The sequence below is a fragment of the Oleiphilus sp. HI0125 genome (assembly GCF_001635355.1).
On the sequence record NZ_LWGF01000735.1, the window covers coordinates 1 to 56,355 of the forward strand.

At 46.0% G+C, this 56,355-nt stretch carries 45 protein-coding genes; 13 read left to right on the forward strand and 32 right to left on the reverse strand.

Features of this window, described 5'->3' with window-relative positions:
* Positions 1 to 79: 79 nt before the first annotated feature.
* Positions 80 to 313, reverse strand: a complete 234-nt coding sequence (locus A3762_RS26460) for a UbiA family prenyltransferase (protein ID WP_156493399.1) — start codon at positions 311 to 313, stop codon at positions 80 to 82.
* 334 nt (positions 314 to 647) lie between these two features.
* On the opposite strand from A3762_RS26460, the gene A3762_RS10870 reads away from it, so the two are divergent.
* Entirely contained in the window at positions 648 to 884 is a 237-nt protein-coding gene (locus tag A3762_RS10870; protein WP_068755443.1) for a hypothetical protein, read from the forward strand.
* An 8-nt stretch (positions 885 to 892) separates the two neighbouring features.
* A complete protein-coding gene (locus A3762_RS10875) occupies positions 893 to 1,393 on the forward strand; it encodes a GNAT family N-acetyltransferase (protein WP_068755445.1) in 501 nt (166 codons plus the stop codon).
* Here A3762_RS10875 and A3762_RS10880 read toward each other — a convergent pair.
* Both A3762_RS10880 and idi read right to left on the reverse strand, forming a co-directional pair.
* Complete coding sequence (locus A3762_RS10880; protein ID WP_068755447.1) at positions 1,390 to 2,448, reverse strand: HDOD domain-containing protein; 1,059 nt, start codon at positions 2,446 to 2,448, stop codon at positions 1,390 to 1,392. The two genes, A3762_RS10875 and A3762_RS10880, sit on opposite strands and share 4 nt — an antisense overlap.
* A gap of 111 nt (positions 2,449 to 2,559) precedes the next feature.
* Positions 2,560 to 3,081, reverse strand: a complete 522-nt coding sequence (idi, locus tag A3762_RS10885) for an isopentenyl-diphosphate Delta-isomerase (RefSeq protein ID WP_197469204.1) — start codon at positions 3,079 to 3,081, stop codon at positions 2,560 to 2,562.
* 85 nt (positions 3,082 to 3,166) lie between these two features.
* On the opposite strand from idi, the gene A3762_RS10890 reads away from it, so the two are divergent.
* Positions 3,167 to 3,859 carry an aspartate/glutamate racemase family protein gene (locus tag A3762_RS10890; protein WP_068755449.1) on the forward strand — a complete coding sequence of 231 codons (693 nt, stop codon included), beginning with the start codon at positions 3,167 to 3,169 and terminating at the stop codon, positions 3,857 to 3,859.
* A gap of 25 nt (positions 3,860 to 3,884) precedes the next feature.
* Here A3762_RS10890 and A3762_RS10895 read toward each other — a convergent pair whose 3' ends face one another.
* From A3762_RS10895 to A3762_RS10925, 7 genes are all read right to left on the reverse strand, one after another.
* Positions 3,885 to 4,418: a DUF3750 domain-containing protein gene (locus tag A3762_RS10895; protein ID WP_068755264.1), complete on the reverse strand. Its 534-nt coding sequence runs from the start codon at positions 4,416 to 4,418 to the stop codon at positions 3,885 to 3,887.
* 535 nt (positions 4,419 to 4,953) lie between these two features.
* A complete protein-coding gene (locus A3762_RS10900) occupies positions 4,954 to 6,192 on the reverse strand; it encodes a trans-acting enoyl reductase family protein (protein WP_068476135.1) in 1,239 nt (412 codons plus the stop codon).
* A gap of 325 nt (positions 6,193 to 6,517) precedes the next feature.
* Positions 6,518 to 7,297 (reverse strand): SDR family NAD(P)-dependent oxidoreductase, encoded by a 780-nt coding sequence (locus tag A3762_RS10905; RefSeq protein WP_068755450.1) that lies wholly within the window; start codon positions 7,295 to 7,297, stop codon positions 6,518 to 6,520.
* A gap of 13 nt (positions 7,298 to 7,310) precedes the next feature.
* Positions 7,311 to 8,075, reverse strand: coding sequence for an SDR family oxidoreductase (locus A3762_RS10910; protein WP_068755452.1), 765 nt, complete (start codon positions 8,073 to 8,075; stop codon positions 7,311 to 7,313).
* Between the two features lie 87 nt (positions 8,076 to 8,162).
* Positions 8,163 to 9,152 carry an NADPH:quinone oxidoreductase family protein gene (locus tag A3762_RS10915; protein WP_068755454.1) on the reverse strand — a complete coding sequence of 330 codons (990 nt, stop codon included), beginning with the start codon at positions 9,150 to 9,152 and terminating at the stop codon, positions 8,163 to 8,165.
* A 219-nt stretch (positions 9,153 to 9,371) separates the two neighbouring features.
* Positions 9,372 to 10,406, reverse strand: a complete 1,035-nt coding sequence (locus tag A3762_RS10920; RefSeq protein WP_068476139.1) for a phosphotransferase family protein — start codon at positions 10,404 to 10,406, stop codon at positions 9,372 to 9,374.
* 9 nt (positions 10,407 to 10,415) lie between these two features.
* The gene (locus tag A3762_RS10925; protein ID WP_068755456.1) at positions 10,416 to 11,639 is read right to left on the reverse strand and encodes an acyl-CoA dehydrogenase family protein; all 1,224 of its coding nucleotides are present in this window, start codon (positions 11,637 to 11,639) and stop codon (positions 10,416 to 10,418) included.
* A 132-nt stretch (positions 11,640 to 11,771) separates the two neighbouring features.
* Between A3762_RS10925 and A3762_RS10930 the strand changes: the two genes are divergently transcribed.
* Entirely contained in the window at positions 11,772 to 12,662 is an 891-nt protein-coding gene (locus tag A3762_RS10930; RefSeq protein WP_068755458.1) for a LysR family transcriptional regulator, read from the forward strand.
* A 227-nt stretch (positions 12,663 to 12,889) separates the two neighbouring features.
* On the opposite strand, the gene A3762_RS10935 is transcribed toward A3762_RS10930, so the two are convergent.
* Both A3762_RS10935 and A3762_RS10940 read right to left on the reverse strand, forming a co-directional pair.
* Positions 12,890 to 13,654 (reverse strand): class II glutamine amidotransferase, encoded by a 765-nt coding sequence (locus A3762_RS10935; protein WP_068755460.1) that lies wholly within the window; start codon positions 13,652 to 13,654, stop codon positions 12,890 to 12,892.
* 72 nt (positions 13,655 to 13,726) lie between these two features.
* Complete coding sequence (locus A3762_RS10940; protein ID WP_082869079.1) at positions 13,727 to 14,116, reverse strand: GNAT family N-acetyltransferase; 390 nt, start codon at positions 14,114 to 14,116, stop codon at positions 13,727 to 13,729.
* A 163-nt stretch (positions 14,117 to 14,279) separates the two neighbouring features.
* Between A3762_RS10940 and A3762_RS10945 the strand changes: the two genes are divergently transcribed.
* The 3 genes from A3762_RS10945 to A3762_RS10955 are packed head-to-tail and all read left to right on the forward strand — an operon-like array spanning position 14,280 to position 15,352.
* Positions 14,280 to 14,642, forward strand: a complete 363-nt coding sequence (locus tag A3762_RS10945; protein ID WP_068755462.1) for a hypothetical protein — start codon at positions 14,280 to 14,282, stop codon at positions 14,640 to 14,642.
* A gap of 49 nt (positions 14,643 to 14,691) precedes the next feature.
* The gene (locus A3762_RS10950; RefSeq protein WP_068755464.1) at positions 14,692 to 15,033 is read left to right on the forward strand and encodes a DUF2834 domain-containing protein; all 342 of its coding nucleotides are present in this window, start codon (positions 14,692 to 14,694) and stop codon (positions 15,031 to 15,033) included.
* Positions 15,026 to 15,352, forward strand: a complete 327-nt coding sequence (locus A3762_RS10955; protein WP_082869080.1) for a DUF2007 domain-containing protein — start codon at positions 15,026 to 15,028, stop codon at positions 15,350 to 15,352. Before A3762_RS10950 ends, A3762_RS10955 begins: the two co-directional genes overlap by 8 nt.
* Positions 15,353 to 15,382: 30 nt before the next feature.
* Here A3762_RS10955 and A3762_RS10960 read toward each other — a convergent pair whose 3' ends face one another.
* The 7 genes from A3762_RS10960 to A3762_RS26465 all read right to left on the reverse strand — a co-directional run bounded on the left by A3762_RS10960 (position 15,383) and on the right by A3762_RS26465 (position 34,045).
* Positions 15,383 to 16,450: a glycine betaine ABC transporter substrate-binding protein gene (locus A3762_RS10960; protein ID WP_068755465.1), complete on the reverse strand. Its 1,068-nt coding sequence runs from the start codon at positions 16,448 to 16,450 to the stop codon at positions 15,383 to 15,385.
* Between the two features lie 2 nt (positions 16,451 to 16,452).
* Positions 16,453 to 17,211, reverse strand: a complete 759-nt coding sequence (locus A3762_RS10965) for an OmpA family protein (protein ID WP_082869081.1) — start codon at positions 17,209 to 17,211, stop codon at positions 16,453 to 16,455.
* Positions 17,208 to 18,524: a TolC family outer membrane protein gene (locus tag A3762_RS10970; RefSeq protein WP_068476149.1), complete on the reverse strand. Its 1,317-nt coding sequence runs from the start codon at positions 18,522 to 18,524 to the stop codon at positions 17,208 to 17,210. Before A3762_RS10970 ends, A3762_RS10965 begins: the two co-directional genes overlap by 4 nt.
* Positions 18,521 to 19,861, reverse strand: coding sequence for an HlyD family type I secretion periplasmic adaptor subunit (locus tag A3762_RS10975; RefSeq protein WP_068476150.1), 1,341 nt, complete (start codon positions 19,859 to 19,861; stop codon positions 18,521 to 18,523). Before A3762_RS10975 ends, A3762_RS10970 begins: the two co-directional genes overlap by 4 nt.
* Positions 19,854 to 22,034 (reverse strand): type I secretion system permease/ATPase, encoded by a 2,181-nt coding sequence (locus tag A3762_RS10980; RefSeq protein WP_156493400.1) that lies wholly within the window; start codon positions 22,032 to 22,034, stop codon positions 19,854 to 19,856. Before A3762_RS10980 ends, A3762_RS10975 begins: the two co-directional genes overlap by 8 nt.
* Entirely contained in the window at positions 22,031 to 23,551 is a 1,521-nt protein-coding gene (locus A3762_RS10985; RefSeq protein WP_156493401.1) for a hypothetical protein, read from the reverse strand. Before A3762_RS10985 ends, A3762_RS10980 begins: the two co-directional genes overlap by 4 nt.
* A gap of 159 nt (positions 23,552 to 23,710) precedes the next feature.
* Positions 23,711 to 34,045 (reverse strand): VCBS domain-containing protein, encoded by a 10,335-nt coding sequence (locus A3762_RS26465; protein WP_068755474.1) that lies wholly within the window; start codon positions 34,043 to 34,045, stop codon positions 23,711 to 23,713.
* A gap of 608 nt (positions 34,046 to 34,653) precedes the next feature.
* Here A3762_RS26465 and A3762_RS10995 point away from each other — a divergent pair.
* Entirely contained in the window at positions 34,654 to 34,899 is a 246-nt protein-coding gene (locus A3762_RS10995) for a DUF6868 family protein (RefSeq protein ID WP_068755476.1), read from the forward strand.
* A gap of 23 nt (positions 34,900 to 34,922) precedes the next feature.
* Here A3762_RS10995 and cobB read toward each other — a convergent pair whose 3' ends face one another.
* Genes cobB through A3762_RS11025 form a run of 6 tightly spaced genes read right to left on the reverse strand, consistent with a single transcriptional unit; the run spans position 34,923 to position 38,827 of the window.
* Complete coding sequence (gene cobB / locus A3762_RS11000) at positions 34,923 to 35,636, reverse strand: Sir2 family NAD+-dependent deacetylase (RefSeq protein WP_068755478.1); 714 nt, start codon at positions 35,634 to 35,636, stop codon at positions 34,923 to 34,925.
* Between the two features lie 56 nt (positions 35,637 to 35,692).
* The gene (locus A3762_RS11005; RefSeq protein WP_156493402.1) at positions 35,693 to 36,208 is read right to left on the reverse strand and encodes a DNA-deoxyinosine glycosylase; all 516 of its coding nucleotides are present in this window, start codon (positions 36,206 to 36,208) and stop codon (positions 35,693 to 35,695) included.
* Between the two features lie 15 nt (positions 36,209 to 36,223).
* The gene (gene purT / locus A3762_RS11010) at positions 36,224 to 37,420 is read right to left on the reverse strand and encodes a formate-dependent phosphoribosylglycinamide formyltransferase (protein ID WP_068755480.1); all 1,197 of its coding nucleotides are present in this window, start codon (positions 37,418 to 37,420) and stop codon (positions 36,224 to 36,226) included.
* Between the two features lie 28 nt (positions 37,421 to 37,448).
* Positions 37,449 to 37,634 carry a DUF1289 domain-containing protein gene (locus A3762_RS11015; protein WP_068755482.1) on the reverse strand — a complete coding sequence of 62 codons (186 nt, stop codon included), beginning with the start codon at positions 37,632 to 37,634 and terminating at the stop codon, positions 37,449 to 37,451.
* A 55-nt stretch (positions 37,635 to 37,689) separates the two neighbouring features.
* Positions 37,690 to 38,220, reverse strand: coding sequence for a gamma carbonic anhydrase family protein (locus A3762_RS11020; protein ID WP_068755484.1), 531 nt, complete (start codon positions 38,218 to 38,220; stop codon positions 37,690 to 37,692).
* Entirely contained in the window at positions 38,198 to 38,827 is a 630-nt protein-coding gene (locus A3762_RS11025; RefSeq protein ID WP_068755486.1) for a CoA pyrophosphatase, read from the reverse strand. Before A3762_RS11025 ends, A3762_RS11020 begins: the two co-directional genes overlap by 23 nt.
* Before the next feature lie 119 nt (positions 38,828 to 38,946).
* On the opposite strand from A3762_RS11025, the gene A3762_RS11030 reads away from it, so the two are divergent.
* Positions 38,947 to 39,528, forward strand: a complete 582-nt coding sequence (locus A3762_RS11030) for an NUDIX hydrolase (protein WP_068755513.1) — start codon at positions 38,947 to 38,949, stop codon at positions 39,526 to 39,528.
* Here the strand turns inward: A3762_RS11030 and A3762_RS11035 are convergent.
* Both A3762_RS11035 and purL read right to left on the reverse strand, forming a co-directional pair.
* Positions 39,525 to 39,854: an NGG1p interacting factor NIF3 gene (locus A3762_RS11035; RefSeq protein ID WP_068475423.1), complete on the reverse strand. Its 330-nt coding sequence runs from the start codon at positions 39,852 to 39,854 to the stop codon at positions 39,525 to 39,527. The genes A3762_RS11030 and A3762_RS11035 overlap by 4 nt on opposite strands.
* Before the next feature lie 480 nt (positions 39,855 to 40,334).
* On the reverse strand, positions 40,335 to 44,237 hold the full coding sequence (gene purL, locus A3762_RS11040; protein ID WP_068755488.1) for a phosphoribosylformylglycinamidine synthase: 3,903 nt from the start codon (positions 44,235 to 44,237) through the stop codon (positions 40,335 to 40,337).
* Between the two features lie 168 nt (positions 44,238 to 44,405).
* Here purL and mltF point away from each other — a divergent pair, with 168 nt between their 5' ends.
* On the forward strand, positions 44,406 to 45,827 hold the full coding sequence (mltF, locus tag A3762_RS11045) for a membrane-bound lytic murein transglycosylase MltF (protein WP_068755491.1): 1,422 nt from the start codon (positions 44,406 to 44,408) through the stop codon (positions 45,825 to 45,827).
* A 65-nt stretch (positions 45,828 to 45,892) separates the two neighbouring features.
* Here mltF and A3762_RS11050 read toward each other — a convergent pair whose 3' ends face one another.
* On the reverse strand, positions 45,893 to 49,048 hold the full coding sequence (locus A3762_RS11050; protein WP_068755493.1) for an efflux RND transporter permease subunit: 3,156 nt from the start codon (positions 49,046 to 49,048) through the stop codon (positions 45,893 to 45,895).
* Positions 49,048 to 50,226 carry an efflux RND transporter periplasmic adaptor subunit gene (locus A3762_RS11055; RefSeq protein WP_068755496.1) on the reverse strand — a complete coding sequence of 393 codons (1,179 nt, stop codon included), beginning with the start codon at positions 50,224 to 50,226 and terminating at the stop codon, positions 49,048 to 49,050. The genes A3762_RS11050 and A3762_RS11055 overlap by 1 nt, the downstream gene beginning before the upstream one ends.
* A gap of 124 nt (positions 50,227 to 50,350) precedes the next feature.
* Here A3762_RS11055 and A3762_RS11060 point away from each other — a divergent pair, with 124 nt between their 5' ends.
* Complete coding sequence (locus tag A3762_RS11060; protein WP_068755497.1) at positions 50,351 to 50,953, forward strand: TetR/AcrR family transcriptional regulator; 603 nt, start codon at positions 50,351 to 50,353, stop codon at positions 50,951 to 50,953.
* Positions 50,954 to 50,989: 36 nt separating this feature from the next.
* Here the strand turns inward: A3762_RS11060 and A3762_RS11065 are convergent, their stop codons facing one another.
* Positions 50,990 to 51,589 (reverse strand): phosphoribosyltransferase, encoded by a 600-nt coding sequence (locus tag A3762_RS11065; protein ID WP_068755499.1) that lies wholly within the window; start codon positions 51,587 to 51,589, stop codon positions 50,990 to 50,992.
* Between the two features lie 39 nt (positions 51,590 to 51,628).
* On the opposite strand from A3762_RS11065, the gene A3762_RS11070 reads away from it, so the two are divergent.
* Positions 51,629 to 52,264 carry a phosphoribosyltransferase gene (locus tag A3762_RS11070; protein WP_369820678.1) on the forward strand — a complete coding sequence of 212 codons (636 nt, stop codon included), beginning with the start codon at positions 51,629 to 51,631 and terminating at the stop codon, positions 52,262 to 52,264.
* Between the two features lies 1 nt (position 52,265).
* Here the strand turns inward: A3762_RS11070 and A3762_RS11075 are convergent, their stop codons facing one another.
* Positions 52,266 to 52,733 (reverse strand): regulatory protein RecX, encoded by a 468-nt coding sequence (locus tag A3762_RS11075; protein WP_068755501.1) that lies wholly within the window; start codon positions 52,731 to 52,733, stop codon positions 52,266 to 52,268.
* 179 nt (positions 52,734 to 52,912) lie between these two features.
* Between A3762_RS11075 and A3762_RS11080 the strand changes: the two genes are divergently transcribed.
* Complete coding sequence (locus A3762_RS11080; protein WP_068755504.1) at positions 52,913 to 55,780, forward strand: DUF349 domain-containing protein; 2,868 nt, start codon at positions 52,913 to 52,915, stop codon at positions 55,778 to 55,780.
* Between the two features lie 10 nt (positions 55,781 to 55,790).
* Here the strand turns inward: A3762_RS11080 and A3762_RS11085 are convergent, their stop codons facing one another.
* Positions 55,791 to 56,054, reverse strand: coding sequence for a late competence development ComFB family protein (locus tag A3762_RS11085; protein WP_068755507.1), 264 nt, complete (start codon positions 56,052 to 56,054; stop codon positions 55,791 to 55,793).
* Between the last annotated feature and the right edge of the window lie 301 nt (positions 56,055 to 56,355).

Sequence of the window (56,355 nt, forward strand, 5' to 3'; positions counted from 1 at the left end):
ATAGATAAACGCTAACTGTTATGGAACCATAGCCGACTAGGTAAAATACACCGAGCATATATGTGCTTAATTGGGTTCCTTATACGATCGGGAAGGTGCGTCGACCAACGTTTTTGTCTGCGTGAATATCCGGATATTGATTAAGTAAAAGCAAGTTATTACTCAAACAAAATGGTAGCAGAAGAGTTAGATAAGTGAGTTGATCATAAGCCGCGATCACTGAGAAGTTTCCGGCGACCATAACAATTCCAAATCCTGCGCCGGGCGCAATCAAGCATACCCATGGTAATCGATTAATCCATGGTGAATACAAGGCACCAAGGCAATACCAGCTATTCCAAGCGGTAGAAGTATGAGGCCTACAGAATAAACAAAATACAAACCGATCAGTGCAGTAAGACTTAGGCTGACTAACCCAAGGATGAGAGCATGCTTCAGAGCGCTAGGATTATTTGGAAGAGCGCCACTGCCTCCACTAAAAGGCGTGCGTTCAGTCTTAAGATCAACTCACTTATCTAACTCTTCTGCTACCATTTTGTTTGAGTAATAACTTGCTTTTACTTAATCAATATCCGGATATTCACGCAGACAAAAACGTTGGTCGACGCACCTTCCCGATCGTATAAGGAACCCAATTAAGCACATATATGCTCGGTGTATTTTACCTAGTCGGCTATGGTTCCATAACAGTTAGCGTTTATCTATCACAGCTACCTATTCTTACTTTGCTAAGTTTGATTACCTTGCCATTGAGCATGTACGCGTTTATTGAGGCGAAGCGTCTAGGTGATGATATTGCGAATAATCCAAAAGCACTTGCATTCAACGTCATTAGCGCAATTGTAAGCCCCTTGGTGCTTAGTATTAGTTTATTCATCGCTTAGAGGCACTTATGCATTCTTCACTGACTTTTCGTTCTGCGACACCTTCCGACACTGATCGTTGTTTTCAAATAGAACAAGAAGGATATGCGGGCGATGAAGCTGCCACTCGAGAAAAAATCCAACAACGTATTGAGACTTATCCCGAGGGATTTCTCGTTCTAGAAAAAGAGTCGCAAATCATCGGTTTCATCAATTGCGGAGCATGTTTTGACGTCTCCCTAAGTGATGAAGAATTCAAAGAACTCATCGGTCATGATCCAATAGGCCCAAATCTCGTTGTCATGTCAGTGGTTGTGCATCCTGATTTCCAGCACCAAGGTTATGCCACTGCATTAATGCACGAATTTATTGCTATGATGCAGGCGATGCAAAAGTCAGCAATGTATCTTATCTGCCAAGAGGAGCTCGTCGGTTTTTATCAACAATTTGGGTTTGTTGATGACGGGACGTCAGAATCGAGTCACGGAGGATTACGCTGGAACGACATGCATTTAGTCTTGTCGAACTAACCTTCAATTTTTGATTTCAACGATAACAAAACCGTTTGATTTACAAACTCGTCCGACTCAGTCAGCAGGGAAAGTTTTTCTATACTGATAGGAGGTTTAGCCGAGGCTTCAACAGCAGAATATTGCGCCAGAATGATCGCATCATAGACAATTGAGTACTTGCGCAAACGCATGGCATCTCCCATATCGTAGAGCGCTTGATCAAACTCCTCAGACATACCCCATTCTTTTCGAATTTGGATACAAATTTTCCATGCAACTCGCTTAAATACCTTAAAGCGCTGCATTGGAAGGATTTTTTCCTCCTCCGGCAAAGATCCTTCTAGGCGGTCAAGCTCTTGATTGACAATCAACATGGCCAGTTCTGGAATCAAGCCAAGCAAATAGTTAGATGGCCCATCTTGATCACGAATAATACTCAATGCTTCTAAGCTTGCTCCGGAACACAAAGCCCATCGCCATACCGTCTCATTTAGCGTTTTATTTCCACCACTGGCTTGGAATACGGGCATCATCGTTGCAGCAGAAACAACACGCTTAATACCGGCAATGCCAAGGCGTCGAATTGCTTCATCTAATGATTCAACACTTTGATTACTCAATCTGAAAAATGGAGAGTTTGCAATTTTAAGCACTTGTGAAGTAAGCGCCGGATCCTTAATTAGAAATTGCGCCACGGTATCGTTATTAACCATTTCCATCTTCAGAAGCTTCAACAAGAGAGGCAAAGAGCTTGGTTTTCTGGGAATTTTTTCAGAGTTTAATTCGTTACTAAGCAGCTGCTTTGCGTAGCTTTTGGCATTTTCTCTCTGAGTTTCAGTTGGCATCTCATAAGAATGTTCGGTTCCAAACAAACTCTGACAAAAGGCGTGATCTAATTCGAGCAAGTATTCACGATAACGCTTTGTTTTCGCGTTAGTCGTTTCAGAATTCGTCGCCCCATGCGTATCTTCAGAAGCGTTCTGTCGTTCGGTGAGATGATAAACAGGCTGATTACTGACTGGTTCAGTAACTGCACTTACACCAAACATTTTTCTTAACCATGCAATCGCCATATCGGTTTATCCGTAACCTTCATCGCATATTTGACTATGCACTAAAACGTGCGCCACTTCACAAAGTGTAATACAGGCTCTTAGTAATGCAAAAGTACTCGCAACTTAAACTTAGGAAGGAATTCGACCCAGAACGAAGGGTAACCAAGGCGTGTATTTTCCTGGGTTCTTCACAAGATCAGTCTTTAAATCCGATTCTAATACCCATGCTGTTTCACTGACTTCTTGAGGGTTCAATTCAAAGTCGAAGATTGTGTCATTAGAAACAAATACATGGTCATACTCATGTTCAATAAGACCGTTTTGCATTTCCGTTCGATACAAAACAGGCTCTAATTCCTTAAGATCTAATTTTTGCGTTATTCCAAGCTCTTCTCCGACTCTGCGCTGAACAGCCGCGGCTGGCAATTCTTCATCAAAAGGATGGGAACAACAGGTATTACTCCATAGGTTTGCTCCATGGTATTTAGTCGCGGCACGTTTCTGGAGAAGGTACTCGCGTTGACCATCAACAACTCGATAGACCATTAGAGAGAAAGCCAAATGCAACAAGCCTTTTTGATGTGCCTCAAGCTTATCGGCAAGTCCTAACTTCTTTCCCATCTCATCAACAAGTACTAGCTCGTTAGTCACCATTCAGTCCTACATTTCATAATTCAAGACAAGCCTAGACGAAATATGTTTTGATTGTCAGATCAATTTTCTCGGAGTCCAACAAATGAAAACAATAGGCCTTCTCGGCGGCATGAGTTGGGAAAGTACGCAAGGCTACTACAAAGCGATCAATGAAGGAGTGAAAGCTAAGCTTGGCGGTTTACACTCGGCCAAAATAGTTTTGGTGAGCGTAGACTTCGCAGAGATCGAGCACTTACAACATCAAAACGATTGGGAGAGCTGCGCGCAAATCCTGTTATCAGCCTCATTAAATGTCCAATCCGCTGGCGCCGACTGTCTGCTGATCTGCACCAACACTATGCATAAAGTCGCTCCAACTATCGAAGAAAAAATCAACCTACCACTACTACACATCGCTGATGCCACAGGCCAAACACTTCTAAACGCAAATATTATTAAAGTAGGTCTGCTTGGCACCGCATTCACCATGGAACAAGACTTCTACAAAGGACGATTACAAGACGAATTCTCGCTAGATGTCCTTACGCCTAACGAGGAAGATCGTGCTGAAGTGCACCGAATCATCTACGAAGAACTCTGCAAAGGCCAACTGCTTGAGTCATCCAAAGAGCGTTACTTAGATATCATAAAGAAACTACAGGCCCAAGGTGCTCAGGCTGTAATTTTAGGTTGCACAGAAATTGGATTGTTGGTGAAGCAAGAGGATACGGAAGTGACGCTTTTTGACACCACCGCTATTCATGCAGAAACAGCGGTGGATTTTGCTCTAAGCTAGTCGCGTAATCACATAGAAATCGATGTTAAGGCTCCCAGCCACTGCCAATCGCTCTAAATGGCATATCTAATTCGAAACCTTCGATTTGACTAGCAACCCATGCAGGATAGGTATTGCTATTGGGACCTGGGAACACGGTATATTCATTTGCCCAAGGGTAATCACGTGAAACGCGAAGAATATCTTCGATGAGCTGATCAGCGCCCTCACCACGCTTTTCGTATACCAACTCTGGCTTTGCCCCAAACCAATAGCGATCAGGCAAGTCTTTCTCTATGCGAAGAACCGGCACACCCCATCGAGCGCGCCAGCCAATCACTTCAAGGACAGTGTATTGATCTGCATTGCTTGGTTTAACAGATATCCATGTATGCACTGCAAATATCCCTCGCCATCCCCAAGCATCTGCAGCGTAAACTTGCACGATGGCATCAGAATAATCACCGGGGAGTGGAGATAAATTCGCAGAATCTCGGCTCGCGTCTCGCCAACTACCGGTGCTACACCCCGTAAGCACTAGACCAAGAATTAACACCAATACAGTGAATATACTTCGCATCGAAACCTCTTGATTTACCTTATTCAACTTAGACCTAAGACAAAATGTCTTACGCGTTATGAAGATGCGTAGATTAGACACAAAGCCTTTGAAAGAAGAGGTTAGATATACGAAAACTTTAAAAGTTCGAGTAAGACATACCCAAGCTGGGTCAATAAAGAATTTAGAATAAGGCAAAAACAAATAAAAACGCGCAGCTACTTAGCGTTAGGAGAGCAGCTTAGGCAAGGCGAAAGTTTGTGAGAACACGGAGTTTACATATAAGTAAATACTCGCGTAGCTCGCCCTACGGACCGCACTAAAGTGCGTTCTGGCAAAGCCAGTGAGTAAAGCGAACAAGCTTTCAACACAGCTTACGAAACGCCTAACCTCACAAGCGACGATAAGACGCGACGAAAATGAACGAAAGCTCGCAGCTTCTTAGCGTTAGGAGAGCAGCTTAGGCAGGGCGAAAGTTTGTGAGAACACGGAGTTTACATATAAGTAAATGAGTATTTCGAACAAGCTTTCAACACAGCCTAAGCAATCGCAGTAGCTAAGAATGGATTTCGAATTGAAGTCCAGCTTTCGAGATTAATCTCTCAATCAACACATCCCCCATCGCAGTTGATGGCGTATGCATTCCTGCCACTTTAGCTGTCTTGTCTTTATCAAGCGCTAAGCATGCTGCCGCTTCACCAAGCATTTTAGAGGTAGACCCGTAACCAGGATCACGATCACCACTAACAAATCCTTTCACGATCGAGCCATCGCGCATTTTAGCGATCACAAGATACTTCCAGAAGCCAGCTTCGCGCTCTGCCTTAGATGGCCCCTCACCCGGTGCTGGTAAAAACTTAGCAGTAATCTTTTTGTAGAATCCACCGGGCTTACCGCCAAGCATTGCACCGAGACCAACCAGACCAGTAATCGCTTTCAAACGGCCAGAGAAGCCATCGCCAGTCAGCATCGCTTCATCATAGGTGAAATCTTTTCCATAAGGAAAACCCGCCAAAGCGTGGCTACGACGCACCACACGTGTGTTGATCGCTGCCATAACGAACGGCATAAGGAAGCTCTTTGCATCGTCATCGTACTTCACGCTTTGCAAATCGCGCTTATCGTCGCCACCCATCTCATCACGAGGATTCAAAGTGTACGGGTTATTCAATAACTTAAAGAGCTCTTTGTCATCCGCTACTTCAGCGAGCACGTTATTGATACTTGCAATCGTGCCACCACTCGCACCACCTTTCATTGACTTCACTCGAACCTTGATCGCTTTCGCGTATTCGCCTTTAAGCTCCTTCACTTTGTTCTGAACAAAGTAAGTGCCCAAGTCAGATGGAATAGAGTCAAAGCCACAACAATGAATAATACGCGCACCCGTTTCTTGAGCGCGTTCATGGTGTTGATCGATCATTCGACGAATCCACTGCGTTTCACCAGCAAGGTCACAATAATCCGTACCGGCTTCAACACAAGCCGCAACAAGTTCGTTCCCATACAAAGCATATGGACCAACAGTCGTACAAATAACTTTCGTCTTACTGACTAAGTCTTTCAAGCTAGCTTCGTCGTGACTATCCGCAATTAGGATTGGTATATCGTTAGTGCCTTGGCCATCATTTAGACCTGCACGAACTTCCTCGAGCTTAGCTTGATTACGTCCAGCCATCGCCCACTTAAGCTCGCCATTGAGGCCATAAGTACTTAAATAAAATTCGGCTACTAAGCGGCCAGTAAAACTACTCGCACCCCAAATAATGACGTCATACTCGCGTGAATCTGACATGTTATTTTTCTCCAGTTGTTATGTATGCAGAACGCTTTACGAGAGACGATAAACGCTCGAATGATTCTTTTATGATTCAGGAACACTCCAAGTGATCCTGAATTTACCTCTTTATACAACAGTAGGTTCCCGTCCACCCCAGGGCGCCCTCTCTCGCTTCGCGATTCACCTTGTCTGCGGAAATGATGCACGCAGTATCCGAATAGCGTCACGAGAGCAGCATAGGCAAGGCGAAAGTTTGTGAGAAAGCGGAGTTTACATATACGTAAATGAGCAAAGCGAACAAGCTTTCAACACAGCCTAAGCAATCGCAGTAGCTATTTAACTACATAGCAGACATACCACCATCGACCGGAACCGCTATTCCGTTCATATACGTGTTCGCTGGCGACAACATCATCACCATCACGTTTACGATTTCCTCAACACGCGCAATACGCTTAAGCGGACAACCACGCGCAAGCGTCTTGTTTAATTCTTTCTCATCACCATTCGGATTAAGAATCGGGTTATCCACCATTGGCGTTGAAGTAAAGAATGGGCAAATCGCATTCACTCGCACATTCATTGCACCCATTTCCACAGCAGCCGTTTTTGTCATACCTACAACAGCATGCTTCGCGGCACCATAAGAACCACCCATTGGCGTCGCGCCTAAACCTGCCATTGATGCCACGTTTAGAATGGCCCCATCTTTTTGGCCAGCCATCATACGCATCTGGTGCTTCATACCGAAAGCAACGCCCTTTAGATTTACATCCAATTGGTGCTGCAAGGTTTTCTCATCGATCTGCGTAAACGGCATCAACTTCGGAGCAATACCCGCATTGTTTACCGCAATATCCATACCACCAAAGGTAGACTTTGCCAAAGCAACTAACTCTTCAGCATGCGATTCTTCAGCAACATTCCCAACAGCACTCGCTACTTCTGCGCCAAGCGCTTTTACTTTTTCGACAGTTTCAGTCAAACCATCCGCGTTGTAATCGGCAATCACTAGCTTTGCGCCACGCTCAGCAAGCTCTATGGCAAGTGCTGCGCCAAAACCACTTGCCGCACCCGTAATCAAGGCAACTTTGCCATTAAAATCAAGAAGCTTATCCATCTTACTATCTCCCTTAAATCGTAAAGCCGCCGTCGACGACAATGCATTCACCTGTGGTATAGCTCGATGCATCACTCACGAGATACAAAACGGTACCAGCCATTTCATCTGGTTCTGCATGACGATGCATTGGAATCATCTGCATTGCCGCTTTGTACATGCTTTCATTGGTGAACAAAGCGCCTGCAAATTTTGTTTTGGTTAAACCCGGAAGCAAAGCATTCACTCGGATATTGAATGGAGCGCACTCTTTCGCGAACGCTTTGGTCATATTTATAACAGCAGCCTTAGTAATCGAGTAGATACCCTGCATCATGCCCGGCTGAAGACCATTGATAGATGCCGTGTTCACGATTGCGCCTCCACCGTTTTTACGCATCAACTTGCCCGCCTCAGCAGACATAAAGAAGTAACCACGGATGTTTACATCAACCGTTTTGTTGTAAGCGCTAATATCGGTATCAAGAATATGACCAAAGTAAGGGTTAGCCGCCGCGTTGTTGACCAAAATATCTAACTTGCCGTGCTTATTGCCAATGTACTCAAAGGTCTCTTTAATTTGATCCATATCGCCAACATGGCAAGCCCATGCCTCTGCAGAACCACCCGCTTCACCAATCGCATCCGCCACACTCTGACAATCATCAATCTTACGGCTCGACACAATAACGTGAGCGCCCTGCTCTGCAAGCAACTTGGCGATGGATTCACCAATACCGCGGCTTGCGCCAGTAACTAGGGCGATTTTGCCTTTCAGGTTAAATAAGTTAGTAGCCATCTTTTTTATCCTATTTCCTAAATTCTTAAACTAGAGTCAGAGTACTTTTACTCTGACCCCAATATTTTGTTAAACCCTAGGTCCGACTTACAAAAGCGCGTCTGGAACAACCACAACCTTGCCTTTCACTTCGCGATTCATCACTTTCGCAAGCGCATCGCCAGTACGAGATAGTGGGAAAACTTCATCAGTTTCAAGGCGAACAACGCCATCGCGATACCAAGCAAATAGCTCCTGCATGTTTTGCATAAAGACCATAGGCTCGTGCATAACAAATTGACCCCAAAATACGCCAACTAAGGAATACTCTTTTACGAGTGCCAAATTAACAGGCAATTCAGGGATCGTGCCCGATGCAAAACCTACAACCAATAAACGGCCATTACGTGCCATTGCACGAGAACAGGCTGCAAATGCTTCCCCGCCAACTGAGTCATAAACAACATTCGCACCTTTGCCTTTAGTCAATTCTTTGATGCGCTCTTTAAGATCTTCTTCGCTGTAATTAATCAGCTCATCTGCGCCATTCGCTTTTGCCATCTCTAGCTTTTCTTGTGACGAACAAACTGCAATTACGCGCGCGCCCATTGCTTTACCAATCTGCACCGCCGCAATACCCGTTCCGCCTGCCGCGCCCAGAACAACAAGAGTTTCGCCCTTCTTCAAACGAGCGCGCTGCTTGAGTGCGTGGTGTGCTGTACCGTGTGCGCACATTAGGTTGGCAGCATCGGTATCCGTAACATCATCTGTAACAGGTAACACCGTCATGGCATTCACGATCACCTGTTCTGCAAAAGCACCATATTTCTGGCTAGAGCCGATTAAGCGTTGGCCAACTTTAAGATGCTTAACACCCTCGCCTAACTCAACAACTTCGCCACAAAACTCCATGCCCGGAACAAACGGAAGCTCAGGACGCGCTTGATATAAACCTTGCACTAACAAGCCATCAGGAAAGTTCACACCACTGGCTAGAATTTTCACTCGCACCTGACCTTTGCCCGGTGTTGGATCATCAATATCTTTGTACTCAAGATCCGAAATCGGACCGAATTCATTACATACAATTGCTTTCATTGTTGTTCTCTTTTTTGTTCGCTAGAAGCTAGAAAATTATGTCGTCATTCCCAATGATCAAAACAACACAGCAATGACGACAGCACGAATTAAATAGCGTTATGAGAGAAACTTAGGCGAGGCAAAAATTCACGAAAAGACGGAGTTTACAGACTAGTAAATGAGTACTTTGAGTGAATTTTTAACAATGCTTAAGTGATCGCACTAGCTATTTCAGAACTAACCCTCAGTTTTGATAACGTGCAGAGCCCCCATCGCTAATGGGGCTACGTAGGCCCCCACCTTACTCGCCTGCTTACTAGAAGCATTGCCATCCAAAGCACGCTTCGCGACACCTTGCGCTATCGCCGCTAAACGGAAATAACTAAATGCGAGGTAAAAGGCCCAATGGTCAATTTTCTCAATGCCCATCGCTTCACAATAAGTCTCGACATACTCAGCTTCGGTTGGAATACCCAACGCGCCACGATCTGCACCCGCGAGACCACTCATATCACCAGCGTTAGCTGGCATGCGTAGTTGCATGCACTGATACGCTAAATCAGCAAAAGGGTGACCCAAGGTAGAAAGCTCCCAATCAAGCACCGCTATTACACGGACTTCATCCGGAGCAAACATCATGTTGTCGAGACGGTAATCGCCATGCACAAGCGACACACGACCATCATCCTCTGGAATATGGCTCTCGAGCCATTCAATCAGCTGATCCATTGCCGGAATTTTTTGTGTTTCTGAATCACGATATTGCTTGGTCCAGCGCGATAATTGGCGCTCGAAGTAGTTCCCCGGTTTGCCATAATCACCTAAGCCAACCGCTTCAACATCGACTGAATGTATCGCTGCGAGCACTTTGCCCATTTGCGAATACGCGTGTGTGCGTTCTTCGTTAGATGCCAGTTTTGGTAATGCAGCATCCCAAAAAATGCGCCCCTCACAATATTCCATCACATAGAACATCGAGCCAATCACTTCGCGATCTTCACACAGGTGATACATCTTAGGCGTCGGCACATCCGTATTTTCTAGCGCTTTATAAACACGATACTCACGGTCTACAGCATGTGCTGACTTCAGCAATTTACCCGGTGGCTGGCGACGCAATACATACTCGCCACTCGCCGCACTCAATTTAAAGGTTGGATTAGATTGACCACCTGAGAATTTCTCTGCGCTTTTTAAGCCATGGAAACTCTCGATATGCTCACTCAAATAGCGATCAAGAAGCTCAATATCTAAACTATCGACGTCTGACATGCTCGCCTCCTATTTCTTTGCCAGCATGGCGTAGCCAGAGGCTAAGCCGCGACCAAGCTGCATCATGTGCACTTCGTCCGGACCATCAGCCAATCTAATTACACGCGCCATTTGATAGGCTTGTGGCAAGAAGGTGTCTTGGCTTAAACCCATTGCACCGTGGATTTGCATAGAGCGATCAATCACCGTGCAGGCCATTTGAGGTGCAACAATCTTGATCATTGAAATAAGCGCCTTAGCACCTTTATTCCCAACGCGATCCATTTGATCCGCGGCTTTTAGCGTCAACAAACGCGCTTGCTCGATCTCACAGTAAGACTTAGCGATACTCTCGCGCACAGAACCTTGGCGGCTCATCGTCTTACCAAAAACGGTGCGCGACTCAGCACGTGCGCACATCATTTCAAAAGCACGTTGCGCAGCACCCACTAAACGCATGCAGTGGTGAATACGCCCCGGCCCTAAACGACCTTGCGCGATTTCAAAACCACGACCTTCACCCAAAAGCATATTGCTTGCCGGTACACGAACGTTCTCAAAAGTAATTTCTGCATGCCCTTCTGGCGCATCATCATTACCAAATACTTTCATTGGACGAACAACAGTCACCCCAGGCGTATCCATCGGGACTAAAATCTGAGACTGCTGAATATATTTGTTGGTGTTGTCAGGGTCTGTTTTACCCATCACGATCAGAATTTTACAACGCGGGTCACATGCACCTGAGATATACCACTTACGACCATTGATGACGTAATCATCGCCATCACGTTCAATGCGGGTTTCAATATTGGTCGCATCACTCGATGCTACATCTGGCTCCGTCATCGCAAAACCAGAGCGGATCTCACCCTCCAATAGAGGCTCAAGCCATTGTTTCTTTTGCTCTTCAGTGCCGTAACGCACGAGCACTTCCATATTGCCGGTATCTGGCGCACTACAGTTGAAGACTTCAGAACCAAAACGCGTGCGGCCCATAATTTCAGCAAGCGGTGCGTATTCAAGATTAGTCAAACCTGCACCGTATTCTGATTCAGGCAAAAACAAGTTCCACAAACCCTGCTTCTTCGCGAGCTCTTTTAGCTCTTCAATCTGAGGAGGAATGGTCCAGCGATTTTCACCTTCTTCAATGGCTCGGTTGAGCTCGTCTTCAATGGGATAAAGATGATTATCGAGAAAGGTTTGCACCTCTTTCATCAATTTTTTAACGCGATCTGAATACTCAAAATCCATGCTTTTTGCCTTCAGTGATTCTTATTTACGTGGCAAGCAGTTTAAAAACCGAAATAAAATCATTGAAGTTTATTTTATTTATATCGTTAAATAAAAAGGAGTGATACTAAGTCAAATATTGAGGCTTCTCAGATGCTGTTGAACAAAATTGATATGAACCTATTTATCGTGCTCGATGCGATCTATAGCGAACGCAAGCTCACCAAAGCAGCAGAAGTGCTTCATATTACGCAGCCTGCAGTCAGTAATTCTCTTGCGCGCTTACGTGCGCATTTCAGTGACGAATTGTTTGTGCGCCAGTCGGGGCAAATGGTCCCTACCCCGCTCACCGAAAACATCATTGAGCGCGTACGAGAGGCCCTCGCCTCACTGCAAAGCAGTCTCAACGAACATGATGCCTTTGACCCATTGCAGTCAACGCGAACTTTTCGTTTCTCAATGAACGACACATCAGAAGCCTATGTATTACCGCGCTTAATGTATGTACTTCAAAAAGAAGCCCCGAATATTCAAATCGAGAGTTACAGTATTCCGCGTAGCGATATGGTGCGCGCGTTCAGCGCCGGTGAGCTCGACTTTGCCCTTGATGTACCCATCATTAACGACAGCGATCTCGTCAATACGCCAATTGCTGACGACCGTTATGTATGCGTCGCGCACCATGAACATCCGCGCATTCAAGGTGATCTGAGCCTCGATCAATACATGAAAGAAGCGCATATTCATGTATCGAGTCGACGAAAAGGAGGTGGCCAAATTGATGCGGTACTTGCTCGATTAGGTCTTCAACGCGAAATTAAACTACGTATTCAACACTCGCGCGCAGCGAGCCCAATCGTCGCGCAAACAGACATGCTCCTCACCATTCCTGAAAGCCTGACACAAGGCACTGAACTACAAATACTCGAACTACCCTTCGCCATTCCAAAGCTAGACTGGCACCTATACTGGGCCCAACGGCATGAGAATGATCGTGCGCATCAATGGATGAGGGAGAGGATTTTTGAGGTTTTTGGGGATTGATGTCCGATGTCGCATGCACCTCACAGTAGACTTGCATTTACATATGATCGACCAGGTTCTGTCGTCATTCCGGCGAAGGCCGAAATCCATTGTCTTGCTCTTTTGAATTTTCTACTTTCCTGCTTTCAACAGACTTTCTAGTCTCGACTCTTCTTTTCCTGTCGGCGCTGGCCGACGGCAGGAAAAGAAGAGTCGAGACTAGAAAGTTTATTCAAAACTAAGAAAAACTACCCCACTAATTCCCCTTCAACAAACACACAACAACTCCCCGGTTCGAGTTTGGTCCAAGTCTCATCCACGGTGAGCGGTTCGGTCGCAACCACACTAACTACATCGTTTTCACTGGTTTCATTTGAAAAGTCGATGGTGACATCGGTATCAGCAAGTTTCGCTTCGCCAAACGGTGCACGGCGGGTAATCCAACTGAGCTTGGTAGAACAGAAGGTAAAGAGCGCATCGCCATTACTCAGTATGATATTTGCGATGCCGGCTTCGTGAATTTTCAAACAACACTGATGCACAAAAGGCACCCACTCTTGCCAGCTCGGGCAGCACGAGAAATGCTCGTCTAACTGCCCCATCAACCAACAGAACAGATGCTCGCTATCGGTGGAGCCAACTGGGCGAAAACGTGTCAGTTCAAACTGGCTGAATTCTTTAAGCTGACCATTATGTGCGAAGGTCCAAGACTTACCCCATAGCTCGCGCTGAAATGGATGGGTGTTGGCCAACGACACCTCGCCAACATTAGCTTGGCGAATATGCGAAACCACCGTATTACTTTTAATTGGATAAGTTTGAAGAAAGCGCGCAATCAAGGATTCTGAACTAGGCAAATGATCTTTAAACTCGCGTACGCCATTCGCCTCATAAAACACTAAACCCCAACCATCTTTATGGGGCCCAGTCGCACCGCCACGCTGCAACAATCCTGTAAAACTAAAACAAATATCGGTTGGGACGTTGGCGCTCATCGCCAGAAGTTCACACATAACTCTTTTAATACTCAGATCTAATTTATCTTATGGCCAATTTCAGGCAGAAGCGCTAACTGCTCGGGAGTGTTAATCCATATCGACACGAAGCATACCCTGCCCCCAGTCATCTTGAGTTTCACTCAGAACAACCGCTCCATGCTTAGCAAAAAATGGCGCCGATAAATGACTTGCTGCGATATCGATGACTGGCGCACTCGCTTCCACTGCAAAGGATTTTGCGTTGTTCATGATCTCAGTGCCGACACCCGAGCCAGCACTTGACGGCGCAACCATGATCCAAACGATGCGGGCTCTTGCCGTCTCATCAACGCGCATGCCATAGGCTGCGGTAACAGCATCTTTGATAACGCCAACGCGATACCCATCAGGAACAGCATCTAAAAACTGCGCGTAATCGGCACGTTCATTCTCAGCAAAAAATATTGTGGGCAGTTTGCATCGAACAGTGCCAAGCACGCATCTTTATATCCCTCTGTATAAGAAAAGAATTCCATCACACATACCTCTACACGCCAAGATTGACCGCATACACAATTGCGAACCTTAAGGCTCGCATGATACAAAATGAAGCCTACTGTAAGACACTACATTTTTCGAATAAGAATAAAAGAGAATCACTATGTCGACATACCCTAAATCGCTTGACCATATGCTTGCTGCGTGGAACGAACCTGACCCATCGAAAGTACGCGCGCATCTTGATCTCGCACTAAACCCGGACATTCGTTTTGTCGACCCGACGATCGATGTGACAGGTATTGATGGCTTTGAACTGAATGTTCATAAAGTAAAAACTCAATTGCCCAATGCCGCGTATTCTCGAGCGAGCGGCTGGGACGCACAGCATGGTTTTTATCGCTATCACTGGGCAATTCACCAAGGCGACAAACTGGTACTAAAAGGCTTTGATGTCGTCGAAATAGACAATAACGATCAAGTCGCTTGCGTAATAGGTTTCTTTGACGACATTCCAAATTTATAAGCGCACATCAAATAAGAAATAGAAAGTAACAACACGGACTTCATTTCCCATGAACGAAAACACTTTCAAACTCAGTATCGGTATTTCAGCAGCAATCTTCCTCGCCGTGTTCGCACTTTATACCGCACCTGCAGCTTTGGTTGATGGCGATATAATCGGTGCTTTTACAGCAGGCTTCGTTAACCCTTTCGCGGCTGGTTATTCAACTGACGTGATTATGTGCTGGTTCATTATGAGCGCCTGGATCCTCTACGAACGCAAGCAATTCGGGTACAAATATGGCCCGCTATGTATGGCCTTAGGATTAGTACCGGGCGTGGCAGTCGGCTTCGCTTTGTATTTATATTTGAGAACCAAACAAGAAACACATCGTCTAAGTTCAGATGTCTGACGAGAAAACTATGATTCGAATATTTAGCCACGACAATTCTATGGTCGTGCATAACATCAAAAACATCCTTGAGAATAACGGTATCGGCTGTGAACTAAAAAATGTTTTTGGCGGCAGTGCTGCCGGCGAAGTACCGCCTATCGAGGTGTGGCCCGAGATATGGGTTGATGAACTCCAAACTGATAAAGCCGCTGAATTAATTGAAGAAGCGATGCACGGCGCCAAGGATAAAACTCACTGGCGATGTCCTGATTGTACAGAAGAAAACCCGCCTGCTTTTGAAATTTGTTGGAGCTGTGAAGCAGAAAAACCAAACTAACCTAAAGCTTGGTTTTGCCCAAAAACACGCTCATGACTCATGGCAAATCGAGGTACCGCCTTGGTGGGCCAAGCTACTACCCTCATCTTCGCTATGATGACGATCATCAACACAAAGCAAAAACTCTTCACTGATGACTTCTAGCTCAACACCGTCTATTTCATAACGCTGCAAAAGGTAGCGCATCAATTCATTGCTCAAACTTCCTGATATGGCATTCAATGAACTAACTAGTGCCGGTTCTGCTTCCAGCAAATCTGTTCTAAGTACGGGCACCATGTTGTAAGGGGAGAAAAATAACTTGTCGTCCTCAAGCAAGCGCAAGTAGCCTAAATCCAGCTCTTGGTCGGTCTTATACACCAATCCCACGTCGACCATACCAAGCCTCAAGGCACGGTATAAATCTTCACGCTCGTAGATCTGCTTAATCTCGATATTGGCGAGATTAAATCCATAAAACTTGGCGAGTGCTTCCCATCCGTCATGATCCCGATACTCGAGATAATCTGGTTCAATGCCAAACACCCACTTTCGGTTTGAGCTCGCGACCTCAGATAAGTCACGCACAGCGACAAAATCTTGAATATCTCTGCGCACAACAAAGGCATAATCATTATGCAAAGGAGAGTAATCTAGAAGAGAAAACTGGCTTTCGTTTTCTGCTAGAACAGATTTCACTCTCTCATAGACGAGTTTAGCGTCGTACGGTGGTGAGGTTTTGATATTGTAAGCACTCAAAAATGACGCTGTGTAACCCCAGTAAAGATCAATTTTGTCGTCACGCATCGCATTTACCGCGCCTGTGAAGTTCTCGAAATTCACGGCCTTTAAACGAATATGCTGAGTCTTTGTGTTTTTCGCCAACCATGCTTTGGTTAGTTCATAGATTAGATCTTGCTCGGCAAAATTAGATATTCCAATTCTGAGCTCTCGTTCCTGAGGCGCACTGACCAACTCTGTGTTCACAGCATCATCAGCAGATTGTTCCGATGCCCGCTCTTCATGCTGCGGTTCGGTGTTCACGTCATTACTAGCGCAAGCTGCTAGCAAACTTAAGAGCAATACAACGCCAATGCATCTCTTAATTGAAAAAGCCATAGTTATAACGCCTCTTCGATATCAACAGTTTGAAAACGACGTTTATCTTCACTGTCGTTTTGATTCGAGCGTAATTCAACCGTCCATATGTTCCATTGCGTTTTCTGGAATCGGTCATGCTTTGCGAAATAAGTGATCATGCGGCGATTTTTTGCGCGACCGCGCTTGGTTGAATTATCAGCAATTGGATAATCGAACCCCTGCCCTGAAATCAGAATGTGTTCTTTGTTCACCGAAAACTTTTCAATCAACACCGTCGCGACCGCTCGAGCACGACGCAAAGATAGAGCATTGTTATATGCACGTGATCCGACGTTGTCGGTGTGTCCTTCAACGAGAATAAAGGGAGGATCATCGGTCGCTTGAACAAGGTCATGGTATTCATAAGCAACAGTGCCAATATTTTCGATATATTCCGGCTTCACTTTCGCCGAGTCAGTATCAAAATTGATTTGCAGAAAGCTTTGCTGAATATCGCTTAGCAACTGCGCACAACCTTTGTTGTCGACCACTCCGCCTCGCAATGTATCTGGACAATCATCTCGCTCATGGATGACACCATCGCGATCATGATCAATCAAATTTCCGGCTTTGATGTTTAAACGATCATGCTCGTAACCGCGCCAATCACTCGTTTCAGCAGAGGCCAACCCAGAACCAAAAAGATCTTCTTTTGACTCTTCAGTAGGAGTACTTGAGCACCCCAAAATAAACAAGATCGCGGCAAACTCCATACAGGTTCTCACGACTAAACATTTCATCGCTCAACCTCCTCTTTGATCGTTTTCTCAATATTGATGCGCATACTCTCTAACAAAAATCCTTGAATATGCATCAGTCTGTACTGGTCTGTTAAAAGGCTATATTCAGTATCTAAGTAAGACTTACGCGCTTCAAACAATTCGTTGGAGCTATCAAGCAAATCAAGCAATGAGCGACGGTTGACCTGAAACTGGGAGTTATAAAGTGTTTCTGCCTGTTTGGCTGACACAACATACTCTCGGAGTACTTCGATATTGCGCTGATCGCGCAAATAGCCACCCCAGATCAAGTCGATACGCTCCATCACTTGGCGGCGCGCATTGTTCGAGATCATCTGCGCTTCTTCCACTTTGTAGTAGTAAGCTTTAGCTTCATTTACATCGCGCGTCCCGTTGAATAAATTCCAATTCAACTCGACAACGGCACTCGCATCCTCTTCTTCGCCATTAAACCCAGACACATTCTTTTTCTGTCCACCATCGATGACCAAATCGACTTGCGGGTAATAACCCGACTTGCGCGATTTGTACTGCGCTTGAGCTGCTTTCACATCGAAGGTTGATAACAAAATGGTCGGATTATTTGCCAATGCCACGCTCTGCGCTTGTGAGCGTGAGTCAGGAATATAAGACTTGTCAGCTTGAGGCTTGTTCATAGAGATGGACAAGCTCCCGACCAAAGAAATATATCGGCTGCGGGTGTCCATCAATTCATTTCGGGCATTGTTTAAGTTCGCTTCCGCACGACTAATACGCCCATTAATTTGTGCAATATCTGCTTTGTCACCGACACCTTGTTCGTGCCTGTCATCGACCTTTTGTTTGATGTTGTAATGCATATCGAGATTTTCCTGTGCGAGTAATACCAGCTCTTTGGCTTTAAGCACATTCAAATAGTTTTCAACGATCTCTAAACCGAAGTTTTCAGAGGCTTCTTTCACTCGATAGCTAGCCGACATAAAGGTCGCTCGAGTACGAGAGGATTCCGCCGCAGATTGTCCTCCTCGGTATAGAGGTTGGCGCAACTGCAAACGTGCCTGACGACGCGTCATATCAGTACTGCTGCGTTGGTCATTGTCTGTATATTCTCGGCCGTAATCTCCGCTTAAACGTAAGGTTGGCAAAAACCCTGCAATCGAGCTTTTATCTTGATAATACGCCGATTTTAGGGCGCTAAAGCTAAAGCGAACTTGAGGGTTCGTCGACAAACTTTCTTGCACAACAGCTTCTAAACTTCCTGTGATGCCTTTACTCGTATATAGGCACACGAAGATCATAAGTAAAGTGCGCCACAGAATTGAAAAATGACTCATGACTTAACCATCCGAAGAACGGGTTTAAAGAAATATTCCAACACCGACTTTTGCCCAACTTGAATATCAACCGCTGCCTGCATCCCGGGAATAATAGGCAACTCATTTCCAGCTACGTCGGTCAGCATATTGGCGACAGTAAGTTTCACCAGATAGTAGTTCGTGCCTGTCTTTTCATCCAATAAAGTATCTGCACTCACATTCGATACCACGCCTTCCAGCCCACCATAGGTTGCAAACTCATAGGCACTGACCTTAATTTTTCCAGGCAAACCTACTTTCACAAAGCCAATGTCTTTGGGCCTCACTTTGGTCTCAAAGATAATTTCATCATCGGCAGGGACAATTTCGATCATCGTCATCCCTGGCTGTACGACCTCACCCACCGTCGACACATGTACTTTTTTGATTACCCCAGTAATAGGCGCTGTCACTTGTGTTCGTCTTTGCTGGTCGGCGCGTCTGCTAATATCTGCATTGGCAATCTCAATGTTGGCGCGCACATCCGCTAACTCTTTTTGTGCTTCGCCACGAAACTCTTCGACAACCGCTCTTTTCTTCTGCTCAAGTCGCATCAGTTTGCTTTTGATCTGAGGGATGTCCGATTTGCTTCTACCTACTTCAAGATTTAGTTCAGAAATACGCTGATCGATATTCAACAACTCAATTGCCGGCACAGCTCCTTGTTTAACGAGCGGTGCATTAATTCGACGTTGCTCTTTGGATAAACGTAGTTGTTGTTGATAGCTGCGTAAGGCTTGATTAGCACTCGCGAGCTCTTGTTGCGCTTCTTCCATTTCCAGTTCAATAATGCGCAAATTACTGTTGTGCTCATTGAGTTGAATTTCGAGCAACTGGTTTTCAGCATCAATAAACTGCGGCGCTTTGTTATAGAGAGAATTGTGATAGACGGGGTCGGTAATATTCACGACAGCTTCGATTCGAGCCGCTTTGGCTAAGGCTGCTAGGTATTCCGTTTCAGATTGAATAAGATTCGCCGATGCCTGTGTATCATCTAAGACAAGCAATACCGCACCTTTTTCCACAAGTTGGCCATCGCGTACCATCACTTCTTCAAGAATGCCGCCCTCAAGGTTCTGAATCTTTTGAATGCTTGCCGATGGAATCGCCTTCGCTTCACCACGAATAATTTCATCCATATTGGTTAATGCAGCCCACACTAGTGCAATCACAAAAAATGCACTTAAGGCATACAGAATCCATGCACTGACTTTAGGTCGTTGGTGCAAACTCGCAAGAATAGCATCTGTGACATAGCCTCCGTCTTGCTTCTCGAGTGACTCAGCTTGATTGAGCTTATGATCGATATCAGACATGCTCACCTCCCGCATCCGATTGAGTGTTTGGCTGTTCGCCTAAACCTTTCAGTCGCGCCAATACCTCCTCTTTATCGCCCATCATTGCGACTCGCCCGCCATCAAGTACGAGCACTTTGTTTGCAAGCTTGAGCATTTCAAGATTGTGGGTCAGAAAAATCATAGTCTTCCCTTCCCCTACGACGGCTAATTGATCGATCAGTTTTTTCTCAGACGACTTGTCTAGGTTTGAACTCGGCTCATCAAAAATGAGGATGGGCGGATCAGGCAGCAAAGCACGCGCGATGGCAAGGGTTTGACGTTGTCCGAGCGAGAGAAATCGTCCTTGCTCACCAATATCTCTATCAAGCCCTTCGGGATCTTGATTCACAAAGTGACCAACGCCTGATCGCTCAACAGCCTTTAAGATATCTTCGTCAGTAGCGCTAGGAAGCGCCGCAACAATGCTATCGCGAATAGTGCCTGATAGGAGCTGCGGGATTTGCGTGACTACACCAATGTTTCTGCGCAAGTCAGCAGGGTCGATTTGTCTTAGATCAATCCCATCGATCAATACGCTGCCTGCTGAGGGTTCATAAAGACCAGTCAAAAGATTCATTAATGTTGTCTTGCCAGAACCAATACGACCAATCACCGCGAGTTTATCACCTGCTTCTATTTCAATAGATAAATCGTTAATAAATGCATGCTCTTTCTCAGGAAAAGCAAAACTCAGATTCTCGCAACGGAAAGCACCGGTAAAGGACTCTCGTGCCAAGTAATACTTTCCTGACGGACGTTCAACCGGCATTTGCATGATGTTATCGAGGCCTTCGTAAGCCACCTTCGCATTATGAAAACGCAAAATAAGACTAGATAGCTGCGCCATAGGTGCCATTGCTCGACCTGAAAGAATGACGGTCGCAATCAGACCACCCATGCTCAGAGCATTGTCGTAGATTAAGAACACCCCAAAAAACACTACGATAATGGTATTCAATTGCGTGGCATAACTAACGAAATAACCCGTTGCTTGCGTTAGGTAGCGTGACTTTTCTGACCATGTCGCAATATCCGCGGTAGCCTGTTCCCAGCGGCGTTGCTGCTTACCCTCTTGGCGGAATAGCTTGATCGATTCAATCGCGTTGAGGGCCTCAATTAATAAGCCATTTTTTTGCGCGCTTGCGGCATAGCTTCGCGTAATAGCCGCTTTGATTTTGATGCTCATCAGAAGGCTTACAAGCAAGATGACAAGCATGATAATCAGTGGAGATAAGAACAAAGGCCCTGCAATGACTGCAATCGTTAAAAGGAAAACGAGAAGAAAAGGTAAATCAATTAAGCTACTGATCGACGCCGAGGTGACGAACTCTCGCACTGATTCAAAGTCTGCTAAGTTCTTAGCGAACGATCCTGTTGATCTCGGCTTATGGCTTTCTTTGATTTTTAGTACTTGCTCGAAAATCGTGGACGACAAAATGACATCCGCTTTTTTACCCGCGATGTCTAAAAAGTAACTGCGCAATAACTTAAAAATAAAATCAAAACTGAAAACAATAAACGCCGCAATTACGAGCGTCCAAAGTGTATCTATCGCATTATTCGGTACAACGCGATCATAAACATTCATAACGAATAAGGGGCTCATTAGCGCGAAGAGATTGATCATGACTGTTGCTATCAGCACATCGCGATAAATCGATTTCGACACCCACAAGCTGCGCCAAAACCAATGCTGACGCTTGTGTTGATAATCTGTCTCAGCACGATCTATCTCGTATATCGTTTTCACAAGAAAACACTGGCCCGAATAGGCAGCGCTCAACTCATCAAGACTGATTTCTAGCTTACCCTTGTCAGGCACAAACACTGAAGCAATGCCGTTTTGTATGGCTAAGAGTACCGCCCCATGCTCGTCAGGCTGCTCGCCCAACACAACAATACATGGCAGTGTCGCAGGATCGAGCGCCGAAATATCGCGCTCTGTAAGATCTATCTCTAAGCCTGCGTTCTGTGCAGCGCGTGGTAGTAATGATGACGAGAGGCGTTCTTCACTTATCGGAACACCAGAAAGCAACGATGCAGCGCTTTGCGCTCGACCCAACAAACGACTAATCTCTATGAGGCATTCGAGAAATGAACGCTTACTTTTTGGTGCTAGACTCGAACCATTCACCATACGGGGATCACTCAAAGCTCAACATGCGAAAGAATAAACCGATCATTTAAGCTGTCTCTGATGCACATGAAGGGTCGACTAAAGCTTGCTCCCAAATTGCATAAGCCATTTTGCGAACACGGAGACACAGGGTTTCGAACAACATAAGTATTGTTTTCTACATTGGTCCAATATTCGTCTTGAATGCCTGCTTTTAAGTCAACGCTTGGAAGGTTATTGAGGATGTAGATGAAGTCGCGGAGCTCATTAATTCGCGGCAAATGCCAATCACCGAGGTTATTAACTGTCGTGCCGCCACATGTGGAATTTGCTCCTGACCACGCCTTTTGATTTATGGGGGTTACGTCGTACCACATGCGCTGGTCGTTGATGTCATGCAGATACACGTTTTCGTCAACGACTGCCGATGCATCCGTCAAACCAACGACTTTGTCATAAATGATATTGACCTGATATTGATAGTAGCGACTCGAACCATCCACCAGCACATTATCGATATTAACGGTGTAAATCGTGTCGCAGGCGTAGTTGAAATACCAAGTGATTTGTTTCGCGGAACTGTTTACGAATACGTTATCTCCGCGCAGTGTTCCGTTATCCGTTTTGTAGCTATCTGAGGCGACCTTATCGATGAGGGTTTGAGCAACGTTGTTTGGATCTTTAACGGTGACGGTGGCAGATGAATAATCGACCATAGTGGCATTCACTGGTCGAAAGCTCCATACGGTCTTTGCGCCACTCAATAAAAACGAGGGATAGCCTTGATAAGGCATGGCGACAAAATCGATATTGCTGCTATCTGCTTGGCCACTCAAGCCTGTAAAGCCGAATACTTTAAGTGCTGTATATTGCGGCCCTTGCCCGTAGGTCATGTATTTTTCTTTCTCGTCTAAGACGTGACGGCGATGACCTGGGTCGTAGTTTCCATTGAAACTTGAGTTATTCCAGTTATGGTTCCAGCCAATGATCTGCTGTGCAGGATCAACATTGTCACCACCCTGCCCAATATTACTGCTTGCGCCCCCATCACTGCCGGTTTGGATAAAGCAAGCGCTTGCAGCCGTGGCACCATGCACACTCGGCGTTGGCCCAGTCATGATCGCCATCTGTTGAACTTGTTGTTCAAACAGATCGGCATCAACGTCATTGCCAGCTTTCCATCCCACCGGTTTTAATCGATGTAAAGCGCGAATAGCATTCATAACGTCTAAGGAGCGATCTTTAGCCAGTTGGCTTAAGCTACCCGGCGCACAAACACCAGCGTTATCGTCTGGCATTGTGGTGTAGGCTTGAAGGTCAACGAATCCACCAAGTTCATTTTTTAAATCACGCCAAATAGCGAGGTCCTGTGCCGTTACATTCACTAACAACACGGAGGCGTCATTCAAATATACCGGGCCGCCAAGATTCAATCGAGTTGTATCTGTTAAGTCTGAAGTAGACGAAGAGCTTCTGCTTGCACCTAACATTAATGTCATTGCGCATAATGAAATGAGTATGAGCTGTTTATGAAGTGCGTAAAAACTAGGCAATTTAACGACCTCTCTAGTTTGAGATGCTTGCTAAACACTAGTCGAGATTAGTGCCGTAAATGTAAAGATTTGTTCGTTTTTTAGACCACATAAACGACTTGAAAAGGCTCAAACTAAGGCCTTTTCACCCTCTGAATAATCTGAAAACGAAAGCATTCATCACTCAAAATCATCCTTGGATCGGTTATCGGGCAACAGGCTATCTAAATTTACGGAATGCCCAACATCCCATGCTCCCGCCTTCCCGTTGCTTTCCTGCTCATTTGTTTGAGCGGTATCAGCATTACCCGCAGACTCTTTATCATTCGAAGATTCTGGCAGCCCAGATAACAAGTCACTAACAGACTCTTTTGGCTCAAGTTCGGGCGCCAAGTCAACTAAGCTTTCTTGAATGAACGATGAACGAGTCGCTTCAGACTTACCACTCGGCGCGGTGACTTGATCAAGAAGTAACAAGGGGTCTGAGTCATACGATACCGCCGGCACATCAGCAGAAACCGGTGCTAGGGGTGGCGGAGGTGGTGCGATCACTTGCTGTGCAGCATCGGTATGGACATCCATGCTCCCAGTAGCAGTAACGCCAAATTGATCCTGAGCCTCATACTGCAAAGATTCTGTTACGGTTTGCAAATTTGAATTGCCCGTTTTCGCTTGTGCTTCATAGCTTCCATTGGCCTTGAACTGAACAAGCGCATGCCCTGTATCAAATACCTGAGACCAACCACTTACGGGATCGAACTGCAGACTCTGTCCGTTAATTCCAGTGAGTGTTAAGGACGTGTCAGCCTGGTCATTCGCAAAGACATTCCCAGTATCGATACCACCAGCATTCAAGTGACTATTATCGATCACGGCAACAGGCGCATTACCCTGCCCATCAATTTCAATGGCAATGGTTTGCGTTGCCGTACCACCCAGACCATCATCGACTTCGACAATAATACTCTCTTTGAGCGTCTGCCCCGTCAGCAATTTCTGCACATCAGGATGCGCTGTATTGAGTCGATATTCCCAAGCTCCCGTTTGGGCATTCAAGGAGAACTGTCCATACTGGCTGGTATTCACTGATCGCCATGCATGCTGATCACTGACATCAGGATCGATCACTTGAAGCGTTCCAGATATCGGCGTTGTCGCATTCTCGGCCACCGACTGCTGCACAACAGGAGCAACACTCGGTAAATCATTACTGCCCACAACCTCGACTCGGATTTGAGCGACAGAACGCTCTCCGTGTTGATCAAGCACCTCGACCTGAAATGTTTCTTGAGCCGTTTCGCCTTTAGCCAACGATTCAGCTTTTGCAGGATCAAGCTGATATACCCATTTGCCACTGGCATCGAGGCTTATCACCCCATATTGACCCTGCTGACTGCCTAAGATGTTCCAAGTGTGCATGTCGCTTGCATCCACGTCACCATCTAAAAGCTGACCAGATGCCTGTAATGTGCCACCATCTTGAACTGTTCCGCTTAACACACCACTGATATTCGGCGCGTCATTCGTACCTGTAATCGTGAGGGTGACTTGCTGAGTCACGATAGTCCCGTGACCATCATCTACTTGAATGATCGCGGTATCTGTTTTTAATTCGCCATCAGCAAGCTGATCAATATCAGCATGATTCGGCTGATGAAGCACATAAGACCAATTGCCATTGGCATCAATTGTCAGCGTGCCATATTGAGCAGGCGTTGCGACGGACCAGGTATGTTGATCAAGCGCGTCAGGGTCAACAGCCGTCCAAGAACCTGCGGCTGCAATACTAGAACCTTCAATAGCCCTTCCTGTATCAGTGCCGGTAATTTGAGGAACATCATTTGCACCATCGACATGCACATTTACGGTCTGCACCGAGCGCTCACCATGTTGATCTTGCACTTCAATCTGAAAAGTTTCGGTGGCTGTTTGCCCATCTGATAAGGCTTGTGCTTTGTTCTGATCGAGCACATAAGTCCACTTACCTTGCGCATCGACAGTCATCACTCCGAAGGCCCCTAAGCCGCCAGCCAATACTTTCCACGTGTGTGTGTCGTTGGCATCCACGTCACCATGCTGCAATTGACCCTCCGCTCTGAGGGTGCCGTTTTCTTGAACATTCCCGATACTGACACCAGAAATCTGAGGTGCGTCATTCGTACCATTAATCACAACCTTAACGGTTTGGGTGTCACTTGCGTTGTGTTGATCAGCCACTTTAATTTGAAACGCAAGTTCGTGCGTTTCGCCATCGCCCAAGTGTTGCGCCTTGTTTTGATTTAAGACAAAGGTCCATTTGCCGTTCGCATCAACCTGCATACTCCCCCATGGTGATTGACCTCCTCCCACCAAAGACCAGGTGTGGGTATCCCCTTGATCTGGGTCGCCATGCTGAAGTTGACCTGTGACAGCATTTAATTGATCCTCAACCGCTAGACCTTGAACAACACCTTGAATATTGGGCTGTGAATTGGCGCCGTTAATCGTGACATCGATAACTTGCGTACTTACGCCTGAGCTCGCATCTCGCACTTCAACAGTAATGTGATCAATCATCGATTGACCACTCGCTAAACCTTGAACCGCAGGGTTGCTGGCGTCTAAGGTGTACGTCCACTTGCCATTTGCATCCACGACCAATGTACCGTAGCTGCCGCCCGACTTAACGCTCCAAGTATGTGAATCACCAATATCGGGATCAACAGCGATCAGTTGACCAGTTGAGGTGCTCTGCGTTTCAGACATCGATTGCGTGGTCGTACCACTGATTTGAGGGACATCATTGGTACCTTCAACCGTGACAGTAATCACCTGAGATACAGTTGCACCGTGATTATCTTTACCCTGAATTAAGAAGGTGTCTGTGCGCGTTTGACCTTCTCTCAATGCATCAACATTGCTTGCATTCTCATTAATCTGATATTGCCAGTTGCCTTGCTGATCAATGGTAAATTGACCAAACAAACCATTCTGTGTTTTTGGAATGATCTCAACCGTATCACCCGTATTTGGATCGGTGATATTGGCTTTCGCGGTATGCAGACCTTTTACATCTTCTTTGACATCACCTGCTGTAACACCCGAAATAACAGGCGCTTTGTTCTCTCCCGTCACGTTTAGCGTTATGGCTTTCGTGCTGCTATCACCATGCTGATCCGTTACTGTAACCATAAAGGTTTCAGTGAGGCTTTGCCCTTTACCCAAGGCCAGTACGTCAGGATGATTCTTGTCTAAGGTATATTCCCACTTTCCGCTTGATGCATTTAGTTGCATCGAGCCATAGCTACCATTATTTCCGTTAAGAGACCAAGTATGCGTATCGCCTTGATCTGGGTCGCCACTTTGCAATTGCCCCTCTACCGAGCTTTCTGCATTTTTCATTGAGCCGTTTAGACGCCCCTGAATATCTGGAGCGTCATTAGTACCGGTGACGTCTATTTCAATCAAGACTGTGACTGCTTGCCCATTGCTGTCGACCATTGTCTTACCGAATTGATCGACAGGAATCACCATGAAGCTTTCTTTCGTTGTTAAACCTTCCGGCATACTATTTGCGACCTGACCGTTTAAGGTATAAGTCCATTTGCCTGTAGTCTTGTCGAAATTCATTGAGCCAAGCTGCCCTTGCCCACTGACAAGCGTCCACGTCACTAGCGTGCCATTAAATGTGTTTGGCAAAGAGCCTTGGTCTGTTACTTTGTTGTTTTCAATGGCTGCACCGGTATCAACGATCTGGCCGCTACTTACCACTTGGTTTTGCGCCGTCCCATCAATACTCATCACAATTTGTTTGGTCGCGGTATCGCCATTCGCGTCGGTGACTTGCACTGTAAAGACATCTTGAACTGTCACACCGGGTTGAAGCGCCTGTACTGCAGGACTATTACTGTCGAGTTTGTACTCCCATTGTCCGGTATTAGGGTTCAAGGTCAGTGTGCCGAAGTTGCCTTGCCCACCGCCATTCAAAGACCATGTATGGGTATCCCCTGCATCTGGATCAAGCGCAGCAAGTGAGCCACTCGATTGGGTTAATGAGCCCTCAACCAATCGTCCCGAGTCTTGCCCAATAATGGTTGGCGCATCGTTGGTACCTTGAATGTCGACGTTAACGGTCTGCTCATGCCGATGACCGTTGGCATCGATCATGACAATCTTCCACGTTTCAGTAACTTGTTGACCTTCAGCGAGCGCTTCGGTTTGCGGAGAATTATTGAGCGTATAGATCCATTTTCCAGTGTTGGCATCAACGGTCAGGGCACCATATGCACCGCCTACAACAGGATGCGCAGAGACAGATTGATAGCTTCCAACGGTTGAAGGAATTGGCGAACCAGACTGAACATTGCTATCTGTATAGGTGCCATTTGCAAACCTAAAAAATTCGATGTTCTTAACGGTATCTGTGCCGTCACGCCCAGGTATGGTATCGATAACTCGAAACTGACCATTGCCCAAATCGACAATACGATACTCACTTCGACTTCCAGTAAACTCAGCGGTATCGCCTTTATTAGCCGATCCGCCATCTAACAGATCATTTCCGCTACCACCTCTTAAAACGTCATCTCCTTTTCCTCCCTTCAATTGGTCGTTGCCATCACCTCCGTGAATTCGATCATCCTTATCGCCTCCGTCTATCCGGTCGTTACCTCCGCGTCCGTCGATAAAATCTTGCTTGTTAGTACCCTTAATGTGATTGTCTGCATTATTGCCAACACGAGTAGGACTAGAATTTTCATCAGGTGCTTTAAACTCTGGGTCTTTTAAGGCAGTACCCGGTGCGCCAGAAAATGAGCCACTATCTTTGGGTTTGGTATTCTCAATAACATTCGCGACAATCGTAGGGTGCGTCGTGGTTACGCCACTCGGAGGAGTGCCTCCGCCCCCTGGAGCTCTATTTTGCGTTCCGATGACATCGACATTAATCGAGAAGGGTTGAGAAGTGCCGCCGCTTGAATCAACCGCGACAATTTGAAACGCCTCTTGACCCGTTTGACCTGCCTTCAAGGCTTTTGTATCTGCGTCATTGTTATCGAGGGTATATATCCACTTGCCATTTTGGTCGATAGAAAGCGAGCCATAAGTGCCGTTGGGGTTGAGTACGCGCCATTGGGTAATTTTGTCGCCTGTGTCTACGTCCGTTGCTTGCAAGAAGCCAACTGCATTCAATTGAAGATTTTCAACAGTCGTGCCCGTCGCGATTCCATTGACAGTTGGTATGTCATTGGTACCAACTAAATTCATGGAAATCACTTTTGATACCGACGCACCGGACTGATCGGTCGCCACGACGGCAAAGCTCTCGGTTGCGATTTGTCCCTGCGCTAAGGCTTGCGTTGCATTTGCACCGTTATCGAGGGTATATGTCCAATTACCGTTGGCATCAATCGTGAAAGTGCCATAGGTGCCTTTGAAAGTGCCTGGAGTAAACGTCGCAGTATCGCCCTTATCGACATCGCTCGTGCTCAGCGTTCCAGATAACTGAGTTTGCGCTCCGTCTTCCAGTAGGGTCATCTGACTTGGAGGCGGCGCGATGATAAGCGGCGCATCATTGGTGCCTGTCACAGTCACCGTGACAAAAGATGTTGCTTTGGCACCTTGTGAATCTTCCGTTTCAACAGGAAAACTCAGCGTTTTAATCTCTCCGTCTTTCAAGGTCTGAACGTCTTGCGAACGGTTATCGATTAAAAAGCTCCATTGCCCATTCGCTTGTAGCGTGAATGTACCGAAGCTATTGGTAATGCTCTGGCCGCCTCCGACAACGGTCCAAGTATGGGTATCCCCGCGATCTGGGTCGCCCGCTTGCAGTCGGCCACCGACCGGGTTTTGCGCGTCTTCAACCGTACTCGCAGCCTGAACTCCTCCAATGTTTGGCACATCGTTCGTACCTTCCAAATTCACAGTCACTGTTTGCTGAGAGCTATGGCCATAACTGTCGGTGACCATGATCGTGAAGGTTTCTGTTTTTGCCTGCCCTTCTCGGAGTTGATCTATGCGCCCATCAACTTTGTAAGTCCATTGTCCGTCTGGACCCAAAGATAAGGAACCATAACTTCCTTTTGCTGTACCTACGAGACTCCAAGTGTGTGTATCACCTATATCAGGATCGCCATGTGTCAGCTTGCCCGAAACCTGACTTTGCACATCCTCTTTCAAGAAACCTGAGCTAACACCACCAATATTTGGCGCGGTATTATTCCCTATTATCTCGACAGTAATGATCTGTTGCGCTTTACCGCCATGTCCATCGTCTACCTCGACGATAAACGACTCAGTCGTTTTCTGCCCATGCCCCAGAGCTTTTGTATCAAGAGAATTATGGTCCAGAACAAACGTCCATTTTCCATTGTTTGGGTCTATCGTCAGCCCGCCAAAACGGCCTTGCTGCGAACCAACAACCTCCCATGTATGCGTATCTAAGGCATCAACATCTACTGCAGTGAGCGAACCTGAGGTTTGACCGATCAAATCTTCGGTAACTGAACCGGTGTTCTGTCCACGAATGGTAGGTAGATCGTTTGTTCCCTCAACATCAATAACAACTTGTTTAATGGTTCGCTCACCATGCTGATCTCTCACCTCAACACGAAATGTCTGCTGAATGACTTGGCCTTCAGACAAAGCATTCACAGACGCGGAGTTAGGATGCAGAGAGAATGTCCATTTCCCTTGCCCATCTATCGATAAACTTCCGTATGAGGCGTTGGGATTTAACACTCGCCAGCTATGTGTGTCGTTTTTGTCAGCATCGTCTGGCGTCAGCTGACCGCTAATCGTCGGCGTAACGTCTTCTTTTGCCGTACCACTAAATTGTCCCACCATCAGCGGCTTATCGTTCGTACCGTTAATAACGACAGATACCACTTTTGTGGATGCTGCGCCTTGAGAATCAATGACTCTCACCGTGTGTTGGACGGTGACAGATTCCCCGTCACCAAGCCCTTGCGTATCAGGGCTTATACGATCCAAGGTATAACGCCAGCGTCCGTTTTGATCTACCGTCAATTGCCCATATTGATCGGCACCGCCGCCATCAATTGACCAAGTATGCGTGTCGCCACGATCAGGGTCGCCATCGCGTAGTCTTCCGCTCACCGTTTCGACTTGGTCTTCTATCACACTGCCAGTTGCTCGCCCTCTAATGGCAGGAGAATCATTTGTACCCTCAACAATAATAGAAACGCTTTGCGTGACGATCCCACCGTGCCCATCATCGACTTGTATTTGAAAGGTCTCAGTATGCGTTTCACCCTCTCGCAAGCCGTTCACTGCTTTTGAACGTGAGCCATCAAACATGTCATATGTCCACTGCCCATTCGGGCCAAGCTGAAGAACACCATAGGTTCCACGACCTGTTCCAACAAGCGACCATACGTGAGTATCAGACGCGTCAGCATCAGTCACCGTCAACTGTCCTGATGTGTGCTTGGTCGTATCCTCTTTTGTTTGACCAGTAATTTGACCTGCAATAACGGGGTTATCGTTCGTACCATTGATCGTGATGCCTATCGATTGCGAGTCTGTCGCGCCTAACTGATCTGCAACATTGGCGATAACTGAATCTGTAAGTGACTCACCAGCGGCTAGTTTCTGTACATCAGGATGAGAATTATCAAGTTGGTAACGCCAAACGCCATTACTCGCAATCGTGAAGGTGCCGTATTGACCCTGAAAACTTGTTTGACCACTACCCAAACTCCATGTGTGTGTATCACCTGCATCCACATCGCCATGACGAAGCATGCCTCCTGCACTAGGTTTTCCGTCTTCAGATACAAAACCTGTACTTGTTCCACCGATATTAGGACGATCATTGGTACCCGTTACGTCAACAGTAATGCGTTGCGTTGCAGTGCCACCATGCCCATCATCAACCTGAACGATAAATGTTTCAGATGCGATTTGCCCTGCAGAAAGCGCTTGCGTTGCAAGCAAGCCGTTATCGAGCTGATATTGCCATGTTCCAGTTTGCGGATTGATGCTGATAGACCCGTATGTTCCTTGCCCATTTCCTTGAAGCGCCCAGGAATGCGTATCTAATCGATCGGGATCAACCGCTTGCAGATTTCCCTTCGCAGAATTAACTAAATCCTCCGTCACTATTCCTGAGAACTGCCCAATGATCTGAGGTACATCATTAGTACCAATAATGGTGACGGTAATAGCTTGATCGGTTGTAGCGCCATGTTGATCAGTCACTTTCATCATGACTGTCTCGGTGACCACTTCGCCTGCTGAAAGCGTATTGACCAAAGAATTATGGAAATTTGCGCCCCAAGTTCCTGTGGTCTCGTCAATAATATAATTGCCCCATTTTCCCAACACGAGGCCGGTGCCATTACTAGAACTGTGTTGATTCTCCCAACTAAAACTCAAGGTGTCACCAGTATCTACATCCTGAACAATGGGCGTCTTACCACGTATGGTCGGGTATTGTCCTTCGGTAAAGGTCGCTGTTAAGTCACCTCCGATCACGGCGGGCGCATCATTGGTGCCCGTTACATTTACCGTTATGAGCTGTGTCGCCGTTCCGCCTTGGCCATCGCTCACTTCAACTGTAAAACTCTCAGTCTTCACATCGTCCTTGGCGATTGACTGTGTTGCCGTCAGATTATTATCAAGCGTATAGGTCCATCGGCCAGTATTAGGGTCAATGCTGAGTTGACCATAACTACCCTGCCCAGAGCCATTTAGTGTCCATGCATGAACATCATTTTTATCGACGTCTCGAACCTGTAATTGTCCCGATGTGATATTGATTGATGCATCTTCAATAACACCGCCAGTGCTAGTGCCCGAAATACTAGGAGTGTCATTGGTACCATTAACCTGAACGCTAATAGCTTGAGTCCTTGTACCACCTTGCCCGTCATCCACTTTCATATAAAAGGTTTCAGTTGCAATTTGTCCTTGAGACAATGCTTGGGTGGCAGGATTTGAATGATCGAGTTTATATTCCCATTTGCCTGTTTGCGCATTGACGCTAATGCTACCAAATGCTCCTTGGCCGCTACCTTGGATACTCCAGGCATGCACATCATTTGCATCAAGGTCATGGACACGAAGTTGACCTGATGTCGTGCCAACTTGGTCTTCGGTTACAGCGCCACTCGCTGTACCAGAAATAGATGGGCGATCGTTGCTTCCGACTACATCGACAAGCACTCTCTGAGTAGTGATGCCTCCATTGCCATCATCAACGCCTACATAAAATACTTCTTTGACAATTTGCCCTTGGCTGAGCGCTTGGGTTGCTAAATTTGAGTTATCAAGCGTGTATGTCCATTGACCGTTCTTTGCATCAATATTAAAGCTGCCATAGCTACCTGTTCCCGAGCTATTCATCGACCAAATGTGAGTATCTCCAGCATCCACATCGCTGACGTTTAAACGTCCGCTTTTGGTCAGCAGAGCGTCTTCGGTTACAATGCCTTGAGTTGTTCCACTTATGATCGGAGTATCGTTCGTTCCATCGATTGTGATAGTGACTGATTGCGGCACAACGCCGCCTTTCCCGTCATCGACATTGACGATAAATGACTCGGTGACCGTTTGGCCGAAAGCCAAAAACTGTGTTGCTTGGCTTGTGTTATCTAGGGTGTATATCCATTTTCCAGTCTGCGTATCAATCGACAGCGAACCATAATTGCCCTGCCCTGTTCCAGAGACAGACCAGGTGTGTGAATCCGGTGTATCCACGTCCGAAACGTTTAACTGCCCCGATACGTTCTTCAGCACATCTTCAACAACGGATCCTGTTGAAGCTCCACTGATTTGAGGTAAATCATTCGTGCCTTGGACTTGTATGTTGATCGGAACAAATTGTGTACGCCCGTACGCATCAACGAGCTCAACTTGAAAAGTCTTCGTTAAACTCTCGCCTTGCGCGAGTGACTGCACACTCATAGAGTTATTAGCGAGTTGGTAAGTCCACCCTCCTTTGCCATCGAGCACTAGCTCACCGTATTGATCCTTGGCCTGTCCAACGATTTGAAAACTAACGAAGCTGGCTGAATTCTGGAATTGTCCAGTCACCGATAGCAACTGATCTTCAATCACTATATTGGACGTGTTGGTTGCCGACTGAATCAACCCAGGCTTTTCAATTTCATTTTGTTGCTCAGAATTACCCAAGCCTCTCGCAGATGTGACGTATCCCGCCTCAGTGTCGGTTAGATCCGCTTGATAGTCATGAATTGCGACCTGAGAACCACCATCGCTCAGCGTGACATCTTCTGAAGGCTTTTCCACTTCAAGCTCTGTTTCAACTAGATCAAGAATTGATTCATCAATCTCACTATTAAATACGAGACTGTCTGTCAGCGATATCTTCTCTGCTTGATCTAGCTTTGCTTGCTGACCATCTGAATGAGTAATAAGAACTGCTTGTCGTGCATGTATGAAATCGCCTGGGGACAAGACAACACTTCCATCCTCCTGAACGCGCCCAGTGGTAGAGATGTGTTCGAGATTAGAGGGTATAACAACAACTTGAGTTTCTTGCTGATCAGACATTGCTTGCTCCGCAGACAAACTACGTCGGAGTATAGTCAGAGTTCGCTAAAGCACTAATAAATCTGGCAGTTTTACCACCAAATAGTATTAGAAATAGAAGGTCTATGCTCTATAGCTATTAGCTTGCACAACAAGCAATTGCCTTATCGTATGATTCGAGAAACAGCTGTTTGATTCTGAATCGCGTGTAGGTTTCGTCTTGATAAATACGTTGATAGCCTGCCACGATGACTTCTACAGCATCGACGGCTAAGCGAAATTGTTCATACTGAAATGTCCAGTCGGGTAGGTCAGTTTGAACGTCCGTCGGTTCAGTAGTGCAGCTTTCGAGTAATTCTTGATAACCAGGAATCGCATCATTAACGCTTACTGGATTGATCGCACCAAGTGCCGCGCGGAAGCGATCAACTTTAGCTGCTAACTGATTTTTACCTTTCTTCGGATTGCCCTCAACTTGGTTATAGGTTTCTGAGGCGACCAGTCATGGCTAACAAGGCTAGTCGATTTTTTAATGCAGACGCAGAAAACAGAGCAATGTTGATCTTAAACAAGATCAGAGAGTAAATATAAGCTAGATTTAAATTATCACTTATTAAGGAGGGATTTCGATGAACTTAGATGATGCGGTGACATTTTTTGGCTGGGTTAGTGCGATCAACCTCGCTTACCTAGGTTTAGCGACTTTCGCCATTGTCGTATTCAAAGCGCAAATGCTTGCGATACACAATCGCTTGTTTGGACTAAATGCAACGGCATTGAGCACCAGTTATTTTAAGTTCCTTGCGAATTACAAAATCATGACCTTAATCTTCTGTGTCGCGCCATACTTAGCACTTAGATTTATGAATAGTTAAATTCATAAATAGCTAAAGGCATGCTACGCCAACAGATCTTTAACGAAGCTCGGTAACACTTCACCAGCCTTGCCTTGAATGGAGCGAGAGAAACTCGAATGCACGGCAGAGGGCTTTAGGTTGATCTCAATACTATCCGCACCTGCATGATTAGCGACTTCAACAAATCCCGCCGCAGGATATACATGACCTGAGGTACCGATCGATATAAAGGCATCGCATTGTTCAATCGCTTGATAAATCTCATCCATATACAAAGGCATTTCACCAAACCAAACAACATGCGGACGCATATGACCCATTGCGCCACAGTTTTCACATACTGAATTTGGTGTCGTATCGACGCGTGATTCCTGTACAGATTCACAAGACTGACAACGCTCCTTAAGCAACTCTCCGTGCATATGTAATACATTTTGAGAGCCTGCACGTTCATGCAGATCATCAATATTCTGAGTCACGAGTAAAAATGAATGGCCTGCTGACTGCATCGCACGTTCAAGACCTACTAATGCCCTGTGGGCTAGATTGGGCTTAATATTTGGCGAAAGTAAAAACTGACGACGCTGATTGTAGAACGATTGAACAAGTTCAGGATTGCGTGCAAAACCCTCTGGAGAGGCAACGTCTTCAATACGGTGTTCCTCCCACAATCCGTCACTCGCTCTAAAAGTTTGGATACCAGATTCTGCTGAGATACCAGCTCCCGTCAGTACAACGATAGATTTATACTTCATTCCAACTCCTTTCGTTTAAATAGGCGTTTGCTGAAATTAAGTTCTTTATCATGTGCCTAGCGCTTTAATGACGCTAGCCATACTCTTTTTTTCTCACTTAGTGACATTGCCGCATAGGCAGGACTCGTCGAAGGCATGACACCGCTATCAATGCCCTTATCGTTAAGATATTGCTTTCCCATGTGCTTAAAAAAAGTTTTTGCTGATGCTTGTCCGTTAAACAACACCAACGATAAGTCTGGGTGTCGTGCGATAAATGCATCAAAGTCATTAACGATGACCGTATCAGGCGCGATATCAGAATCCATACTTCCGGGACGATGACAGCTAGCGATCGTGTCCCATACGCTTATACCTAGAGCAGTCAAAGCGCTAACTCGCTCAGAATAAGCGGAATCATAAGGAACGCCTGAAAACTCTGCCATAATCTTCCAAAAGGCGTTTTGCGGATGACCATAATATTGCTGTAAGGAAAGGGATTTTTGACTCGGCATACTGCCTAAAATCAAGACCCGTGTGCTAGCGCTTTCAATCGGAGAAAACGCGTGATCAAGCAAACGGGAAATAGGCATAGAGGTTTAAGAAAACTAGTTGAGCTTTGCTACAACCGAGCTAGAGGCGCGCTTCGCTTTTTCTAAGGCGCTATCAAGTTCATCAGCTCGTGCTAACGCTACCCCCATTCGTCGTTTGCCTGACACTTCAGGCTTTCCAAATAATCGAAGCTCAGTAAGCGGCTCAGATAAGGCTTGTTGAATACCAGTAAACACCACGTTTTGGCTTTCACCTTCAACTAACACCACGGAAGACGCAGAAGGCCCTAGTTGAGAAATATGCGGAATCGGCAAACCTAAAAACGCACGTGCATGCAATGCAAATTCTGACAGGTCTTGCGAAATGAGCGTCACCAAGCCCGTATCATGCGGACGAGGAGATACTTCACTAAAGAATACCTCATCGCCTTTGATAAATAACTCCACACCAAACAGCCCACAGCCACCCAAACTACTCGTTACTTTATCTGCGATGACCTTAGAACGCTCTAGTGCAAAATCAGACATTACTTGCGGCTGCCATGACTGCTGATAGTCACCATCTTTTTGCACGTGGCCAATAGGCGCGCAGAAACTTGTCGTGAGATCATCTCCGTCTTTGTGGCGAATAGTTAGCAAGGTGATTTCGTAGTCAAAATCAACACTGCCTTCAATAATGACTTTGCCCTTTCCAGCGCGACCACCGGATTGTGCGTATTCCCAAGCTGATTCAATCTGATCCGCTTCGCTTAAACGACTCTGCCCTTTGCCAGAAGAGCTCATAATAGGTTTGACGAAACAAGGGAAGCCGATGCGCTCAATGGCGGCTTTAAAATCATGAATGTTATCAGCGAACTCATAGGTAGAGGTTGGCAAACCCAACTCTTGGGCAGCTAAGGTACGAATGCCCTCTCGGTTCATCGTCAAGTTCACTGCGCGAGCCGAAGGCACGATATGCACGCCCTCTTCTTCGAGTTTAAGCAGTTCAGCCGTCGCAATGGCTTCAATTTCAGGAACAACAAAATCTGGTTTTTCTTTTTCAATGACCGCACGCAATGCGACGGGGTCAAGCATATCAACAACATAAGAACGATGAGCCACGTGCATGCCGGGCGCATTTTCGTAGCGATCAACTGCAATCACTTCAACACCCAAGCGCTGAAGTTCAATCACCACTTCTTTACCAAGCTCACCCGCACCACAAAAAAGTACTTTAGTTGCTTGACTAGTCAGCGCCGTTCCTAATGTTGTCATTGTTGTTTTCCTTGTTGTCGCTCACGACCTATATGTAAGAGCCTTTTTCGCGCTCGCGAACGCGTTCCATAATCTCAGCTTTTTCAGGTTCTGATTTCATTCCCCAACCCGCTATTTCTTGGCCGGTACGGTGGCATCCAACGCACACGTCATTTTCGTCTAGGGCGCAAATACTCACGCAAGGAGAGGCAATCGGTTTACTTTCTACACTCATTCTTTACCTATAACACAGAGAGGAAATCTTAAAAATCACCCCATAGTTTTACTAACTATGCATCTTCTAGCTGTTTCAAATGCTTTTGATAGCGCTGAGAATTCGACACATAATGCGCTGCACTTAGCTCCAGCATTTTCATTTGCTGGTCGCTGAGAGTGCGTTTAATTTTGGCGGGGCTTCCTACCACCATTGAACCGTCAGGGATTTCCATATTTTCTGTGATTAATGCATTCGCACCAATCAAACAATGCTTCCCAATTTTGGCGCCATTTAACACTACCGCGTTGATGCCTATCAAGCTGTAATCACCGATCGTACAGCCATGCAACATGACCTTGTGACCGATAGTGACGCCCTTGCCTATATTAAGAGGAAATCCGGGATCGATGTGCAACACCGACCCGTCCTGAATATTGCTTTGCGGGCCAACAACGACTTTGTCATTATCTGCACGGATTACAACGTTGAACCAAACGCTCGCGTCCTCATGCAATTCAATATCACCAACCAAGCTCGCGTTAGGCGCGATAAAGCCTGGAGCACCATGTTGAACAGGTTGCTTATCGTTTAGGCTGAATTTCATCTCTATCCTTCAGGTAGTCATCAAATATTGTTATTCTTGCATCCATTGCGACATTCAAAAACTCAACCAGCACAATCGCTGTGAGCCCCCAAATTTCATAACGGATACCCTGATATTCATACTCATACGATGGAACTGCAAGAGAGGTTCCTTTGTAGGTCATTCTATCTCGACGAATAGGTTGTGCATCTAAAAAGAAGTCCAATGGAACGCGAAAGACACTTTCAATTTCATAGGGGCTGGGTACCACTGAAATATCATGGTCAACAAGTCCAACAAAAGGGTTTACCTGTATACCATGAAGAGAAACGACCTGACTCAGGCCACCAATGACTTCGACCGAACTCGGCGCAATACCTAGTTCTTCATGCGTTTCGCGCAATGCAGTATTAATGAGAGTTTCGTCGGTGTGATCGAACTTACCCCCTGGGAAGGCAACTTGACCACTGTGCGTAGAGAGACGCGACGAACGACGCGTCAAAATAACCTCAGGTCTAGCAGTATTGCGGGTAATTGGCATTAACACGCCAGCTTTGGGAAGCTCAGCACCTAATTGTCTAGGTTGATAATCACTAAGACGACTTTCGAACTGCTGTATAAGACTCATGAGGTAGTTCAATAAATTTGAGATTGGGCACCTTAGCATAGGGTTTAGGGATTGTTAATTGAGTCTGTGTGCTAGAGAATGTCGCGCTAGCCAAAAATAGAGAATGGGCACATTTTGATATGAACTTTTGCAGTAATTGCGGCCATGCCGTTGAACAGAAAATTCCAGCCGACGATAGTCGACTTCGATACGTATGCCCTCAATGCGAGACCATTCACTATCAAAATCCAAACATTGTCGCGGGCACACTTCCTGTATTCGAAGATAAAGTACTTCTTTGCAAGAGAGCCATTGAACCGCGCTATGGCTATTGGACACTGCCTGCAGGATTTATGGAAAACCAAGAAACGACCATGGAAGCAGCAGCACGAGAAACATGGGAAGAAGCCGAAGCAAAAGTAACGCTGCACTCCCTGTTAACCGTTATCAACGTTCCTCAAATCAATCAAGTCCATATGTACTTCTTGGCCACACTCATTGATGGCAAGTTCGGCGTTGGAACGGAAAGCCTTGAGTGCGCACTGTATACAGAAGAAGAAATCCCGTGGGATGAGCTAGCCTTCCCTACCGTTAAACGTACTTTGAAGCGTTATTTTGCGGATAGGAAAGAAGGGAAATTTCCCACGCACGTGTCTGATGCATTCCGAGAACCGAGAGAGGTTGAATTTTCAGCAACGCTGGGTGAAGACTGGGTGCGCTAAAACTGCGTCTCGAGTTTTATCACGTGGTAAGCGGGTTCCTCATAAGGATGCGCATTTTTTAATGCTTGCACTGCGTCCGCGATATGTTTTGCACTACACACCATATCGACTTTAGCCTCCTCGACTTCGCTTAATTGATCTACTTCGCCGATGGTAGGATTTGCCAAACCGATTGGCTTAAACTGGCCAATGCCTCGCGTTTCAAACGAGCAATGTTCATAATTACCTATCCTTCCCGCACCAGCTGCAAACACAGACTTCTTTACGAAATCACAATCCGTTACAGGCACGTAAAAGCTCAAAAAATAATCTGGTTTTATCGACATATTCTTACTCACAAGATCTGTGGATAACTCTGGGGATACTTAGTCTTAACTTGCGTCAAAACCGCATAATATAAGCTTTTGAAACAGCTTGCGGGCTTTTTGATCAAAAAATAAATAAATCAATAAAATCAATAAGTTACATTTGTCAATGTATCAAAATACTTTTTTTATGCACAAGGCGCGCTACACCTTGCCGTAAACGGCCAAGTTTGTGCATAAGAATTCCAACGCACCCAAAAAATGCATTGACAGAGTGAAAATTAGATGAAATAGAGACTGCGTATTTCTTATTATAAATGCTGCGAAAAAGTACTTTCAGGCCGCAACGAGACTACAGTATGGCACAAAACTTTACATTTGCATGTTTATTTTTAGACAAGTTTTTTAGAAAACAGGACAAATTAAAAGCACTAAGTTATATAGGCAAAAAAAAATGGGGTCAGAGCAAAGCTATAACCCCATTTAAATTAAAAGCATTCGTTATTTAAAGAATGCTCTAGCGTTCTGGAATAAGCGCAACCATGGAGCATTTTCACCCCAACCTTGCGGATGCCATGAGTTCTGAAGTGTTCGATAAACACGCTCAGGATGCGGCATCATGATCGTCACACGACCATCAGAAGAACTTAAACCCGTTATCCCCTCAGGAGATCCATTAGGGTTAAACGGATAAGCTTCCGTCGCAGAACCATAGTTATCAACATAACGCAATGCAACTTGAGACTGTGCCTGTAAGCTAGCTAGTGCATTGTCATTACTAAACTCAGCGCGCCCTTCTCCGTGCGCCACAGCGACCGGTATACGCGTTCCCGCCATTCCTTGCAACATGATTGAATTTGATTCTAACAACTCAACCATCACTGCACGCGCTTCAAATTGCTCTGAGCGATTACGCACAAAATGCGGCCATAAATCTGCACCAGGAATAAGCTCACGCAAGTTCGATAACATCTGACAGCCGTTACACACGCCCAAGGCTAGGGTCTGATCACGATCAAAGAATGTTTGGAACTGATCCTTAACTTGCTCATTGAACAAAATCGATTTTGCCCAACCTTCACCTGCACCAAGTACGTCGCCATAAGAGAAGCCACCACATGCAACAAGCGCATTAAAATCAGCTAGATCTACGCGTTGAGCGCCGAGGTCACTCATGTGCACGTCTTGTGCTTCAAATCCTGCTCGCGTGAATGCTGCAGCCATTTCTGTTTGACCATTTACGCCTTGCTCACGCAATACAGCAATACGAGGTTTGGCCCCTGTATTAATATAAGGCGCAGCAACATCTTCATTGAGATCAAAGCTCAATTCAGCATGTAGACCAGGATTGTTGGCATCAGCTAAAGCATCAAACTCTTGCTGTGCACATTCTGAATTATCACGCAGGCTTTGCATTTTATAGCTGGTTGTAGACCACAGTTGCCACAAGCTAGAACGAGAACGCTCAATGACCGCTTTACCGTCAAAGCTACAACGCACCATGTCGTCATCATTTAATGTGCCGATCACTAACGTGTGTTCACCTAATCCTGCAGCAGTAAACTGCTGAAGCACTTCCTCGGTATCGGCAGCATTGACTTGAATCACCGCACCAAGCTCTTCATTAAACAATTCACGGGCAAAGTGTGAATCATCTTCAGCAAGCTGGTCGAGTTTGATGTCAACACCCACATGGCCTGCGAAGGACATCTCTGCCAAAGTCGCCAATAAACCGCCATCTGAACGGTCATGATAAGCCAATAGCTTACCGTCTTTGTTTAAGCCCTGAATCACAGCAAAGAAGGCTTTTAAGTCTTCAGAGTCATTAAGATCTGGCGCGATCGCACCAACCTGAGAATATACTTGAGCCAAAGCCGAACCGCCCAAACGGTTTTGACCGTTTGCAAGGTCAATCAAAATCAGATCAGTTGCTTGATCAGATACTTGCAGCTGAGGCGTTAGGGTCTGACGAACATCTACAACCGGTGCGAACCCTGAGATGATCAAAGACATTGGCGACACAACTGACTTATCTGCGCCGTCTTCTTTCCAAACTGTCTTCATAGACATCGAGTCTTTACCGACTGGTATCGAAATGCCTAGCTCCGGACACAATTCGATACCCACAGCTTCGACAGCTTTATATAAGTTGTCATCTTCACCTGCGTGGCCTGCCGCAGCCATCCAGTTAGCAGACATTCGAATATCCCCTAACTGATCAATCGATGCTGCAGCCAAATTTGTTACTGCCTCTCCAACCGCCATTCGGGCGGAAGCTGCTGCATCGATCACGGCGATCGGAGTACGCTCACCCATCGCCATAGCTTCACCAGCGTACCCATCAAGATCAGAACTCGTTACCGCGACATCTGCCACAGGTACCTGCCAAGGCCCAACCATCTGATCACGGGCAACCATTCCTGTGATACTGCGGTCGCCGATTGTAATCAGGAAGTTTTTACTCGCTACACTCGGCAAACTTAAAACACGATCTACCGCTTCGTTAATATCAATACCGGTAGAATCGAAAACTTCTTTCGTGAACTTGCCCGACTCCACACTTCTGTGCATTTTAGGCGGTTTGCCGAACAATACCGACATCGGCAAATCAACAGGCTTATTCTCAAAATGCGGATCATCAAGCGTCAGCTCATGCTCTTCTAACGCTTCACCAACAATGGCATAAGGACAACGCTCGCGAGCGCAAAGCTCTTCAAACTTAGCTAGGTCTTTATCCTCAACAGCCAACACATAACGCTCTTGGGATTCATTACACCAAATCTCATGCGGCGCCATACCCGGCTCATCGTTTGGCACTTTGCGCAAATCAAAGCGACCACCACGACCACCATCTTTCACCAATTCAGGAAAGGCATTAGATAAACCGCCAGCGCCCACATCGTGAATGAAAGCAATCGGGTTTTGATCACCAAGTTGCCAGCAGCGGTCAATCACCTCTTGGCAACGACGTTCCATTTCAGGGTTTTCACGTTGCACAGATGCAAAGTCTAAATCTGCGTGACTTGAGCCAGAGTCCATTGACGAGGCAGCGCCACCGCCTAGGCCAATCAGCATTGCTGGGCCACCCAATACAATCAGTTTGGCACCTACTTTGATCTCGCCTTTTTCAACGTGCTCGCCACGAATATTTCCAAGACCACCAGCGATCATAATCGGCTTGTGGTAGCCTTTAACTTCTCGTCCTAGTGAACTTGCCACTTCTTGTTCAAACGTACGGAAATATCCCGTTAGGTTCGGACGACCGAATTCATTATTGAACGCAGCACCACCAATCGGCCCATCCAACATAATATCTAATGCGGAACAAATGCGGTCGGGCTTACCAAAATCTTGCTCCCACGGCTGTTCGAAGCCCGGAATATTCAAGTTAGAAACCGTAAAACCAGTCAAACCCGCTTTAGGTTTAGAGCCTTTACCCGTCGCACCTTCGTCACGAATTTCACCACCAGAACCCGTAGATGCACCACTAAAAGGTGAAATCGCCGTTGGATGGTTGTGAGTCTCTACTTTCATCAGGATATGAATATCTTCTTCATTTCCTTCGTAGACCTTCGTTTCTGGGTTCGGGAAGAATCGCTTGCCCTTCGAGCCTACAATCACTGACGCGTTGTCTTTATACGCAGATAAAACCCCTTCTCCGCTCAGTTGATTTGTATTCTTGATCATCGCAAACAGCGATTTATCTTGAGCTTCCCCATCAATATCCCAAGACGCGTTGAAGATTTTATGGCGGCAATGCTCAGAGTTGGCTTGCGCGAACATCATCAGTTCTACATCGCTAGGGTTACGCCCAAGATCGATAAATGCTTTGGTCAAATATTCAATTTCATCTTCCGCGAGCGCTAAACCAATTCGCTTGTTGGCTTCGGTCAAGGCATCTTGCCCATAGGCAATCACATCGACGGTACTTAGCGCTGCTGGCTCTGACTGTTTGAACAGAAGTTCTGCACCCGCAAACTCATGGAATACAGTCTGTGTCATGCGATCGTGAAGCACGTCAGACAATGCACCGACAGTATTTGCATCAAGGTTCCCATCAACACGCACATAGTAAGCAATGCCACGTTCTATTCGTTTGATCTGATCAAGCCCACAGCCTAAGGCGATATCTGTTGCCTTACTCGACCATGGAGAAATCGTTCCGACACGAGGCACAACTAAGAACAATTTGCCTTCTGTCGCTTCTAATTGGCTCTTAGGGCCATATGTTAATAAGCGATTTAATACACTGAGTTCTTGTTCACCAATGGTATCTACTGCGTCAACGAAATGCATAAATTCGGCATATACCGATTCGACTGCACTATTTATTTCTCGTAATTGGGCAAGTAGAGACTGTTGCTTAAAGGGGGATAAAGCAGGTGCACCGCGGAGTTCCATCATAATTCGGACCAAGCCTCATTGGGTGAGATGTAGAAAGGCGCGTATGATACTTCAAACGCATTTCACTGTTAACAATTTAACGTGCATAGATCAATGCTCGCTCAAATGTTCATCATTCTCTATACTGATTAAGCTATAAATTTAATAATTACTGTCTGAAGTATTCTTTTGAATCAATCTCTTAGTAAATCATTATCGCAAGCAAACTATCTGTTTTGCTGCCTTATTTTTGCGCTTGGATTAGTCGGCTGCGAACAACCCAGCCAACTCGAGCAAATCAAAGAACGTAAGACTCTGCACGTGATTAGCAGAAACGCACCGGGCATTTATTATGAGGGCCGCGATACAAGTGAAGGATTTGAGTATGAGTTCGCTTCACTCTTTGCCAAAAATCTGGGGCTAGATCTCGACGTCAAAGTTGCCGGCACACGCGCTCAGATACGCTCCGCACTCGACAACAACTACACCAACATGGCCGCTTCAATGATGGTACTCAGTGAAGCAAATACCTCAAAGTATAAACACAGCGAGCCCTTTCTAGAAACAACTCCTTTGATTGTGTATCGATATGGCTCAAAACGTCCGCGCTCTATCGCGGATCTATCCGGAAAAACGATTGCTGTTGTGAGCGACAGTGACTTGGTCACTGAACTTGAATCGCTGATACTCAATCATCCCGATCTAAAATGGGAAACCGTAAACAGCGACACCGAAGAATTGATTCGCATGGTTCAAGACAAAGAGGTTGATTTTGCCCTCGTTTACTCACTAGAACTGAAACTTCACCGCGCTTTTTATCCTCGCGTCCGCCAAGCCTTTGAATTTGGCTCAAGCAGAGGCATTGCTTGGTTTTTCCCAAACAACAGTGACAACACTCTGATTAACGCAGCCAATGCATTTATCCATCAATCCAATGAAGATGGCACATTGATGCAGTTAGAAGAACGCTATTATGGCCATCTAGCGCAAGTGAACTATGTGGGCGCGCGCACCTTCATTCGCCACACAAAACAACGCCTACCAAAGTATGAGGATACCTATAAAAAGTACGCGACCGAATACGAAACCGACTGGCGTTTGATGGCCGCAATGGGTTACCAAGAATCTCACTGGCGACCTAATGCCGTCTCACCAACGGGAGTTCGAGGTTTGATGATGCTCACTTTGGTCACCGCTAAAGAAATGGGCATTAAAAATCGTCTTGATCCGATTCAAAGCATCAAAGGCGGCTCTAAATACTTCTCTAAAATACACAAACGTATTTCCGAAGACGTCCAGGAACCCGATCGGACATGGTTTGCGCTGGCTTCTTATAATGTTGGTCTCGGACATCTTGAAGATGCCCGCATGCTGACCGAGAAAGGTGGCAAGGACCCAAACAAGTGGGCGGATGTGAAAGATTTCCTACCTCTTCTTCAACAGAAGAAATACTACTCACAAACAAAATACGGTTATGCGCGCGGTAAAGAGCCAGTGATCTACGTGCAAAACATTCGTCGTTACTATGACGTATTGCGTTGGCTAGATGAGAGTAAACGCAGAGAGCGCCCCAAAAACACCATAAACTTCGACGAAAACCTAGTGCGATAGTCGTAGAGAAACTCCCCTACCTGTTATCGCACATGTATTCGCACCACACTTACCTTTAGTCTTTTCTATTCGGCTGAGATTGGCTCTCGATATCTCGTAGCATGTCCAGGATTTAGACGCGCTGCGGCACCCGATCGACCAATCCACCATACGTAAATACTTGGCGTAAACCACAACGACAAGATAATCGAGAAGCCAATTCCGCCTGCAATCACTACCGCTAATGGCGGCCAGAATTGCCCACCAACAAGCAGAATCAACGGTATGAATCCAGCAATCGTGGTGAGCGTTGTACTCAAAATATGTCGCGTACAAGACATCACCGCATTGATAATCTCTTGATGATCTCCGGCTTTAGCCTTCTCATTGGCTTCCATTGCAGCGATCACGACAATGGAGCCATTAATCGCCACACCGATCAGACCAGTGATACCAATCAAAGGATTAAAGCCCAATGCATATCCACTAATCCAAAGCGATAAAAAGCCAAAGCCCGCAGCAAGTAATGCGACCATGCCAATGATTGTTGCCAACCTAAAACTGCGAAATGCTAAAACCAAGCAAGTCACCATCAATAAAACCAAAACAGGTAGGTTGGCCGCTAGTGATGCATTTGCTCGCTTACTCTCTTCCGCATCACCGCCCACAGACCAGCGATACCCCTCAGGTAGCACCCAACCACCTGACTCAAGTCGTTCAACAACGGCATTGGTAATATCTATCGGGGTCACGTGCTGTGAAAGATAACCGTGAATAATATTTACTCGCTCACCATTACGACGAGTAATTGAGGCCGCGTCGGGCGTTAAATTGAATTCTCCAAAGGCATTAGCTGGCACCCATCGGCCATCTGGTTGAACAATCGGGAAAGCGCGCAACTGTTCGATCCTTGCACGCTGACTATTCTCATAGCTCACAGTTACCGGTAACTGCGTAATGTCTTCTAACATGCTGCCTGCTTGAACGCCTTCGTAGGCAGCTTGCAGCTGAGCAGCTACCGAGTCGAGCTGAAGCCCCATTTCGCCGAGCGCAGTTTCATTCGCATCAAACTCAATCTTCGGAGCGCCCGGTTTTACTGATGCTTGGGTATGCAACACACCAGATTGCTGAGAAATAATTGCTCGTAGCTCTTCACCTAAAGTTCTTAACACATCCGTTTCAGGGCCAAACACCCGAAACTCAATTGGCGCTTCAACAGGCGGTCCTTGAGAGAAAGGCTTGGCAACAATTTGAACTTGAGTAAAGCGCTCGCTTAACTCAACTTGAAGCTCATCTATTAGGCTTGATGATGCCTCGACATCCTCAGCAGTCACCACCACTTCGGCGTAGTAGTTCTGGTTGCGATTATTCATCAATTGGTTGTAGTAAAACGCCGGAACACTATCCCCAATAGACCAAACCGTTTGTTTTACCTCTGCTTTATTACGAATCAACGCGTCTATTTCCTGCACTAGGGCATCTGCAGCAGGAACACTCGTATTTGATTCAAACCAAACGCGTAACTCGAACATGTCGCGATCAGCGGTCGGAAAGAATACTTTTGGCAAAGAGCCAACAGAAAGCACACCAAAAATACTCAAACCAAGTGCAGTCACAACCGCTAACCATGGCTTACGCAAACTGTGCGCGAGAAAACGCTGATAGCCTTCTGATTTTTCTTTTGAGCTAACACCAACCTGCCACCAGCGAGACTCATTTGGCTTGGCGAGCTTGTTCTCAAGCAAGGCACAGATAGCAGGAATCACAGTCATGGACAAACAGAATGAAGCGATCAAAGCCAATATCACGCTCACTGATATCGTACCAATGAAGTCTCCGGCATTACCCTCAATCAAGAGGATTGGCATGAACGCAAGAATAGTAGTGAGCGTTGATGCTAGTAGAGGCATAAACAGATGATCAAAAGCTTGTCGGATCGCTTCCGAGGACGCGAAACCCTGCTTTATTCTAGTGCTGACTTCATCCGTCATCACAATAGCGTTGTCGATCAACAGACCAATCGCGACAATCATGCCAAACATCGACATCTGCTGAACTTGGAGATTCAACACATTTAAAGCAAACAAGACACAAGCCGCTGCGAGCGGCAGCGAGCATGCCACGATTAACCCAGAGCGCCAGCCCATAAACAGCCACACAACGAGTAATACGGCAATCATGCCCGCCATCAAGTTTTGACCAAGGCTCTGCAAACGATCTTTGGTATAGCTCGCCTGCTCAAACACCTCATCCAAGGAGACAACCCCACCGGTCTCTGCCTCAACTGACCTCAGCACATTTTTAACCGACGCAGTCCAAGGATTAATCTGACTTGAAACTTCGATACGCGCTGCGACCAATATGACGCGATCACCATCAACACGCATGATGTTATCTTCTGGTTTAGAGTAACTTTTTTCGACAGTAGCTATATCACGCAACAATACGTCACCACTGGTGCTTTTCACTGGCAACTGTCGAATACGATCAAGCGAGTCAAACTCGCCACGCACTTCTATAGCGCTAAATACTTTGTCGCTCAACAGACGACCCGCAACTTCTTTGGAGTCGGATGCTTCAACAATCGCCGCTAACTCTTGAACCGTCATCCCTAGTTCGGCTAATTCATACGGTTCTACATATATTTGCACTGTCTCATCTGGCGCGCCATGTACACTGACATACTCAGTACCTGGAACCGCTTCAATGCGATCTTTCAATATTTGCGAAATGCGATTCATAATATCGAGCTGAGGCTCACCTTCGCCCTGCCACTTCACAGCTGTAATCAAGGTATATGCGTATGCGATGTTCTCTTCTTCGATAATCTTTGGAACAGAAGCTTGTGGCGGGAGCTTACGGCTCGCATCTTTAATGCGATCTCTCACGCGAGAAATCAGCTGTTGGTTGGTTTGAGAGGTAACTCTATCTTCGAGTTCCACAGCTAGAACCGAAACATTACTACGAGACGTTGAATTAATCGTTTTGATCTCAGAAATGCTCGCTAACTCAGACTCAAGCACTTCAGTAATTGAAGATTCAACCAGCCTTGCCGATGCACCCGGAAACTCTGTCACAACAGAAATAAAGCGTTGTGTAATACGAGGATCTTCGATCTTAGGTAGCGCAAACCAAGCAGATAAACCTGCGGCGCAAATCACAATCAAGGTCATCAACAAAAGATGGAGGTTTTCGTAAAACGCAGCACTGACAGAGCTTAAGCGTGATCCAGATTTCTGCATTACTGGGCTCCTACGATCACGGCGTTTTGATCGGCATATCGGACTTTTTGATTCGCCACAATTCTATGCGTAGCTCTGAGCACAACGTTCGGCAAATCATCTTTCGCGAGTCCGCCCCTTACCAAAACGTAGTCGCCTGCAAAGCGATCGATCATCACCGTTTTTCGAGAGATTACAGCGGTTGCATCACCTACAGAATTCGCTTCACCTTCCACTGCAAGCGGCTCAGCAAGATACACTGACCATAAACCGCGACCGTATTCACTCAGTGCCTCTATCGGCAGCCATAAACCAGAGCGCTGACGATCACTACGTAATTGCAGACTCAAGATTTCACCGGGAACTAAACCTCGTTCATCTATATCGGCAACGTGCAGAAACACGTCTGACGCTCGATTGCCCGAAAGACTAAACTTGATGCGATCAACCTTGGCTTCAAACACTCCAGCAGAATGTTCAAGACGAACCGCCTGCCCTTCAGCCAGTTTCTGGGCGACTCGTAAAGGCAAGCTTGCTCGAATCTCTGCCATAGCGCTTTGCTCGACCAAGAGAACTGGCAAGCCAACACTCATTGTTCTGCCGACGTCGCTCAGACGCTCAATCACCACCCCATCAAAAGGCGCCTTGAGTACAGATTTCTGCAATTCCAACTTAATCGATGACAATTGTGCATTCGCGAACGCTAGGTCAGCCTCTGCTGCTTGTCGTTGTCGGATGGCTTCATCTAAAGCCTGAGCAGAAACATTACTATTTGTGCGCAGCCCTTTTGTTCGCTTGAGAGATGACTTAGCAAGATCTAATGAAGCAACCGCCCTATCACGCGTCGCACGCAACTCGGTTTGTCTTGCTTGCAAACGAGCAGTATCAAGCTGCGCGAGAATCTCCCCAGCAACAAAGGCCTCACCTTCTTTCTTTGAAATAGAGACAAGCCGGCTTGCGATATCAAAGCCTAGCTCTACGCGCTGTGCAGCCTCAACACGCGCAACAAACTGCTCATATTCTGGCACGAAAATCTCGCCACCATCACCAAGCGTCTCAACCAAAACGGCTGACACAGCAATGTCATTGCTCGTTGAAGAATGTGTTATTCGACTAACGCCAAGTGCTGCCGAGAGGAAAACAAAAAACACCGAAACAAGAAAAATGGGTGAATGGGTCAACCTTTGAATGGATGGCATTTGCTCCTCACTTAATTCGATTTCTAAAAAAACTAACGGAACTACGAACGAGTCCACACTTTCGGATTTATTTTTTTACACTGTAAATTTTACACTGTCAATTTTTTAACTTATCGTATGACTCATGGGAAGAAGAAAACTAGACGAACAAGAAGTAGCAGAGTTCAGAGCAAAGCTTATGGACCAAGCACTCATACTATTTGCGAAACACGGATACCGTGACGTATCAATTAGGGCTATTGCCCTGGCGACTGGTTGCAGCGCCATGACGCCATATCGCTATTTTGAAAACAAAGAAGCGATTTTTGATGCTTGTCGCGCTCGCGCTTTCGAGCGATTCGCTGAGTTTCACGAACAGATTGTTGAAGCCCATCCCCACCCTGTTGAACGAATCAATGCACTGGGCCAAGGGTATGCAGACTACGCAGCCGCACACACCGATGCATTTCGTTTAATGTTTGAATTAGACCAACCGAGCGAGCCTAGCAACCATGTTACGCTAATGGGGAATCGCGCCTTCGATACGCTGCGAAACTCAGTAAGAGACGCTGTACAACAAGGTTATTTAAAAGGCGAACCAGAAAAACTAGCTCATTTATTTTGGGCGACAATACATGGCATCGTCGTACTAGACCTAACGAACAAACTCACTTACGGAATCGACAAGCATGCCTTGCTCGAATCTTTCTTTGAGGGCGAGTTCACTTCAGCGAGAAACACGCACTAGGACAGCAAATGAGCTCTCCCACTAACGATCTCGATACTACAGGTCCGGGCGTAAGAAAGGCTTCACCCAAGGTTTGTTTTGCTCAATCTCTTCGAGGGTTAGACCGGTTAACTCATACGGCAACACCAACCAGTCTTGCGTTTTATGGAGAAAGTAGTCTGGCTCCCGACCAGTCTCAGATAAGCCCTCTTTGAAATATGGCATCGCAATACGTGTATCTTCAGGCATGTTCCGTTTAGCTTTACTTGATAAACGCTGAATAACCGCATCGATATGGCGCCCAGTACTGAATACATCATCGACAATAAGCAGCTTGTCGTCGTAATTCATATTCTCAAGCAAATATTGAATACCATGAACACGAATACCCTGATTGCCCTCTAACTCTTCAAAGTATTGTTCCATGCCGCGGTATGATGTTCGAATAGCAATATGGTCTGTTTCGACCCCCAGCGTTTGTAAACACTCTTGCACATAAATACCTACTGTCGACCCGCCACGCCAAATACCGACAATAAAGTCTGGACGAAAACCACTTTCATATATTTTGACCGCCAAGCGATAGCTATCTTCCACCAACGACTGCTCTTCGACATATCGTTTTTTCGCTTGCTTCTGCTGTTCTAGCCCGGCCATTTCACCCATCCTATTTATACTCGATATACGATACTCAGCTTGCAAAATGTTTTTGAAAAAGTAAATAATCGAGCCACTTATATTGAGCATACTGGGATTCAATCGGTGATTCTTAAAACCTACATCGGCGCACAACAATTACTAGAAGATTCGTTCCGTTTAGGCACGCAAATTCTAGATTCAGGCTTCAAACCAAGCATTATTATTGCTCTATGGCGAGGCGGGACACCGATTGGGACGGCAGTACAAGAGCTGCTTGAGTATCACGGTATTGAAACAGATCATATCGCCATTCGAACTTCTTCCTACGCAGCTGCCATTGATGGCCGCTCAAATGAGATTCGCATTCACGGTATGAGCTATCTCATCAAACACGTGAAACATACGGACCGCTTATTAATCGTCGATGACGTATTTGATACCGGGCATACCATTAAAGCGGTAATTGAACATCTTGAAACACACGCCAGAAGAAATACGCCGCAAGAAATAAAAGTGGCCGTACCGTATTACAAGCCTACACGTAATCAGACTGATATTGTGCCCGATTACTTTTTACACGAAACCGAAGAATGGCTTAAATATCCGCACTCGCTTGAAGGTTTGAGCCATGAAGAAATAGCCGAGAACAGGCCAGAGCTATACGAGATCATTAAGCCTCACCTCAAGAAGTAATTCACTCATTCAGCTCAAAGGCATAATTGACCTGATCACTGCTGAAACCGCGACTATATAAGTAGCGTTGCTGCTTCGCCTTCTGCTTTAAGTCAAAGCCGAGATCCCAATCACCAAACTTACGCTGCCGCGTATGCTTGGCGAGCTCAAACCAATCTGTATCGTCACGTTCAAACGCAAGCATCACCGCTTCAGAATCGACTTTTTGCATTGCAAGCTCTTGTCTCACTCGCGCCGCACCGTAGCCCTTCATAACACGTGATCGCAGCAACATATCCGCATAACGTTGCTCACATAAGTAGCCTGCTTCGATCATTTGCTCGATCACATCATCAACGAGGACTTGTTCGTCCTCATCTAAATTCCGTAAGAGCTTATCTCTCAACTCGTGAATTGCATATTCACGCCTCGCTAACAAATCAACGGCTTTGTTTTTTAGTTTTTGCAGCAGCTCAGCTTGCTCACTCATACACACTCATCACACTTTATGCATCACCTAACAACAAGCGTCGAATAAACACTTCTTTGCTAGCAATTTCAAGGTTAAACTACTCCGATTACTTTTTGCTCAACAAGAACAAAAATATCATCTAACAACAAAGACTACCGTGGCAGGCAACTGCTACGTTCCAAGAATACAGGCACGATATGGCTAATTTCTTATCCAAGCTTTTTAAACCAAAATGGCAAAACAAATCTGCCGAAGTTCGATTAGAAGCTCTGCAGCAACTTGATCCACATAACAATGAGCAACGTGAGATTATCGAATCTCTGCTCTTAAATGATGAAAACCCTTCTGTAAGACAAGCAGCACTGAGTAAAACAAGCGATCCAGCGCGCGTTATTGTACTCTACGCGAAGTTAAACAATGCGGACAAACCCGCTGCGGTTGAACATTTAACAAAGCTCAGTGAATCGTTAGGCCTTAGCCTATTTGACCTCATCGAAGACAAAACCTTTTTGGCGCAAATTATAATGGCCACTGAATCTCCAGATGAATTCCTAAATAGCCTTGCACGCATTCAAGATGAGGAGGCGCTCATCCTCATCGCACAACAAGCGAAGCTAAGTCGACTAAGACAAGCTGCCACCGAGCTCATCGAATCTGAAGAATGCCTTGATAAAGTTATTGAAACAGCGCGATCAAAAGACAAAAAAGTCTTTCAAATTGCAAAGAGTAAATTAAGCCATATTCGTGAACACAAAAAACAAGTCGAACAACAAAAGCTTCAACTCTCTGGTTTACTCGCGAATCTCAAAGAACTTGCAAACACAGACGACACTAACCTTTACTCCGCAAAGTTAGACAGTTTGAAACAACGCTGTAACGCGCTTATTGAAGTCGCAAGCAATGATCAGGTTAGTAGTTACCAATCACTGGTTATCGACTGCGAAAAACGCCTGCAAGCAATTCAAGTTGAAGAGGCAAAAATTGCCTCTGTTAGCGCAGAAACAAAGCAACCAGAAGATCAAGAAAGCCCCTCCTCCGACATCAGCTTGGAGCAGCAAGATTCAGAACTCATCGCAACAATTAACACCTTGGAAGATACATTGAGTCAGTTATCTGAGAGAGCCGCAGCTCCTCAGGATACCTCAGCGATCGATGCCATTATCAAAACGCAAGAAACGCGCTGGATTGAAAGCACCAAAGAAGAAGCTGTCGATAAAGAAACTGAAAAGTCTTACAAACAAAAAATGTCGGCGCTTCGACAATACTTGAGCGCCTTGCAAAAATTATCGCAACAACAAGCGCGCATTGAATCGCTGACACAGCAGTCATCATACGAGGCATATAAAGAACTTAAGAGCATTCTCGACAAAGTAAGCTGGCCCGACAATTTCGCCCTCCCCGCACTACTGATCACGGCGTCAGAGGTGATGGCAAAATCTGAAGAGCACGAGCAAGCAAAAGAGCAAGAACAATCGAAGATTGAAGCTGAGCTAAACCAATCGCTCACCGCACTCGACAAGCTTCTTGACGAAAAGCAGCTCAACGCATCCAAACAAAAGATTCAACAAGTACGAAAACTGCATAAAAAGCTGACTAAGAAAAGACAAAATCACTACACATCTGCCCTAAAACTACGCAGTGATCAACTGAATGAATTGAGAGATTGGCAAGGCTTTGCTGCATCGCCAGAGCAAGAAAGATTATGTGAATCGATGGAAGCTCTGATTGATAAGCATATAGATCCTCAAGAAAAGTCAGCCCAAATAAAGCAACTTCAAGAACGCTGGAAAAGTCTTGGCGGCGCGCAAGACCCTGCCCTATGGCAACGCTTTTCAAATGCGGCTGAGGCAGCATTTGCACCATGCGCTGAATATTATTCTGAGCAAGGCGAGCTGAAAAAAGCCAATCTCGAAAAACGTAAAAAGCTTGCCGCTGAACTTGCTGAATTTGTCGAGCAAATCAACTGGGAAACAGTGGATTGGAAAGCAGTAGAAAAAATAAATCGTCAAGCTCGCAACGAATGGCGCGAAGCTCATCCAGTTGATCGCAGACACGGGCGTGGCCTGCAAGAGCAATTCAATCAAACGCTAGCAAAATTGAACGATAAAATTGACGCTGAACGAGGGCAAAACTTAGCAATCAAACAAGATATCGTATCTCGTGCTCAGGCTTTTGCAGAAAGCGAAGAGCTCTCAACAGCCATGCAAGGCGCCAAAGACCTTCAAAGCGAATGGCAAAAAGTGGGTATTACCGAACACAAGAAAGACAGGGTTCTCTGGAAAGAATTCCGCGCTGCTTGCGACAAAATTTTTGCCCAACGAGATGCTCAACGTAATAAAGCAAAACAGGAACATGACGAGAAGCTAGCTCAGACCGAAGAGATCGTAAACGAAGCTGAACAAACAGTGAAGCAAACGTTCTCTTCAGTAAAAGACGCCGAGACAAGCCTAGCAAGCTTGCGCTCCAATCTAAAACAAGTGACTAACGTTAATGGGAAAAAACGAACAGAGCTTCTTGATCGCTACAACGCTTGTATTGAAGCTTTGAAGCATCAAATTAAACAGTTGGATTTCGAACGCATTCTGGCTCAATGGAACGAAGCACAACGTAAAGCCGACATTCTCGCGATTGCCGCCGAAAATAAAGAGGAAATCGATGCAAACTTTGCGAGTACCGTTGAATTAAGTAAGCGCCTAGAAGAACGTTTCCAAGCGCGGGCCAAAGCATCAAAAGCGCAAAAACTAACTATCAGCGATGACGATCTCGCACAAGAGTTATGTATTCGTTGTGAGATTGCTGCGGGGCTTGAATCTCCGGCGTCAGCGCAAGAGCGACGTATGCAACTGCAAGTGACTCGTCTGTCAGAAGGTTTGAGTGGCGCAGCCAGCTTATCGAGAGAAGAACAGTTAGAACAATTGCTCATTGCATGGTTTGCTGAAAATGTATTCGATACAAAAACGCGTGAGATCTATACAAATCGTATTGATGCTTGTATCAAACAAGTATTTGGCGCAGCGCAGTTAGCGAGCCAAAAACTAGCAAGCGAAACCGCTGAACCCGCATAAATATCAAAAACTAGTGCTTTGCTGAGGCGATGTAAGCAATTGCCTCAGCAACAGCCTTTTCAATTTTTTCCGCGATTTCCATCCTTTCTACATCACTCGTGTAAAACGCCCGATCCACGCTATGTTTGATGTATTTGGCGGGCACTTTATTCAAAGCAAGACACGCAATATCACTCAATTGCGCTTCGCTAAACGTATGCTTTTTAAGCTGTTTAGACATTTCATCTACCACCAAGCGCTCATGGTAATTAAAAATACTGTCTAGTACCGACATAAGTTGATTCCCTCTTAAGCATCCAATTAGTCATCCAACAGAATGATAAATTAAGTAATAAATGTGCAGCTTACAAACTGTGTCACCACAAAGTGTGATCGAAACACAGTTACTCATAAACTTTGGCAAGGTTAGTGGCAGGGCTAAGAGTGATAACATACAATCTTTCAGACCAACGAGTGAAAAGAGTAAAGCAATGAAACTTACCCACGTATTGGTCGCCGTCATCGCAATGATGTCGTTCGGCTTGACCCACGCGGCACAGCAAAGCCTTGAAGAACTGCTAGCACAAGCAGAACAG

Excerpts from the sequence above, each read along its gene's own strand:
- A3762_RS10870 (WP_068755443.1), top strand. The coding sequence starts at position 648 with ATGCTCGGTGTATTTTACCTAGTCGGCTATGGTTCCATAACAGTTAGC.
- A3762_RS10875 (WP_068755445.1), top strand. The coding sequence starts at position 893 with ATGCATTCTTCACTGACTTTTCGTTCTGCGACACCTTCCGACACTGAT.
- A3762_RS10880 (WP_068755447.1), bottom strand. The coding sequence starts at position 2,448 with ATGGCGATTGCATGGTTAAGAAAAATGTTTGGTGTAAGTGCAGTTACT.
- A3762_RS10890 (WP_068755449.1), top strand. The coding sequence starts at position 3,167 with ATGAAAACAATAGGCCTTCTCGGCGGCATGAGTTGGGAAAGTACGCAA.
- A3762_RS10895 (WP_068755264.1), bottom strand. The coding sequence starts at position 4,418 with ATGCGAAGTATATTCACTGTATTGGTGTTAATTCTTGGTCTAGTGCTT.
- A3762_RS10900 (WP_068476135.1), bottom strand. The coding sequence starts at position 6,192 with ATGTCAGATTCACGCGAGTATGACGTCATTATTTGGGGTGCGAGTAGT.
- A3762_RS10905 (WP_068755450.1), bottom strand. The coding sequence starts at position 7,297 with ATGGATAAGCTTCTTGATTTTAATGGCAAAGTTGCCTTGATTACGGGT.
- A3762_RS10910 (WP_068755452.1), bottom strand. The coding sequence starts at position 8,075 with ATGGCTACTAACTTATTTAACCTGAAAGGCAAAATCGCCCTAGTTACT.
- A3762_RS10915 (WP_068755454.1), bottom strand. The coding sequence starts at position 9,152 with ATGAAAGCAATTGTATGTAATGAATTCGGTCCGATTTCGGATCTTGAG.
- A3762_RS10920 (WP_068476139.1), bottom strand. The coding sequence starts at position 10,406 with ATGTCAGACGTCGATAGTTTAGATATTGAGCTTCTTGATCGCTATTTG.
- A3762_RS10925 (WP_068755456.1), bottom strand. The coding sequence starts at position 11,639 with ATGGATTTTGAGTATTCAGATCGCGTTAAAAAATTGATGAAAGAGGTG.
- A3762_RS10930 (WP_068755458.1), top strand. The coding sequence starts at position 11,772 with ATGCTGTTGAACAAAATTGATATGAACCTATTTATCGTGCTCGATGCG.
- A3762_RS10935 (WP_068755460.1), bottom strand. The coding sequence starts at position 13,654 with ATGTGTGAACTTCTGGCGATGAGCGCCAACGTCCCAACCGATATTTGT.
- A3762_RS10945 (WP_068755462.1), top strand. The coding sequence starts at position 14,280 with ATGTCGACATACCCTAAATCGCTTGACCATATGCTTGCTGCGTGGAAC.
- A3762_RS10950 (WP_068755464.1), top strand. The coding sequence starts at position 14,692 with ATGAACGAAAACACTTTCAAACTCAGTATCGGTATTTCAGCAGCAATC.
- A3762_RS10955 (WP_082869080.1), top strand. The coding sequence starts at position 15,026 with ATGTCTGACGAGAAAACTATGATTCGAATATTTAGCCACGACAATTCT.
- A3762_RS10960 (WP_068755465.1), bottom strand. The coding sequence starts at position 16,450 with ATGGCTTTTTCAATTAAGAGATGCATTGGCGTTGTATTGCTCTTAAGT.
- A3762_RS10965 (WP_082869081.1), bottom strand. The coding sequence starts at position 17,211 with ATGAAATGTTTAGTCGTGAGAACCTGTATGGAGTTTGCCGCGATCTTG.
- A3762_RS10970 (WP_068476149.1), bottom strand. The coding sequence starts at position 18,524 with ATGAGTCATTTTTCAATTCTGTGGCGCACTTTACTTATGATCTTCGTG.
- A3762_RS10975 (WP_068476150.1), bottom strand. The coding sequence starts at position 19,861 with ATGTCTGATATCGATCATAAGCTCAATCAAGCTGAGTCACTCGAGAAG.
- A3762_RS26465 (WP_068755474.1), bottom strand. The coding sequence starts at position 34,045 with ATGTCTGATCAGCAAGAAACTCAAGTTGTTGTTATACCCTCTAATCTC.
- A3762_RS10995 (WP_068755476.1), top strand. The coding sequence starts at position 34,654 with ATGAACTTAGATGATGCGGTGACATTTTTTGGCTGGGTTAGTGCGATC.
- cobB (WP_068755478.1), bottom strand. The coding sequence starts at position 35,636 with ATGAAGTATAAATCTATCGTTGTACTGACGGGAGCTGGTATCTCAGCA.
- A3762_RS11005 (WP_156493402.1), bottom strand. The coding sequence starts at position 36,208 with ATGCCTATTTCCCGTTTGCTTGATCACGCGTTTTCTCCGATTGAAAGC.
- purT (WP_068755480.1), bottom strand. The coding sequence starts at position 37,420 with ATGACAACATTAGGAACGGCGCTGACTAGTCAAGCAACTAAAGTACTT.
- A3762_RS11015 (WP_068755482.1), bottom strand. The coding sequence starts at position 37,634 with ATGAGTGTAGAAAGTAAACCGATTGCCTCTCCTTGCGTGAGTATTTGC.
- A3762_RS11020 (WP_068755484.1), bottom strand. The coding sequence starts at position 38,220 with ATGAAATTCAGCCTAAACGATAAGCAACCTGTTCAACATGGTGCTCCA.
- A3762_RS11025 (WP_068755486.1), bottom strand. The coding sequence starts at position 38,827 with ATGAGTCTTATACAGCAGTTCGAAAGTCGTCTTAGTGATTATCAACCT.
- A3762_RS11030 (WP_068755513.1), top strand. The coding sequence starts at position 38,947 with ATGAACTTTTGCAGTAATTGCGGCCATGCCGTTGAACAGAAAATTCCA.
- A3762_RS11035 (WP_068475423.1), bottom strand. The coding sequence starts at position 39,854 with ATGTCGATAAAACCAGATTATTTTTTGAGCTTTTACGTGCCTGTAACG.
- purL (WP_068755488.1), bottom strand. The coding sequence starts at position 44,237 with ATGATGGAACTCCGCGGTGCACCTGCTTTATCCCCCTTTAAGCAACAG.
- A3762_RS11050 (WP_068755493.1), bottom strand. The coding sequence starts at position 49,048 with ATGCAGAAATCTGGATCACGCTTAAGCTCTGTCAGTGCTGCGTTTTAC.
- A3762_RS11055 (WP_068755496.1), bottom strand. The coding sequence starts at position 50,226 with ATGCCATCCATTCAAAGGTTGACCCATTCACCCATTTTTCTTGTTTCG.
- A3762_RS11060 (WP_068755497.1), top strand. The coding sequence starts at position 50,351 with ATGGGAAGAAGAAAACTAGACGAACAAGAAGTAGCAGAGTTCAGAGCA.
- A3762_RS11065 (WP_068755499.1), bottom strand. The coding sequence starts at position 51,589 with ATGGCCGGGCTAGAACAGCAGAAGCAAGCGAAAAAACGATATGTCGAA.
- A3762_RS11075 (WP_068755501.1), bottom strand. The coding sequence starts at position 52,733 with ATGAGTGAGCAAGCTGAGCTGCTGCAAAAACTAAAAAACAAAGCCGTT.
- A3762_RS11080 (WP_068755504.1), top strand. The coding sequence starts at position 52,913 with ATGGCTAATTTCTTATCCAAGCTTTTTAAACCAAAATGGCAAAACAAA.
- A3762_RS11085 (WP_068755507.1), bottom strand. The coding sequence starts at position 56,054 with ATGTCGGTACTAGACAGTATTTTTAATTACCATGAGCGCTTGGTGGTA.